Raw genomic sequence first — 56,562 nt, 5'->3', positions numbered from 1 at the left:
ACCGGCGTCTTGCCTGCGCGCAACCAGCGGCCAATTTCTTCGTCCAGGGGAGTCAGCCCCTCACGCCCGTCGATCAGAAAGAGGGCGACGTCCGCATCGCGGACTGCCGCCTCGGTCTGCTGACGCATCCGGCCAGGCAGTGTTTGCGGGTCCTCATCCTCGTACCCGGCCGTATCGATCACGCGAAACTCGAGCCCGACCAGCTTCGCCTCGCCCTCGCGGCGGTCACGGGTAACGCCCGGACGATCGTCCACCAGCGCCACCTTCCTGCCGACGAGGCGGTTGAAGAGCGTCGACTTTCCCACATTGGGACGTCCGACGATCGCTACGGTGGGAAGACGGGGCATGGCGAGCGGTTAGCCGATGAATCCGCATCTGCGAAGGCGCGTGATAAGATACTGATTCGTGTGCGCAACGGAACGAGTCACCGGCGAGCGTATTGAATCGCCCGTTCCAAAGCTCGGGAGAGTGAAAGAATGCCGTCGCGACCCGCATGGAGGGGGCAGATCAGACTCGCCTTGGTCTCGATCCCCGTCGAGATCTATCCGGCCACCAAGAGCGGTGCCCAGATCCAGTTTCACCAGGTGCACGAGCCTTCGGGCAAGCGCATAAAATATGAGAAGGTCGTCCCGGGCATCGGCCCGGTCGACCCGGACGAGATCGTCAAGGGCTACGAGGTATCGAAGGGCCATTACGTCCTTCTCGATCCCGAGGAGATCGAGGCCGTCAAGCTCGAGAGCCGCAAGACGCTCGATCTCGTCCAATTCGTCGACGAGGACGACATCGAGGCGATGTATTTCGAGAAGCCGTACTACGTTGTTCCGGCAGATGACCTCGCAGAGGAGGCCTATGTCGTCCTCCGCGATGCGCTGAAGGATGCGAAGAAGATCGGCGTCGGCCAGATGGCGATGCGCGGCCAGGAATATGTCGTCGCGATCAAGCCTTCCGGCCGTGGAATCCTGATGGAGACGCTTCGCTACGCGGACGAAGTTCACAAATCGTCCGGATTCTTCCGCGATATTGGCGACACGAAGCCCGATCCGGACCTGCTCGACATGGCTTCGATGCTGATCGAGCGGAAGGCCGGCGAGTTCGACCCGTCGGAGTTCCACAACCGCTATGTCGACGCGCTGAAGGACCTGATTGCCGAGAAGCAGAAGAAGAAGGGCGAGAAGGTCATTCAGGACCCGGACGCCGACAAGGCCCCGCCGAAGGGTTCGAACGTCATCGACCTGATGGCTGCGCTCAAGAAGAGCCTCGGCGACGAAAAGAAGGGCAAGACCACAAAGGCCGCCGCGAAAAAGGCACCGGCCAAGAAGGCTACCAAAGAGCCGGCACGCAAGAGGGCCTGAGTCATGGCGAAGCGCGCCGGCCTCGACATCGAGACCTACAACCAGAAGCGCGACTTCACGAAGACGAAGGAGCCGAAGGGCCGCAAGCTCAAAGGCAAGGGCGACAGTTTCGTCGTCCAGAAGCATGACGCGTCGCATCTCCACTGGGACTTCCGGCTGGAACTCGACGGAGTCCTGAAGAGCTGGGCGGTTCCCAAGGGCCCGAGCCTCGATCCCGGGCAGAACCGCCTTGCTATGCGGACCGAAGATCACCCACTCGATTACGGCAGCTTCGAGGGGACCATCCCCGCCGGCGAATATGGCGGGGGAACGGTGATGCTCTGGGATCAGGGCCGCTGGATTCCGCATCCGGAGAAGGACCCCCGCAAGACGCTTGAGGAAGGCCACCTCCACTTCACGCTCGAAGGCGAGCGGATGAAGGGCGAGTGGGTGATGTTCCGGATGAAGCCGCGGCGCGGAGAGAAGCGCGAAAGCTGGATGCTCAAGAAGGTCACCGACGACTTCGCCAATCCCGAGAACGGCGAAGAGCTGGTCGATGAGTGCGTGACCAGCGTGACTACTGGCCGGACGATGGCCGAGATCGCCTCAGGCAGCGACGTGTGGCGGTCCGATCGCGGCGGACAGAAGGGCGGCCGCGCGCGGAAGAAAGCAGACGAGGCCCCACCGCCGTTTCAGCAGCCGCAGCTTGCAACGCTTGTCGACGAGGTGCCGCCGGGCGCGAACTGGCTCTTCGAATACAAGTACGACGGCTACCGGCTGCTGATCGCCACCGGCAGCGGCGCGGCGACAGCCTGGACCCGCAACGGGAAGGATTGGAGCGACAAGTTTCGCGCTTTGGTGAAAGCGGCGGCAAACCTACCCGCCGGCTGCCTGATCGACGGTGAAGCGGTTGCGCTGGATAAAGAGGGCAAGCCCGACTTCCAGCTGCTTCAGTCGACGCTCAAGAAAAGCCGGGGCGAGAACCTAGCCTTCTACGCCTTCGACCTGCTGGTCGATCGCGGCGAGGATATCACGCGCCTGCCGACGATCGAGCGCAAGGACCGGCTGAAGTCGCTGCTCGCTGGGGTCCAGCCGCCAATCCTGTTCGGCGATCATGTCATCGGCCGCGGCGAGGAACTGTTCCGCGAAATCTGCAAGGCCGGTGGAGAAGGCCTGATCGCGAAAGCCGCCAACGCGCCCTATCGCGGCGAGCGTTCGCGCAACTGGCTCAAGATCAAATGCATTCAGCGCCAAGAATTCGTGATTATCGGCTGGTCGGAAAGCGACAAGCGCCGAGGCTTCCGTTCGCTTCTTCTCGGCACGCGCGACGGTCGCAAGTTCGCCTATGCCGGGAAGGTCGGCACCGGGTTCAGCGGCGAGTTGATCGAAGACCTGATGAAGCGGATGGAGCCGCTTGAGACCGACAAGGCCGCAGCAGAGGTGCCCCGTGCGGAGCGAAAAGGGGCGCACTGGCTCAAGCCGACCCTGGTTGCAGAGATCAATTTCGCCGAATTCACCTCGGACGGCATCCTTCGTCACCCGAGCTTCGTTGCGCTCCGCGAGGACAAGCCCGCCAAGGAGGTCGTCCGCGAAGTGCCGCAGCATCTAAAGTCGCCGCCAAAGACGAAGGCTCACAAGACGCCGGAGAGCTACGGGATTGAAATCAGCAATCCCGACCGCGTCATCTACCCGAAGGACGGAGTCACCAAGGGCGAGCTCGCCAATTACTACGCGGCCGTCGACAAATTGATCATGCCCACCGTCGCACGGCGACCGATGACCATCATCCGCTGCCCGCAAGGAACGGCCGAGAAATGCTTCTTCCAGAAGCACGACAGCGGCACCTTCGGGGAGCATGTGAAGCACGTCCCGATCGAGGAGAAGGACGGCGACGTGGAGGACTATCTCTACCTCGACGACGTCCGCGGAGTTCTCGCCTGCGTCCAGATGGGGACGATCGAATTCCACGGCTGGGGAAGCAGCGTTCCCAAGGTCGATTATCCCGACCGGCTTGTGTTCGACCTCGACCCCGACGAGGGGCTCGACTTCGCCGCAGTGCGCGAGGCGGCGGTAAGCCTTCGCGAACTGTTGCTGCAGCTCGGCCTCAAGACTTTCCCCATGCTGACCGGCGGGAAGGGTGTGCACGTGATCGCGCCGCTCGATGGGTCGGCGCACTGGGACGAGGTGTCGGACTTTGCCGAGCGCTTCTCTCGCGCGGTCGCCGAAGCCGACCCGGACCGCTTCACCGCCAACATCCGGAAAGTGCAGCGCAAGGGCCGCATTTTCCTCGACTGGCTACGCAACCAGCGCGGCTCGACGGCGGTGATGCCCTACTCCGCCCGCGCCCGCGAAGGCGCTCCGGTGGCAGCCCCAATTGCTTGGGAAGAGCTCGACCAGTTCAGCGGGGGCAACGCTTTCTCGATCCGAGACCTCGACCTATTGCTCGAGCGCGCCAAATCGAAGCCGCTTGCGGGCTGGGGAAAAGCGAAGCAATCCTTGCCGGATGCATAGCCGCACCCGCGCAGCACTCCTCCCCTTACTCTTCATTCTCACCGCCGCGTCGCCGGCCGAGCTACAGCAATGGCGCAATCAGGCCACACGCGTGACGATCACCCGCGACGACTGGGGCGTCGCGCACGTGCGCGGAAAGAGTGATGCGGACGCGGTATTCGGGATGATTTACGCCCAGGCGGAGGACGACTTCCCGCGTATCGAGGCGAACTATCTCACCAACCTCGGCCGTACGGCCGAAGCGGATGGCGAGAAGGCGATCTGGCAGGATTTGCGGGCACGGCTTTACGTCAGCGAAGATGGGCTGAAGGCCAATTATTCGGCAAGTCCCGACTGGCTGAAGAAGCTGATGAACAGCTGGGCGGCGGGCCTGAATTACTATCTCGCGACCCATCCTCATGTGCATCCGCGCGTGATGACCCGATTCGAGCCGTGGATGGCCTTGAGCTTCACCGAAGGAAGTATCGGCGGCGATATCGAGCGCATCGACCTGGGTGACCTGCAGAAATTCTACGCCGGCAAGCGAACGCTCGCAGCGACAGTCAAAGACTTGGAGCCGCGCGGATCGAACGGAATCGCCATCGCTCCGTCGATTACCGCTCGCGGCACAGGTCCTCTCCTGTTGATCAACCCGCACACCAGCTTCTTCTTCCGCTCCGAACTTCAAGTAACCAGCGATGAGGGGCTGAACGCCTATGGCGCCGCGACCTGGGGCCAGTTTTTCATTTACCAGGGCTTCAACGAGCGCACCGGCTGGATGCACACGTCGAGCGGCGTCGATAATGTGGACGAGTTCGCGGAGAAGGTGGAGCGCAAGGGCAAGGGCTTCTGCTACCGTTACGGCCCGCAATGCCGCCCGCTCGTCGAGCGGCCCGTCACCGTCAATTACCGCACCAAAGACGGCAAGCTCGCCAGCCGCACCTTCACCACGTGGCGGACTCACCGCGGACCAATCGTGCGGGAGGCGAACGGCCGCTGGATTGCGTTCGCGATGATGGACAAGCCGGCCGCCGCACTTCAGCAAAGCTTCCTGCGCACGAAGACGCGTGATTTGAAGGACTTCCTAAAGGTCGCCGACCTGAAAGCGAACAGCTCGAACGACACGGTCTTCGCCAGTGCGAAGGGCGAGATTGCGATGCTGATGCCGCAATTCATGCCCCGGAGGGACGACCGCTTCGATTATACGAAGCCTGTCGACGGCAGCGATCCCGCGACCGATTGGGGGCCCCTGCACGCGATTGTGGAGCTTCCGAGCACTACTAACCCTCGCAACGGCTGGGTCCAGAACACGAACACCTGGCCCTATCGCGCGGCTGGACCGAACAGTCCGGATCCGAAGCGCTTTCCGAAGTACATGGACATGTTCGGCGAGAATTATCGGGGCGTTCACGCGCTTCAGCTGTTGACGGGAAGCAAGGGCTGGACGCTCGACCGGCTTCAGGCAGCAGCGTTTGATAGCTACCAGCCGGGCTTTGCCGAGCTGATCCCGCAGCTGATCAACGCCTATGACGCACTGCCGAAGAGGGATGCACGCCGCGCCTCTCTCGCCGGTCCGATCGGAACGCTCCGGATTTGGGATTATCGCTGGAGCGCTGGCTCGGTTGCGCAATCGCTCGCGATGTTCTGGGGCGACGAACTCAGGAACGCGCTCAATCCGCCAAAGGACGAGCCGGCCAACAAGGTCATGATGCGCATCGGCCGCGACACCAGCCCGGCGCAGAAGCTCCAGGCGCTCACGGTCGCAATCGCCCGGCTGAAGCGCGACTTCGGCTGGGCGAGCGTTCCGTGGGGGGAAATCAACCGCTTCCAGCGCATCTCGCCTGCGATCGAACATCCGTTCAGCGATGCCGCGCCGAGCATCCCGGTGCCGTTCGCCTCCAGCGCCTACGGCACCCTGGCCGCGTTCGGCTCGGCTCCGAAGCCGGGAACGAAGAAGTGGTACGGTACAAGCGGCAACAGCTTCGTCGCGGTAGTGGAGTTCGGCCGCCGAGTCCGTGCCCGCGCAGTCACTGCCGGCGGGGAGAGCGGCAATCCCGCCTCACCGCACTTCAACGACGAGGCGGAGCGCTATGCCGCTGGCAACCTGCGCGAGGTCTATTTTTATCCCGACCAGCTGAGCGGCCACACAGAGCGCCGCTACAAGCCGGGCGAGCGCTAGCGGATCGCGTCGAGTTCCAGACCGCGCGTCTCGCGAGCTAACAGGGCGCTGATACCGCTGATCACGCAGGCCGCACCGACGTAGATCGAGACCGGCATGGCCGAGCCGTAATCCTTGTACAGCCACAGTGCGATGATCGGGGCCAGCGAACCCGCAACGATCGATGTCAGCTGGTAAGCGAGCGACACGCCGGAATAGCGGATGCGGGTTGGGAACAGCTCCGTGATGAACGCCGCCTGCGGGCCGTACATCGCTCCGTGCAGGACAAGGCCGACAACGAGCGCGGAGATGATCGATGCGTTATCGCCGCTGCCGAGCAGGCCGAACATGACGAAACACCAGGCGGCTAGACCGAACGCGCCGAATGCATAGACGGGCCGCCTGCCGATCCTGTCCGACAGCGCCGCAAAGAGCGGGATGGCGAAGAACTGGACGGCCGCGCCGATCAGCAGTGCGTTGAGCGCCAGGCTGCGGCTCTCCTTCGAGACATCCACGAGGAAGGTCAGCGAGAATACGGTGAGGATGTAATAGGAAATGTTCTCGCCGACACGGAGGCCCGCCCCAAGGACAAGCGCTTTCGGTCGTTCGCGCAGAACTTCAATGGCGGGTACTCGGGCAGGCGCCTCAGCCGCGTCGAACTCAGCTTCGAACATCGGGCTCTCGGCAACGCGATTGCGGATGTACCAACCGACGACGACGAGCAGCGCGGACAGGATGAAAGGCACGCGCCAACCCCAGTCGAGGAAGTCCTCCTCGGCCTGAAGCGCGGCCATGATCGCGAGCATTGCAGCCGCAAGCAGATTGCCCGCCGGAACGCCCGCCTGCGGCCAACTTGCCCAGAAGCCACGCCTCGCGGCGTCACCATGCTCGGCGGCCATGAGGACCGCTCCACCCCACTCCCCGCCGACCGCGAAGCCTTGCACTAGCCGTAGGGCAATCAGGCCGATCGGCGCCCAGATGCCTACCTGCGCGTAGGTAGGAAGCAGGCCGATGAAGATCGTCGCGACGCCCATCAGGATGAGGCTCAGCATGAGGAGGCGCTTGCGGCCGATGCGGTCGCCGAAATGGCCGAAAACGACACCGCCGACCGGCCGCGCGACGAACCCGAGCGCATAGGTCGCGAACGCCAGCAGGGTGCCAGTCAGCGGGTCGAATTCAGGGAAGAACAGCTTGTTGAAGACAAGGGCGGCGGCGGAGCCGTAGAGGAAGAAATCGTACCACTCGATGGTCGTGCCGATCAGGCTTGCCATCACAACACGCCGGAGCGGCGTCGCTTCACTCGCCGATTGAGTCATCCTGTTCTCCCCGCGCCCTCTTGGGGTTGGCGGGGAGAACAGGCAAGCGGCGGTCTTAGAACTTCACTCCGACCTCGACACCCCAGATGCGCGGCTCGTTGACCATCGCGGTGAGATTGTTGAAGTCGATCGCGGACACGGCACTCTCGTCGTTGGTGATATTCCGGACGAAACCGGCGATGTCATAGCGGTCGGTGCGATAACCGATGCGCAGGCCGCCCTCGAGAAGTTGGTCGTCGCTGAACTCGACCGACTCATAGAGGAAGAAGTTCACCTTTGAGCGGTGGTACCAGTCGGTGAAGACGTAGACGTTGCCCGGACCGACCGGATATTCGTAACCGGCGGTGAAGTTCAACGTCCACTTCGGGGCCTGCGGCAGCGGGTTGCCGTCGATGTAAACGATGGCTGGCGAGGACGCCGGGACCGCGATCGGATCCAGCACGGTGCACGGCGCAGCGCAGGTCTCGACGGTCAGGTTCTTATCGTCGATGCGCGTGTGGTTGTAGCTGAGGCCCGCAGTCAGCGTGAGGCCGCGAGCGGGTCGCGCCTCAAGCTCGGTCTCGAAGCCATAGCCCTTCACCGCGTCCGCATTGAGCAGCAGGTTGGCGTTGGCCGCACCGCCGACCGCCGATAGCTGGAGGTCCTTGGTCTTGAAGTAATAGCCGGTCAGGTTGAAGCGCAGCTTGCGGTCGAGAAGCGTCGACTTGAGCCCCGCCTCATAGGACATGGTGTTTTCGCTGTCGGCCGTCGTCACGTCGCGGTCGAACAGGATGCGGCCCTGGATCGCCGGTGCGCGATAGCCCTTTGCGACGCGCGCATAGACATTCACGTCCGGGTTGATCTCCTGGATCGCGCTGAGATCCCAGGTAAGGACGCTGTCCTTCACCCGCGTAGTAGTCTCCGGAACCGGTCCTCCGCCGACGAAGATCGGGCGGACGTCGAACAGGCGTTCCGCCGTCAGCTTCTTCTTGTCGTGGTTCCAGCGAGCGCCGGCCTGAAGCGTCAGGCCGCTGGTCGTCTTGTAGTTGACCGAACCGAAGATGCCGAGCGCCTTGGCGTCCTGCCGCTGATTGACGATCGCGGCCGGGGTGAGATCGGTCGGCGCGCCGAAGTCGAAGCTTTCGATGTCGAGATTCTCGTCGAAGTAGAAGATGCCCGCCTGATAGCCGAGGCCCTTCGTGTTGTTCGACGCGACCCGGAGTTCCTGCGTGAACTGGTCAAGGCTCGGGATATTGTCCTGGCTCTGCGCCGGGAAAGGAATGAACCCGGGCGCGCTGTTGTTGGTAAAGCCCGGACCGCAGAACGAGCAGCCGAAGCCGCCGTCGATGTCGCCGCGGCTCTTGAGCGTGCCGTGCCAATAGCTGGTCACGGAATAGAGCGTTGCCGGCCCGAGATCGTATTCGATGGTGCCGGCGATATTCTGCGTCTTCAGCCGCTGGAAGTTCAGGCCGTCGGCATGGACTTCGTCGCGCTTGAAGTCGCCGCCGTCGACACCGATCAGGTGATTCGTGCCCTGCTGGATTGCGTTGGCGCGGAAGATGCGCGCGTCGCCGTCGAGATCGCGAAGCTGACCCGTCAGGCGGATCTTCAAGGACTCGTTTGGGGTGAATTCGACCTGCGCACGAACGGCGATGTCGTCATAGCCTTCAAGGTTGTGCTTACCCGGCGCGTCGAGGTTGTCGATCCAGTCGTTGCGATGCTGCCAGAGGCCTGAAATGCGGACCGCGACCGTGTCGTTCAGACGGCCCCCGACGCCTGCTTCGGCGTTGATCGTCGAATAGGAACCGTAGCTGATCTTGGCGTAGTTGTTCCCGCTGCCCGGCTTCACCGTGTCGAACTTGACGATGCCGGCCGGCGTGTTGCGGCCGAACAATGTTCCCTGCGGACCACGGAGCACCTCGATCCGGTCGACGTCGAATGCCGGAAAGCCCTTGAGGATAGGATTTTCGAGGACGACGTCGTCATAGACCAGGCTGACCGGCTGCGATGCGTTCAGATCGAAGTCAGTGTTGCCAAGGCCACGAATGTAGAAGCGCGGGAAAGTACGTCCGAACGAGCTTTCGATGTTGAGGCTCGGAACGCGTCCGGAAAGGCCGCGAATGTCTGCGCCGCCGGAGTTGACGGCGTCGAGCGTCATTTCATCGATCGTCGCGACCGAGACAGGAACGTCCTGAAGGCGCTCGGCGCGGCGCTGCGCAGTAACGACGATGTCGCCAACGCCCTCGGACTGAGCCGCTGCGGGCTGCGCCGGTGCGGGCTGGTCGGGTGCCGGCTGCGCTGCCGGGTCCGCCGTCTGGGCGGCTGCCGGAGTTGCAAACATGCACGCAGTGGAAAGCGCCAATACCGAAATTGACGTGAAACGGACGCCCATCGCTTTATCCCCCCGGATAAGTTCTCGCCGCGGCCGGGCGGGCCGCGGACACTTGTTGCAGTTGTCGGTGCCCCTAGTCAGTCATTCGACGCGAAAGCTACGCCAAACATTCACATTGACGCGAACTTGTCGGTCGCCCGGACGAGCCCGTCAAGGATTCCCGGTTCGTTGAACAGGTGACCAGCGTCCGGAATGATATTGAGATCAACCTCCGGCCAGGCCTTCTTGAGCTTCCATGCGGCAACCGGAGGCGTGCAGGTGTCATGGCGACCCTGGACGATGACTCCCGGAATTCCGCGAAGCTTTTCGGCCCCCTTCAGCAGCTGCCCAGGCTCGAACCAGCCATTGTTCGCCATGTAGTGATTCTCGATCCGGGCGACCGCGACTGCGACCTCCGGGCTGGTGAAATGCTCGATCGTTTCCGGGCTTGGTAGAAGCGTGACGATGTCGCCTTCCCACTTGCTCCACGCCTTTGCGGCGCGCAGCTGCTCGTCCTTGTCGTCGCTGATCAGCCGCTTGCGGTAGGCTTCGACCATGTCGGCGCGTTCCCTTTCGGGAACGACCGCTTCGAACTCATCCCATTTGTCGGGATATACCGAGGAAGCTCCGCCATAGGCATACATCCAGTCGATCTCATATTGATCGAACAGGAAGATGCCGCGCAGGATGATCTCGGTAACCCGCTCGGGATAGGTCTGCGCATAGGCCAGGGAAAGCGTCGAGCCCCAGCTTCCGCCGAACACCTGCCATTTGTCGACCTTCGCGACCTGCGTACGCAGCTTCTCGATGTCGTCGACAAGGTCCCAGGTCGTGTTGTTCTCGAGGCTCGCGTAGGGCGTCGACTTGCCGCAGCCGCGCTGGTCGAAGACGAGGATCTTGTACTTGTCGGGGTTCCACTGCCTGCGATGGTCGGGGCTTGAACCGCCGCCAGGCCCGCCGTGAAGCATCACAGCCGGTTTGCCGTTCGGATTTCCTGTCAGCTCCCAATAGAGGCTGTGGCCGTCGCCCACGTCCAGCATGCCGGTCTCGTAGGGGGTGATTTCCGGATAGAGCGTCCGGCGCTGGGGGGTGGGCATGTCCATCAGAAGCTGAACTCCTCGTAGATGCGCGAAACGTCCCCGTTCCACTCATTATGAAACTTGTCGAGCAGGCGATCGGCGGGCGTCACGCCGGTTGCGACAACTTCGTGCAATGGGTCGAGGAAGCCGCTCTCATTGTCTCCCGCTGAATTGAGGCGGGCCCGGCGGCTGAGGCCATCCGAAGCAATCTGGAGGACCTGCCGTGCGAGGTCGTGAACGGTGCCGCCGCGTGGAAGAGGCGTCTTCAGCGCGGTCTTGGGGACGGCGTGGCGAACCTGCGAGCGCTCCTCGATCGTCCAGTCCTTGACCAGGTCCCAAGCCGCATCGAGCGCCTGGCTGTCGTACAGAAGGCCGACCCACAGCGCGGGAAGCCCGCAGATCTTGCCCCACCGGCCGCCATCCGCGCCGCGCATCTCGAGAAAGCTCTTGAGGCGCACTTCGGGGAAGATGGTCGAGAGATGATCGACAAAGTCGGATAGGCGCGGCTTTTCGCCCGCCAATTGGGGCAATTTGCCCTCCAAAAACGACCTGAAGCTCTCGCCTGCGACGTCGATGTACTTTCCGTCGCGGTAGACGAAGTACATCGGCACATCGAGCGCATAGTCGAGGTAGCGCTCGTAGCCGAACCCGTCTTCGAAAACGAAAGGCAGCATGCCTGTTCGGTCGGGGTCGGTGTCTTCCCAGATATGGCTCCGGAAGCTCCGATAGCCGTTGGGCTTGCCCTCGGTCAGCGGAGAATTGGCGAAGAGTGCCGTCGCGACGGGCTGCAGCGCGAGGCCGACGCGAAACTTCTTCGCCATATCGGCTTCCGAACTGTAGTCCAGATTAACCTGAATGGTACAGGTGCGAAGCATCATGTCCAGGCCGAGGGTGCCAACCTTGGGCATGTAGTTGAGCATGATCTTGTAGCGGCCCTTGGGCATGACCGGCAGGTCGGACCGGGCCTTGTCCGGCCACATGCCAAGACCGAGGAACCCGAGCCCGAGCCGTTCTCCGATGGTCTTGCACTGGCCCAAGTGCCGATTTGCCTCGGCGCAAGTCTGATGGAGATTTTCCAGCGCCGCGCCTGACAATTCGAACTGTCCGGCAGGTTCAAGGCTGATCGTCCCATCCGGCCCCGAAAGAGCGATCGCATTTTCGCCTTCGATCACGGGCGCCCAACCGAACTCGGTAAGGCCGTCGAGAAGATCGCGGATCCCGCCCGGCTCGGCATAGCTCGGCGCGCGATGATCCTCGACGCGATAGACGAACTTCTCGTGCTCGGTGCCGATGCGCCACCGCTCGGCGGGCTTTTCGCCGCCCGAGAAGACGGAAAGCAGATCGTCGCGGCTTTCGATCAGCCGGTGCGTCGCGGGCGTATCGTCGGTGCGTTGCGTCATTCGAAGCGCCGCTTAGCTTCGCGCTCGAGGCGGCGCCAGCACTTCCGATTTATGGTTCCATAAGACCAGAGGGTCAGCACCAGTCGCCCGCGACGGCCATGTAAACGGCTAAGGCGGCCAGCGCGGCCGTTTCAGCGCGGAGGATGCGCGGTCCAAGCGAGACTGGAATTGCGTTGGGCGCGGCGCGGATGACGGCTCGCTCGTCGTCGGTGAATCCGCCTTCCGGCCCCGTCAGGATCACCGCTGGTCCCGGCTTGAATGCAGACGCCGCGGGCTCGCCGCCGCCTTCGTCCGCGAAATAGATGGCCCGGTCGGCCTGCTTGAGAAGCTGCGCGAGCGAGATCGGCTCATCAATCGTCGGTAATCGCGTCCGCCCGCATTGCTCCGCCGCCTCGGTCGCGATCGATCTCAGCCGCTCAAGCTTCACCCGTTCCGCGATAGTGCGTTGCGTGATGACGGGAATGAGCTTCGCGATGCCGAGCTCGGTCGCCTTTTCGACGAGCCAGTCGGTTTGCGTTCGCTTGACGGGCGCAAAGGCCAGCCAGACGTCCGGAATTGCTTCAGGCTCGCGCGTCCGTTGCTCCACGGTTAGCGCCATCCGCTTCTTGCCCGCCTCGGAAATGCGGGCGAGCCATTCGCCAGAGGTTCCGTCGAACACCAGCAGTTCGGCCCCCTCGCCGAGCCTCATCACATTGCCGAGATAATTGGCCTGGTCCGCGTCCAGATCGACGCGCACGCCATCACGCAGCTGCGCGCGCACGAAAAGGCGCGGCAGGCTCTTCGGAGGCCAGGCTGGCGTGGCGGGCATGGAGCCCGCCTACGTCATTCCCGCAGGCGCGGGAATCCCGCTGCGGTCAATTCCTAGTTTGGATTGCCCGGTTCGCGGATCGGCGAAAGGTGCGCGTTGCATGCGCCTGCGTCACCCGGATTGAACTCCCTCGGGTCGGCGCCGAAGTTCGCGACATCCTGCCCAAAGGACTGAGTGCGCCCCGGAGGTCCGCTCTGCGAACCGTCAGGATAGTCGTTCAGCCCTGAAAACTTGCAGATCGAAACGCCGTTCGAAAAATCGTCTTTCGGATTGCTGGTGCTACCGTTCACTTCGCCTGCAAGAGCCGGCACGGATATCGTGGCAGTACAAAATGCCGCCACGAACAGGAGATTCCTGTTCATCTGCTCTCTCCTTACGATCCACCCGGAGTCGCGCGTAATAAACCCAATCGGGTTGCTAGTGGCAGTTAACTTTAGATTTTGCCTAGCAACTGATCATTAGCTGCTGCCTCTGAGGTTCAATTTCCCCATTCAGCGATGAGGCTCTTGGTCTCAGGCTCCTCGACCCACACGCGGTCGAATTCCGCCGAAACCACGCATTGCGGAGGCGCATTGGTACTTTCCGTCCTGCACGCAATCACCTGACCGGACGGAAGGTGCCGCAGGCGACCTGACAAAACGAGATTATAGCCTTGCCGGGAGGGTTGTTTGTCATCCGGCAGGATTTTCGTCGTTTCATATGCACGGCCATCACGGCGCCCGGTCCGGGGATCGGTCTTGGTGAAGAATTGCGCCAGTCCCACGCGATACTTGCGATCGGGTGCTGTAATCCGAACCGCGGCAACGTCATTCGTCTCGCTCGCCAAGCCTCCGTCGGAAACGCCCGGATCCAGCTGGGACGGAATCACGGAGCAGCCATCCGTCAGCAACCATGGCCTATACATCCAGAACCCTTCGACCGCCTCCACGGATTCATCAACTACAGAGGCGATCCATCGGTCATTGAGCGTCAAGTCGGGGGCTGCCCGCAGTCGCAATGTGCGATCCTTTTCGTCGAACCGAACATTGAATGGACCGGTCGCCTGTCCTTGGGCTGCCGGCTTCGCTGTCTTCTCTACCTCCGGCGGCGATGCTGGTGGTGCGCAGCCAAAGCGAATTCGGACCTCGAACCGCTTTCCGTCGAGCCTTCGCAGATCATTCGAAATGTCCTCTCCGAGCGCAGAAGCGCTGGCAGCCTTGGCGACCTCGATCAACAGGGCAGCCCGGTCCATCGGCGGCTCTGCAACTGGGAGCCTGGGCAGCTGGACGACCGCGTTGGCCTGATTCTCGTCTACCTCGTCCTGCGGAGCTTGCCGACAACCCACAGCAAGAGCGGCGACCGCAACCGTGAGCGAAGACCATTTCAACTGAACACGCGTGCACATGACCGGGTGATAGCATGGGTGAGCGAATGCGCGACCCTGCGACCCCGACGCGGGTTGCGCGTTCTGAACTCCAACGGCCATAGGGGGCAGAATGACGGCGAGCCAGATCATCACGTTGCTCGTGCTCGCGGCGGTCGTTGGAGCCCTGATCTACGACAAACTGCGGGCAGATGTCGTTGCCCTCACGGGCGCCGCATTTCTGCTTATGACCGGGGTTGTCCGGCCAGTCGAAGTTCAGAGCGCTTTCGCGAGCCCGGCCATCGTTGCTCTGGCCTCACTCTTCGTCATTGCCTACGCAATGGAATTGGCTGGCCTCCTCGACGAAGCGATCCGGCGCACTGTCAGGCTCTGTAGCCGCATCGGGCGCGCGGGGCTGTGGGTTCTGATCGGGCTTGCGGGTGTCGGATCGGCCTTCCTCAACAATACCCCGATTGTAGTGCTCAGCGCGCCCGTTGTTCGCGACGTGGCACGCTCGCTCGGACAGTCGCCGAAGGCCTACCTCATCCCGTTGTCCTATGCAGCCGTCCTTGGAGGCTGCTGCACGCTTATTGGGACGTCCACCAACCTGCTCGTCAACGACATGGCTTCGGTTGCCGGCCAACCTCGCTTCGGAATTTTCGAGATCACGCCCGTCGGCATCCTGGTTGCCGTCGCGGGCGGCGCGTACCTGTTCTTGTTCGGTCCGCGACTTGCGAAATCAGACAATGACAAGCCAACGGCAACTGTCGACGAGGCAATGCAGCCGCCGACCCGGTTCCGCGAGCCCGGCCTTGCCGGAGGACTCGTCGGTACCGCCGAACCCTTCGCCAAACAGGTCAAACTGAAGCCGGTCGCTGCGCTAATATCCACCGTGATTTTCGTGGCGGTCGTTGCCCTGGCGGCACTGAACGTCGCTCCCATCGCCGCCTGTGCCTTTGCCGGAGCAGTTCTCCTGATCCTGCTTCGCGTCATAACTGCTGAAGAGGCCTACAGCGGGCTCAGGCCCGAAGTTCTCATGCTGATCGCGGGAATGGTGGTGCTCGGCATCGCGCTCGACGAGACCGGACTCGCTTCCTCCGCAACGGACGCGCTTATCGGGTCGATGGAAGGTATGCGCCCGCTCGTTGCGCTCATCATTCTTTACGGCGTGACGCTGTTCGCGACGGAACTGCTGTCCAACGCGACGGTCGCGGTACTCTTCACGCCGGTCGCAGTCTCTATGGCTGAGGCCTTCGCGGTCAGCCCCCGCCCCTTTCTAGTCGCAGTGATGATCGCCGCGAGCGCCGCGTTCGCAACGCCGTTCGGCTACCAGACCAACGTGCTCGTTTATCAGATGGGCGGGTACAACTATCTCGACTTCATGAAGATCGGCATCCCCCTCAACCTCATCACCTGGGCGGCCGCGATCGTCGCGATCCAAATCTACTTTCCGTTCTAACCTAGTGACAGCTGCAACTGCACGCTAAGCCTCCCCCGTGACGGCAATTCCTGAAATCGTCCCGGACAGCGAACGGCGCGGATTCATTGGTGGGCTGCCGCCGAGACTGCGCCCCTATGCCTCGCTCATGCGGCTCGATCGGCCGATCGGCACGTGGCTCCTCTACTGGCCGTGCGCGTGGAGCGTCGCGCTTGCGGGCGTCGATGGACGCTGGGCCATGGTCCTGTGGCTGTTCCTCGGAGCCTTCGCGATGCGGAGCGCGGGCTGCGTCTACAACGATATCGTCGACCGCGACCTCGACCGGCAGGTCGAGCGAACGCGCCTGCGTCCCCTGGCGAGCGAGCGAGTATCGTTGCGGTCCGCATGGATGCTGATTGCGCTACTCTGTGCGATCGGCCTGATTGTTTTGGCTCAACTCAACACAACCGCTGCCGTCATTTCGCTGGTCAGCGTTGCGCCGGTCGCCGCCTACCCCTTCATGAAGCGCATTACCTGGTGGCCGCAGGCTTGGCTCGGTGTCGTCTTCTCGTGGGGAGCGCTAGTAGGCTGGCCGGCGGTACGCGGAGCGCTCGACCTTCCGGCGCTGCTGCTCTGGTTTGGGAGCATCGCCTGGGTGATCGGCTATGACACGCTCTACGCAATCCAGGACATCGAGGACGACGCATTGGTCGGTGTGAAGTCCTCCGCGCGGCGGCTCGGCGACAAGGCCCCGCAGGGCGTTGCCCTGTTCTACGCGCTGGCCATCGCACTCTGGGCGACCGCCGTCTGGACCGTGAGGCCCGACTGGCTCGCGCTTGCCACGCTAGCACCCGCGGCTTTCCACCTCGCCAATCAGGCGCTGAGGGCCGACCCGAAAGACGGCGAAGGCGCGCTTCGCCTGTTCCGTTCGAACCGGACCACCGGCTTGCTGATCTTTCTGGGAATGCTGGTCGTCGGTCTTTCCAGCCGCTAGGCGCGTCCAATGCTGTCAGAGGATAAAGCGCGCGAAATCGCCCAATCGCTCGTCGAGAAGGCGCGCTCAGCGGGCGCGGACAGCGCCGACGCAATCTACGTCGGATCGGAATCGCAGGGGGTGCAGGTCCGCCTTGGCGAGCTCGAGCATGTCGACCGGTCCGAAGGGGAAGAGGTCGGACTCCGCGTCTTCGTCGGACACCAAAGTGCAAGCGTAGCATCGTCCGACTTTTCCCCGGATGCGCTGGCGGAGCTCGTCAATCGGGGCGTCGCAATGGCTCGCGAGGCCCCAGAAGACCCGTATGCCGGCCTTGCTCCGCCCGAGCTGCTCGCGCACGGCCCATTTCCCGACATCCAGTCGGAGGACTCCCGTCAGGAAGATCCCAAGGCTTTGCGCGAGCGGGCGCTCGCGGCCGAGAACGCGGCGCTGGCCGTCGAAGGCGTCACCAATTCCAGTGGCGGATCGGCTGGCACGTCCGCGAGCACGGTAGCGCTGGCGACCTCGGGCGGCTTCAGCGGAGCGTATCGCTCGACCGGCCACAGCTGCTCGGTGACGGTCATCGCGGGTGAAGGCCCGACGATGCAGCGCGACAGCGCTTGGCACGGGGCCCGGCATCTCGAAGACCTGGATGCGCCCGAAGAAGTGGGGAAGCTTGCGGGGGAACGCGCCGTAGCCCGGCTCAACCCGATCAAGCCAAAGCCCGGCCGCTACGCCGTCCTGTTCGATCCGCGTATCGCGGGTTCGCTGCTGGGGCATTTCATCGGTGCGATCACCGGGTCGTCCGTGGCTCGCAAATCTTCTTTTCTGCAGGACAAGCTTGGGCAGCAGATTTTCGCGACCGGCGTGCGGCTCATCGACGATCCGCTTCGTCCGCGAGGACTGAGGTCACGGCCTTTTGACGGCGAAGGATTGCCGGTGACGACCTCGGCGCTGGTCGACAACGGAGTCCTGAAGACCTGGCTCGCCGACAGCGCCTCGGCCCGGCAGCTTGGGATCCAGCCCACCGGTCATGCCGTGCGAGGAGCGGGCGGCCCGCCGGGCGCGGGTCCGAGCAATCTTTACCTCGCTCCAGGATCGCGTAGCCGCGATGAACTGCTCGCTGCTTTCCCGGAGGCATTGCTGGTCACCGAGCTCATCGGCCAGGGCGTCAACGGCGTGACCGGAGACTACAGCCGGGGAGCCGCAGGCTTCATGGTCCGGAACGGGGCAATCGCCGAGCCTGTGCAGGAGATTACGATCGCCTCGAACCTGCTCGACATGTTCGCGACACTTGAACCTGGAACTGACCTCGAGTTCCGCCGAGGCGTGGACTCGCCGACGCTCCTGGTTCCGGAGATGACCGTCGGCGCGGCTTAGTCCGCAGTTTCGATTGCCGGAATCCCGAGCCGCATGATCTCGATCTTGGTGCAGCGGTCCATCACGACCTTCAGACCGGCAGCTTCCGCCCGGGCGGCCGCTTCCTCGTTGACGATGCCGAGCTGCATCCAAACGGCCTTGGCTCCCGCCGCGATCGCCTGATCCACTGCTTCTCCTGCCGCGATCGGCCGGCGGAAGATGTCGACGATATCGATCGGCACTCCGATCTGGCCAAGGTCGCGCCAGACGAACTCGCCATGCACGCGCTCGCCCGTGATTTGCGGATTGACCGGAAGCATCCGGTAGCCGTGCCGCTGAAGAAAGGCCGAGACACCGTAGGACGGGCGATCCGGCCGATCTGAGCAGCCGAACACGGCAATCGTGCGAGCGCCGGACAGCAATTCCCTGATGTAATCGTCAAGTGTGAGCGACATCTTCAATCTCCTGCCGCCTCAATGCTTCAGCGGCGGACTCTTTCCAGCGCTTCGCTGATCGTTGCCGCGAGATCGGCGAAGGCCTTGGCTTCCGGACCATCGCCCGCAGCTGGCGGCCTGCCGGCGTCCGACGCTGCGCGGACTGCCGCCGAGAGGGGCAGCCGGCCTAGGAACGGCACTCCGATTTCCTTCGAAGCCGCTTCAGCGCCACCGCTTCCGAACGGATCCGAACCCTCGCCGCAATGCGGGCAGATGTAGCCGGCCATGTTCTCGACGATGCCCAGCACCGGCACGTTCATCTTTCGGAACAAGTCGATCGCGCGCGTTGCATCGATCAGCGACAGGTCCTGAGGCGTCGAAACGATGATCGCGCCGTCCGGCCGCGACTTCTGGATCAGCGAGAGCTGCACGTCGCCAGTCCCGGGTGGCAGGTCGACGACCAGCACCTCGGCATCGCCCCAGTCGGCATCGACCAGCTTGGCGAGCGCTCCGGTCGCCATCGGCCCGCGCCACGCGAGTGCGTGACCTGGCGAGACCAGATGTCCGAGCGACAGGAACTTAAGGCCCTGAGCCTCGACCGGAATGAGCCGGTCATCTTCAGCCGTCGGCTTCGTGTCCGATCCGAGCAAGGTTGGCTGCGACGGACCGTAGACGTCCGCGTCCACCAGCCCGACCTTCTTTCCACTCCTGGCCAGGGCAATGGCGAGGTTCGCGGCAACGGTGGACTTGCCGACGCCGCCCTTCCCGCTGCCGACGGCAATCAAAGTGCGGTGCGGCTGCGAGGCAGTCATCGCGATACGCACTTCGTCCACACCCTCTATCGCGGAAGCTGCATCATGCAGCTCGCGCTCGAGTTTTGAACGATCGGCGTCGCGCAGTCCGCTCGCGTCGACGATCAAGGTCGCGACGCCCTTGTTCATACGGCGTGAGCGTATGCGTCCGGCTTCAGGATGCCTGTCCAATATTCCAAGTGCGTCGGTCTCAACGGTCATCGCCGCGCGACATAGGCGCTTGCCCTCCGCTTTCCACTGTTTTTCACCATTTGCGCTCCCTATAGTAGGTTACATGAATATTCTTTCGGGGCTGGGGCCACGGGCGCGAGCCCTCTTCAGCGACAATAAAGGGCCATGGGGACCGGCGAGCGAAAGCGAGCCGGAAAGCGGAGACAATCAGCCGAGCGGGCCTTGGGGCGAAACGCCCAAGCGCAAACGGACAGGTGGCGGCTCACCGCGTCAAGTCTCTTCGCTCGACGACTTCCTACGCAAGGGCCGCGAGCGGTTCGGTGGTGGCGGTGGCGGCCTCCCAGGCGCGCCGAGCCGTTCGGTCATCACATGGGCCATCCTGGGCGTCATCGGTCTGTGGCTGGCATTCACGTCGTTCCACCTGATCGCGCCCGGCGAGCGCGGCGTGGTCACTTTATTCGGGCGTTATAGCCATACGCTCAAACCCGGCGTCGGAATGACGTTCCCTTACCCGGTCAATCGGGTCCAGAAGATCGACGTCGAGAACATCCGCGAGTTGGCGCTGGGTTCGGCCAGCACCGAAACTCTGATGCTGACGGGCGACCAGAACATCATCGACATCGCTTACACTGTGCGCTGGAATATCCGCGATCCGGAACTCTATCTGTTCCAGCTCGCCCAGCCCGACGAAACGATCCGCGAAGTGGCCGAAAGCGCCATGCGGGCAGTCGTTGCAACAGTCTCACTGAACGACGCGATCGGCGAGGGTCGGGGCGAGATCGAAAACCGGGTAACCGACAGGATGCAGACGATCCTCGATGCCTATCGCTCGGGCGTCGTGATCCAGGGCATTGCGATCCGGCAGGCGGATCCGCCGCAGGCTGTTAATGAAGCCTTCAAAAAGGTGACCGCAGCCCAACAGGATGCGCAGTCCTACATCAACAGGGCGAATGCATACTCGCTGCAGCTGACCCAGAAGGCGCAGGGCGAGGCCGCGGCGTTCGACAAGGTCTACGAGCAATACAGGCTGGCGCCGGAGGTGACCCGTCGCCGCATGTACTATGAGACGATGGAGCAGATCCTTCCGAAGATGCCGAAAACGATCGTCGAGGCGCCGGGGGTGACGCCCTACCTTCCGCTTCCGGAAGTCCAGAAGCAGTCGCAGCAGCAGTCGGGAGCTGGCCAATGACCGACTTCATCCGCCAGCGCCCGTTGCTCAGCGGCATCGTAGCCCTCCTTGCCCTGTTCATCCTGTTCACCGCTTTCCCGATCATTCCGGAAACGAAGCAGGCGGTGGTCGTCCAGTTCGGGAAGCCGGCCAGGATTCTCGGCAGCACCCGGGCAGGCCTCAACTATCGAATCCCGTTCTTCGAAAACATCGTCTGGATCGACAAGCGCGTTCAGTCGGTCGACATGGATCGGCAACAGGTGTTGTCCACCGATCAGCGCCGGCTGGAGGTCGACGCCTTCGCGCGGTACCGCATCGTCAATCCGCTGTTGATGTACATCCGCGCCGGAGACGAGGAGCGCCTTCGCAAGTCGCTGGTGCCGATCCTCGGCTCGGAAATCCGCAATGAGCTTGGCAAGCAGCAGTTCGCCGCCTTGCTCTCTCCGGAGCGGCAAGGCGTCATGGAGAACGTGCGCCGAAGCCTCGACCGGATCGCCGCCCAATATGGCGCACGCATCATCGACGTCCGCATCAAGAAGGCAGATCTGCCCGACGGCACTCCTCTGGATGCCGCGTTCGACCGGATGCGGACCGCCCGCGAGCAGGAAGCAAGGTCGATTCTCGCCGAAGGTGCCAAGCGCGCTCAGATCATCCGCGCGGAGGCGGATGCCGAAGCGGCGCGAGTTTATGCTGCCAGTTTTGGGAAAGACCCGGACTTTTATGAGTTCTACCGGGCAATGCAGTCGTACCAGATCACGTTCCTGGGCGACGGCACCCAACCGCCTCCTGCCGGCACGAACCTCATTTTGTCGCCTGACAATGACTATTTGAAGGAATTCACTGGCAGGGGACGATAACCCTCGTTCAATCCGCGTTCAGGCGTTCGGTATAGCGCGAACGTGGAGTTAAAACGTGCAATTCATGGAGTTTCGATGAGATCGAAGGAGTCCGGGACGGTGCGCTACGCCTATGGAGTTGCAACGGCGCTGCTTTTGGGTGGATCCGCCTTTTCCCTCGCAACCGGGCAAGCCGGTGCGCAGGTTGCACAGAATGCACCGGCGGCAATGGCCCCCGGCGGTGCGCCGCAATCTTTCGCCGACCTCGCGGCTCGGCTTCAGCCGGCGGTGGTCAACATTTCCACCAAACAACGCGTGCCCGTGAGGACGCAGGCCGATCCGCTGGAGGAATTCTTCCGGAGGTTCGGGTTCCCCGAAAATCAGCAGGGGGGTCCGGACGGCAGCAGCGGCGGGCCAAGGACGCGCGAGACCGGCTCGCTCGGCTCCGGCTTCATCATCTCGCCAGACGGCTACATCGTCACCAACAACCACCTCATCGCGAGCGCGACAGGCAACGGAACGGTCGACCAGGTCACCGTCACGCTGACCAACCGGAAAGAATATCCGGCACGGATCATTGGACGCGACACCGCATCCGACCTCGCATTGCTGAAGATCGAAGGTCAGAACCTGCCCTTCGTGGATTGGGGCGACAGCACCAAGGCGCGCGTTGGAGACTGGGTGCTCGCCATTGGCAATCCCTACGGACTGGGCGGCACGGTCACTGCCGGCATCATCTCGGCGCTTCATCGCGGCATCACCGGTGCCGGCGCCTACGATCGCTACATTCAGACCGACGCCTCCATCAACATGGGCAATAGCGGCGGGCCGATGTTCGATCTCAACGGCAGGGTGGTCGGCATCAACTCCGCGCTGATCTCGCCGACCGGTGCGTCGGTGGGAATCGGCCTCGCCATCCCGGCCGAGCTTGCCAAGCCCGTCATCGATTCGCTTCGCCGCGGACAACGTCCGGAGCGCGGCTATCTCGGCGTCGGCCTCCAGCCGCTGGACGAGAATATCGCGAACTCGCTCGGCCTTCCGAAGGATCGCGGCGAGATTGTCCGCTCCATCCAGCCTAACGAGCCGGCGGCTCGGGCCGGACTGCAGCAGGGCGACGTCATCCTGCGGGTCAATGGCCGCGACGTGAACCCCGATCAGACGGTCTCTTTCATCGTCGCCAATACTCCGGTCGGGTCGAAGATACCGGTCGACATCATCCGTGCCGGCCGCCGCCAGACTGTCACGGTCACGGTAGGCCAGCGCCCGACCGAGGAAGAGCTGGCTCGCCAGCTCGGCAACGACAACGAGCCGCTGACGCCGGAAAATACTCCGATCACGCCGGGCAGCGCCGTTCTCGGCCTTTCGCTGCAGCCGCTCAATCCGCAGATCGCCAAGGCGCTGAGCCTTCCGCCGACCGCGCGCGGTGTCGTGATTACGCAGGTCGATCCCAACAGCGACGCCGCGGAGAAGGGGCTGCAACGCGCCGACCTGATTCTCTCGGTCAACCAGCAGGCCGTAACGACCCCCGCCCAAGTGCAGGCAGCGGTCGAAGCAGCACGCCGTTCCGGGCGAACCAGCGTGCTCCTACTGGTCAAGCGCGGCACCGGGCCGGAGGCTTTCATCGGGGTGGACATCGCTCCTCCACGCTAGGAGTCGCCACGGGCAATTGCTGGAGCTAGGTTGCGCCCCCGAATCTAGTGGGGAGTGCGCATGGCTGGTGAACCGACGAGCAGCATTTTCATCGGAAGTGCATCGGGCGGCGCCAATCCGCAGCAGCTCGAGCTCAAGCGGGCCAATCGCCATGGGTTGATCGCGGGGGCGACCGGCACTGGCAAGACCGTCACATTGCAGGGTATCGTCGAGGGCCTGTCTGCAGCAGGAGTGCCGTGCTTCGTCGCAGACGTGAAAGGCGACCTTTCAGGCCTCGCAATGGCCGGCTCGCCGACGTCGAAGGTCCACCCGATTTTCGCACAGCGCGCCACCGACATCGGCATGACCGACTGGACGTATCACGATACGCCGGTCCAATTCTGGGATCTGTTCGGCGAGCAAGGCCATCCCATTCGCACCACCGTCAGCGAGATGGGCCCGCTCCTGCTGAGCCGGCTGATGAACCTCAACGATGTTCAGGAAGGCGTGCTCAACATCGCCTTCAACGTCGCCGACAAGGAAGGCCTGCTCCTCCTCGACCTCGACGACCTGCAATCGATGATGGTCCACTGCGGAGAAAAGGCCGACGAGCTAACGCTCGAGTATGGCAACGTCTCAAAGCAATCGGTCGGATCGATCCAGCGCTCTCTGCTCCAGCTGAGAAGCCAGGGCGGCGACCATTTCTTCGGTGAGCCGGCGCTCGACCTACACGATTTCATCGGTCTCGACGACCAGGGCCGAGGCGTAGTCAACATCCTCGCCGCGGATCGTCTCATGGCAAGTCCGCGTCTCTACGCGACCTTTCTGCTCTGGCTGCTCAGCGAATTGTTCGAAGAGCTTCCGGAAATCGGCGATCCGGAAAAGCCGATCCTCTGCTTCTTCTTCGATGAAGCTCATTTGCTGTTCGACGACGCTCCGCCGGGTCTCCTGGAGAAGGTCGAGCAGGTCGTTCGCCTGATCCGTTCGAAGGGCGTCGGCGTCTATTTCATTACGCAGAACCCGATCGACATACCGGACAAGGTCGCTGCCCAGCTCAACAACCGCATCCAGCACAAGCTGAACGCCTTTACGCCCCGCGACCAACAGGCGGTCAAGGCGGCGGCTGACACCTTCCGGGTCAATCCGGATATCGACGTCGCCACCGCGATTACCGAGCTGAAAATCGGCGAGGCGCTCGTCTCGCTGCTCCAGCCGGACGGCTCGCCCGAGCCGGTGCAGCGGACGCTCATCAAGCCGCCATCGACACGGGTTGGGCCGCTTACGCCGGAAGAGCGAAGCGTCATCATCACCACAGACGCAATCGGCGCCAAGTACGACACTTTGCTCGACCCGCAGTCGGCCGAGGAAATCCTCAAGGCCAAGGCGGATGAAGCGGCCGCTGCTGCGGCGGCGGCCAAGGCGCAAACCGACTCCGAAAAGGCCGCGGCCGAGAAGGCACGCCAGGACGCCGTCGCTGCAAAGGAAGCGGCAAGGGCGCAAGCCGCCGAAGCAAGGCTGGCGGCACAGCAACAGCGCGAACTGGAGCGCCAGCAACGCGAGCAGGAGCGCGAGGACGCGCGGCGCGCCCGCGAGGCGGCCCGGCCGACCATGGCCGACAAGATGATGCAGTCGGCGGGCCGGTCGATCGCCAGCTCGGTGGGACGGCAGATCGGCAACCAGCTCCTTCGTGGAATCTTCGGCGGATTGCTGCGTGGACGATAGTCGCGAGTTGATTGGCGCTCTCGAGCGTGAATGGCGCGACGCGCTTTGCGCAAAGGACGTCGACCGCCTTCGAACCCTGATTCATCCGCGCTTCGTGCTCATCGGAACCCGTTCGACCGGCCCGTTCATTCTCACGCGCGACGAATGGCTCGACGCCATCCAGAAGCGCGAGCTGATATCCATCGATCTCGACATCCGTGACGCCGTCATCTTCGATCAGGTGATGATCGGCACGATCGAGGCGAAGTGGCGCGTCAAATATCTCGGTGGCGAGATCGAGGACTGCGTGCTTCTCACCGACGTGTGGGTAAAGGACGATGAACGCTGGAAGGTGGTCCGCAGGCATTCGAGCCCTGCACCGCCCAACAACAAAGCTTAAGGGGATTGGCGTGGCGACAACAACTCAAGGCGCTGGCGTAAGCGCGATCAAGGAACTCACGCTTCGCGGGATTATCCTTGGAGCGCTCATCACCGTAATTCTGACCGCGGCAAATGTGTACGCGGGCCTGAAGATCGGTCTGACGGTCGCCACTTCGATCCCGGCAGCGGTCATTTCGATGGCCGTTCTAAAATTCTTCAAGGATTCGACGATCCAGGAGAACAACATCGTCCAGACGATAGCGTCGGCGGCGGGAACGCTGTCAGCCATCGTCTTCGTCCTTCCCGGCCTCGTCATGGTCGGCTGGTGGACTGGCTTCCCTTACTGGCTGTCCGTCGCCGTCATCGCCATCGGCGGCATCCTCGGCGTCATGTACTCGGTGCCGCTCCGCCGAGCGCTCGTGACCGGGACCGATCTTCCCTACCCGGAAGGCGTTGCCGCGGCTGAAGTGCTCAAGGTCGGAACGGGCGTCGGCGGCGTCGAAGAGAACCGGCGCGGCCTGAAGATGATCGTCTGGAGCTCTGTCGTGGCGGCGGTCTTCGCCACCCTCGCCCAGACGCGCTTGCTCGTCGGAGAGGTCGCCAAGGCGTTCAAGTTAGGCTCCGGAGCCACCGCCGCCTCAAGCAGCCTCTCGATGCTCCTGATCGGTGTCGGCCACTTGGTCGGCCTCGCCGTCGGAATCGCGATGTTTGTCGGACTGCTAATCAGCTGGGTCTTCCTTGTTCCTCACTACACGTCCATCGCTCCCCAAGCGCCCGGCGTGGAGCTCGACGCGTTCGTCAACGGCGTCTTCCGCAACCAGGTTCGCTTCATCGGCGCCGGCGCGATCGGCGTCGCGTCCATCTGGACCCTGCTTCGGATCATGGGCCCGATCATTGCCGGCATCCGCGGTGCGATGGCGGCAAGCCGGGCGCGCAAGGCGGGCCAGGGCGACTCGCTGCCGCTGACTGAGCGCGATCTTCCGATCGGAATCGTGGGTGGCTCCATTCTTCTGTTGATGATCCCGATTGGCGCGCTGCTTTATGCGTTCGCGAGCACCGATCCGATTGCGTCCAATCCGACCGCGACGATCGTTATCAGCATCCTTTACATTTTGATCGCCGGCATCGTGATCGCCGCAATCACCGGCTACATGGCGGGCCTGATTGGCGCATCGAACAGCCCGGTCTCAGGCGTGGGAATCCTCTCGGTCCTCGGCATTGCGCTGATCCTGGCTGCGCTCTTCCCCAAGGTCGACCCTCAGGCCACCAAAGCGCTCGTAGCGTTTGCACTGCTGGTGACCGCATTCATCTTCGGCGTAGCTACCATTGCCAACAACAACCTCCAGGACTTGAAGACCGGGCAGCTGGTCGAAGCTACCCCGTGGAGGCAGCAGATCGCGCTAGTCCTGGGCGTGATCTTCGGCGCGGTCGTGATCCCGCCCGTTCTGGATCTGCTCAACAGCACGTTGGGTTTCCAAGGGGCCCCGGGAGCCGATGCGAACTCGCTGGCCGCTCCGCAGGCTGCGCTGATATCCGCGATTGCTCAAGGCATCCTCGGCGGCGACCTGGACTGGAAGCTGATCGGCTGGGGTGCCGCAATCGGGGCGGTCGTCGTGATGGTCGACGAGGCGCTGCGCTACACTAAACGGGGATCCCTGCCACCGCTTGCGGTCGGCATGGGCATCTACCTCCCCATGGCACTGACCTTGCTCATCCCCGCGGGGGCGCTGCTCGGGCGGTTCTACGATAATTGGGCGAAGCGAACATCGAATCCCGAATTCGCCGAACGCATGGGTGTTCTCCTCGCCACTGGCCTGATTGTCGGCGAGAGCCTGTTCGGCGTCGCATTCGCCATGCTTGTCGGCGCAACCCGGCAGGACACGCCGCTCGCGCTGGTCGCCGAGAATCCATGGGCTGTGCCGCTCAGTATCGTGGTTTTCGCGGGCGCGATCGTCGGGCTCTACGCCTGGACGAAGCGCGAGGCATCCGCACCCATCGAAGCCTGATGCGGGAGATCCTCGGTCTATTGGTGATGGCCGCGCTCGCGGTTGCAGCGCCGGCCGAGCCTCTCAAGTTCGCGGGCCTTTATCGGATAAGTCAGATGGAGATGGCCGGCGGGCTCGAGCTGCGACCCGATGGCCGCTTCAGGTACGCGTTCGACTATGGCGCTGTCTCCGAGGAGAGCGAGGGCACTTGGGCGGTTCGCGATGGAACCGTGCTGCTTACGACAGATCCCATGCCTCCACCCGCGGAGTGCGATCGGGGCTTCGCCTCGGCCTGCTTCCGGGACACTCCGCTGACGGCCGACGACGAGAACCTGATCCTCTGGCGCTGGGACGCGCGGATCGTCCTGAAACCCGTTCAGCCCCGTCCGCGGTAGGGTTGCACGCCCTGGTCGGGCAGCCAGAGGCCTTCCGGCGGGTTTCCGCTCTGCCAGAACACGTCGATTGGCATTCCTCCGCGGGGATACCAGTAGCCTCCAATGCGGAGCCATTGCGGCTTCATTTCCTCGACCAGCCGCTGGCCGATGCCGACAGTGACATCCTCGTGGAACCCGCAATGATTACGGAAGGAGCCGAGGAAGAGCTTCAGGCTCTTCGATTCAACGATCGTCTCGGCGGGTGCGTAATCGATCACCAGATGCGCGAAGTCGGGCTGGCCGGTCACTGGACAAAGCGACGTGAACTCCGGGGCCGCGAAGCGGACAAGATAGAGCGTGCCGGGACGCGGATTGGGCACATAGTCGAGTTTGGCTTCCTCCGGGGAAGCCGGCAGCGGCGTCGCCTTGCCGAGGTGGGTCGTTTCAACCATCGGGCGGCCACCTATCAGTCTTGGCGGTTCCCGCCTATCCTGCCTGCTTCATCAGGGGGTGAACGATGTTTCGAGCGGCATTTCTGTCCGGGATGCTTGTTGTCGCGTCAGGAACATCGGCCGAGCCGCCGCCGCTGCTCAAGACTGCTGACGCACAAGCAATTGCCGCGCTTGTTTCGGGAGGCGCAGCGAAGCAAACCGTCCAAGAGCTCTCGCTGAACCACCGAATGCGCGGATCTGAGGGTTACCGTCGAGCTGCCGAACTCATTCGCAGCCGGCTGGAGGAATATGGGCTGGCGGAGGCGAGCATCATCGCTCTGCCCGCCGATGGGACGATCTTCTACGGGACGCAGCGGTCTCGTCCCGCTTGGAACGGGGAATTCGCGGAGCTTTGGGAGCAGCGGCAGGAAAGTGGCCGCTGGATCGATGCAGAGCGCATTGCATCGTGGGAAGACCAGCCGATCACTCTTGCGCAGGATAGCGTCAACGGGTCGGCCAACACCTCGCTGATCGATGTGGGAACGGGCACCTCTGATCGCGACTATGCGGGGAAAGACGTTCGCGGAAAGCTGGTGATGACATCGTCACAGCCGGAAGATGTCGCCAAGCTCGCGATCACTAAATATGGCGCTGCCGGGATCGTCTCCTGGGCGCAAAATCAGAAGCAGGCCTGGTGGGGCGAGGACGAGAGCCTGATCCGCTGGGGCCATCTCGACACGTGGAAGGACCCGACCTTCGCCTTCATGGTCTCCCCGGCGCGGGCCCATTCGTGGCAGGAGCGGTTAGCAAAGGGAGAGACGGTCCGGCTGCGCGCGATTGTTAAGGCCGGGCGTTCGCCGGGGCAGTACCTGATTCCGACCGCCGTGATTCCGGGCCGCGATCGTACCAGGGAGATTGTCTACTCCTGTCACCTCGACCATCCGTCTCCGGGCGCGAACGACAATGCGAGCGGCTGCGCCGGTATCCTCGAGGTCGCGAGAAGCCTGAACCGACTGGTCAAGGAAGGCCGCCTGCCGCGGCCCGAGCGGACGCTGCGCTTCATCTGGCCGTGCGAAGTCGAGTGCACGATCTCCCTGCTGAACGCGCGTCCCGAGTTCGCGGAGCGGACGCTCGCGACCATCCACCTAGATATGATCGGTGGGCGCACCGAAACGACGAAGGGCATCCTCCGCGTCGAAGGATCTCCACCGAGCTCGCCCAGCTTCGTCGATGACGTTGCATTCGCTTTGACTCGCTGGGTCAATCGCCAAACTTTCGGGTTCGCCGACAGCAATTCGGGCGATTGGCCGCTGGTCGATCCGGATGGCGGCAAGGAAGCGTTGCAGGCGAAGGTCGGCGGATTTTCTGAAGGCAGCGACCATGAGGTTTGGGCCGAGGGTAGCTGGAGGACGCCGATCATCTACGTTTCGGACTGGCCCGACCGCTACATCCACACGAACCGGGACGTCCCCGAGAATCTCGACGCGACCAAGATGAAGCGTGCGATCTTCATCGCGGCGGCGTCAGGCTGGTACCTCGCCAATCTCACGCAGCAAGACGTCCCCGCTCTCACTCGGGCGATGAGTTCGGAATCGCTGGAGCGCAGGGCCGCGGCTCTCCGCGACCCACGGCAAGGAGCACTGGAGTATGCCGAGCGAGCGGACACGACCGAAGCTGCGTCCCTGGCCCGGTTTGGGTTGGAAGCTCGGGCGCAATCGGCCGGCTCGGCTCCTGCGCATATCGACGGTGTCGTCTATCGCCGGAAGAGTGAGCCGAAGGGCCCAATGAACGGCTTCGGCTATTCCTGGCTCGACGACCAGCTCGAAAAGTCGAAGTTGCCTCGACCGAAACTGCTCGACCGCCAGGGTCCCAGGGATGGTCCGGCCTTCGCCTACGAAACACTGAATCTCGTGGACGGTAACCGAAGCGTGCAGGACATTGGCAACCAACTTGCCGCTACTGTCGGGCCGGTGCCGATCACCGAGGTTGCGGACTTTCTCGCGACCTTGCAGCGCGTCGGCCTTCTGGAGACTCGCTGATGGACGATCTCGTTTCGACGGAATGGCTCGCGCAGAACCTGGGCCAGGCGGATGTTGTCGTGGTCGACGCCAGCTGGCACATGCCTGCGACCAAACGGAGCGGCCGAGAGGAGTTTCTGGCGGCGCACATCCCGGGTGCGCGCTTCCTCGACATCGATGCTGTCGCGGACACGAGCGCCTCCTCTCCACACATGCTTCCGAGTGCCGAGCAGTTCGGACAGGCGATGGAAGAATTGGGCGTCGGCAGGAATGACCGGATCGTAGTCTACGACAACAGCCCGACGCGGAATGCCGTCCGCGGCTGGTTCATGCTCCGCCATTTCGGAGCTCCGAACGTCGCCGTGCTCAACGGCGGCTTCCAGAAATGGCTGGACGAGGGACGGCCGACCGAGAGTGGCGAGCCTGCTCCCCGGAACGCAATTTTCGATGCGATCGAACGGCCGAACGAAGTCGTCACGAAACGTGACGTGCGCGCCGGTTTAGGCGTTCCGCTGGTCGACGCACGGGGGCGTGCAAGGTTCGAAGGGACGGAAGAGGATCCGCGCCCGGGCGTCGCGGCAGGGCATATCCCCGGCGCACGTAACCTGCCTTATTCGGAACTCTACAACCCCGACGGAACGTTCAAGTCGCTGGAGGAGATCCGGCGGCTATTCGCGGCCGCGCGCGTCGACCCGGAAAAGCCCTTCGTGGCGAGCTGCGGCTCGGGCGTCACCGCCAATTCGCTGATCTTCGCGGCGAAGCTGCTCGGCAACCGCGACACGCGGCTGTACGACGGCAGCTGGAGCGAATGGGGCGCAGACCCGTCGATGCCGAAGGAGAAAGGCCCCGCCTAGCGGCGGAGAAGCTCGGAAAGGTTCGCGAGACCCACGCGGATCGCTTCGGCGACCATGTCCACCGCGACCGGATGCGGTTCGCTGCCCGTGCTCCGGGCGCTGACGACAGCCTCGAGGCCCGCGGCAGCTTCGCCGATCACTCGCTCGGATCGCGTGTCGAAGCAGCGCATCGCCGCTTCGCTGGCGAACTCGATCGCTTCGAACTCTTCCGCATCGCAGGACGGACCGCCCCCGCTCGGTTCGAGCAGGCGCAGGGCGCGCTTCAGGCCGGCAATGCGCGCGGCAAGCTCGCCGCCCGCGACGGGCGCCTCAGCAGCGGCTTCGATCGAAAGGATCTGGAACATCGCGCGCAGCATCGCGCGCGGATGGTCAACAAATGGTGAAGAGGCTTAGGCGCCCTGGGTCGCGTCGATGTCGCGCAGGATCCAGCCGCGCTGCGGGATCGTCTCGATGAATTCCGCGCCGCCGGACGCGCTGCGCAGCTTCTTACGAAGCTTCGAGATGAAGACGTCGATGATCTTCGGCTGCGGCTGGTCGTCGGCCCGGCGATAGAGGTGCTTCAGGAGCATCGCCCGGGTGACGACATTGTTGCGCGCGAAGGCCAGCAGCTCGAGCACGCGATATTCCATCTCGGTGATGCCGATCGGATGGCCATCGATACGGATCAGGCGCTGGACCTGGTCGACCGACAGGCGGCCTCCACAGAGCGTATCGGGCATGTCGCCGCCCGAAGCCTTGAGCGACTGGAGCAGCTTTGACGCCGCCTCCTCGCTGTCTTCCGGCGAAACCCGCTTGGGACTGCCGATCAGCGCCTGCTGGATCTCGCCCATCAGGGTCTGCGCCTCTTCGACGAGGCGAGCGCCTTCCTCGAAGCGGCGGCGTGACCGCTCGAGCATGGACTCAATCTCCACGAGGCGTGCAGAAAGTGTCTCTTCAGCCATGACCTGCCCCGTTCCCCCGGACGTCCAGAATAGTATCCTTTACTGCGGGACCTGCGCCGACGCGACCTGGCCGTCCGCTTCCGGAGCGTTCAGGATTGCGGTCGTCACCGGGCCCTTGTCGACAACGCGAGTATCGGGATCGCCGGCCGTCGAGCGGGCGCCGACCTGCGTGCGGTCGCGGCCTGCCTTTTCGAGCAAATTATATTCGCTCTGACTGCGCGGAGCCGGCCCACCGAACAGGGCGTCGATAGCCTGCTGCTGAGCGTCCTGCGGAGTCAGGGCGGCCGTGCCCGCGACGGGCGGCGTCAGCGTGTAATCCGGCGGAATGACGAGCGGCGCGTTGCGGGCGACCTGGAATTCGTCAGGTCCGGCGCGCTTGCCGCTCAGGATCGAGCAACCGCTCAGGGCGACTGCCGAAAGGGCCAGGAGCGGGATGATTTTACGCATGTTCGGCATTCTCCTTTGGCCGATCCTTAACCAGGAAGGCCCGCAGTAACAGGATGGCGACGCCAATGCTAATGGCTGCATCGGCGACATTGAAGATGAAAAAGGGACGAAAGTCGCCGAAGTGCAAATCGGCGAAGTCGACGACATACCCATGGCGCACCCGGTCGAGGATATTCCCGAGCGCACCACCGAGAACCATCCCGAGCGCGATCTGGTCCCAGCGCTTTTCCTCTCGCCCGATCCACCAGGCGACGCCGACCGCGATCGCCGCGGTGACGAGCACCAGGACCCAGCGCATCGCGTCGCTCGACGCCTGGAACAGGCCGAGCGAGATTCCGTGGTTTTCGGTGTAATTCAGCCGGAAGATCGGCAGCACTTCAACGGACTGCGTGTTGCGCAGGTCGAGCGGGCCAAGCACGACCCACTTGGTGATCTGCTCGAGCACGAAGACGATCGCGGCGATGCTGAAGCCGATAGCGCCCTTACGCATCCAGCACTTCCTCGCAGCGCGCGCAGAGCTCGCCGTCTTCCTTCACTTCCGGGAGGTAGCGCCAGCAGCGGCCGCACTTGTGATTATCCGTTTCATCCACCCGCAGCGCATCGCCCGCGCTCACTGACGAGACGATGAACAGTTCGGCCAGCGCGTCGGGGGACGCGGCCAGCTCGGGAACCGTGACCACCGCCTGAAGGCTGGAGCCGATGACCTTGTCGCGGCGGAGCGGCTCGATAGCTTCCGTGACCTGCGTCCGAAGCTCGCGGAGCTTGGCCCAGCGTCCGTCATCGGCGGGAACGTCCGGGATCTCCGGCCATTCGACCAGATGCACGGACTTCGCCTCCGGATAGCGCGTGCCCCAAACCTCCTCGGTGGTGAACACCAGCACGGGCGCGAGCCAACGCACCAGCCCCTGGAACAGCTCGTCGAGAACGGTGCGATACGCGCGCCGCTTGTCCGTCTGGAAGCCTGTCTCCGCATTCACTTCGCAGTAGAGGACGTCCTTGCGGATATCGAAATAGAAGGCCGAAAGATCGTTGTTGGCGAAGTCCGACAGCAGCCGCGTGTAGGTGTTGAAGTCGAAGTCGTTGACCGCCTGGCGCAGCTTCTTGTCCAGCTCCGCGGTCAGGTGGAGCATGTACAGCTCCAGCTCCGGCATTGCCTCGATGCCGACCTTCTCCTCCTCGCGGAAGTCGGCGAGCGCGCCGAGCAGATAGCGGAAGGTGTTGCGGAGCTTGCGGTATTGGTCGGCGACGCCGGCGAGGATTTCCTTGCCGATGCGGTGGTCCTCGGTGAAATCGACCGAGAGCGCCCACAACCGCAGGATGTCGGCGCCATGCTCCTTCATCAGGTCGAGCGGATTGACCGTATTGCCGAGGCTCTTCGACATCTTGAGGCCCTTGGCATCCATCGTGAAGCCATGGGTCAGGACGGCGTTGAACGGCGCCCGGCCGCGCGTTCCGCAGCTTTCGAGAAGCGAGGACTGGAACCAGCCGCGATGCTGGTCCGAGCCTTCGAGATAGAGATCGGCGGGCCAGCGTTGCTCGGGCCAGCGGCCGCTCTCCAGCACAAAGGCGTGGGTCGAGCCGCTGTCGAACCAGACGTCGAGAATGTCGGTGACCATCTCGTAATCGTCGGGGTTGCGATTGCCGAGAAAGGCGGCGGCATTCTCCGCGTCCCAGGCATCGACCCCCTGCTCGCGAATGGCGGCGACGATGCGCTGGTTTACCTCATGGTCGACGAGCAGCTGGCCGGTCTTGCGATCGACGAAGAGTGCGATCGGCACACCCCAGGCGCGCTGGCGGCTGAGCACCCAGTCCGGACGACCCTCGACCATCGAGCCGATGCGGTTGCGGCCCTTTTCGGGAACGAAGCGAGTGTCGGCGATAGCGCGCATCGCCAGCTGGCGAAGCGTCGGCGTATGCTCGACCGCCCCGCCCTCATTGTCCCAACGCTGCTCGGCGAAGCTTTCGCAATGATAGCTGGGCAGCGGTCGGTCCATCGCGACGAACCATTGCGGCGTGCAGCGGTAGATGACCTTGGCCTTCGACCGCCACGAATGCGGATAGCTGTGCTGGAAGTCCGCGCTGGCGGCGAGCAAAGCACCGGCCTCGCGCAGGTCCGTGCAGATCGGCCCGTCCGGCGCGTTGAACTTGTTATTGATGACGCTGCCCTGCCCGCCGAGCCACAGCCAGTCGGGCCGGTAGAAGCCCGCCGCATCGACCGCGAAGACCGGGTCGATGCCGTTCGCCTTGCACAGCTCGAAGTCGTCCTCGCCATGGTCGGGCGCCATGTGAACGAGCCCCGTGCCCTGGTCGGTGGTGACGAAGTCGCCCGGCAGGAACGGCCGCGGCTTGGCGAAAAAGCCGCCGAGCTTATGCATGGGGTGGCGGGCGATGGTGCCGGCGAGCTCAGAGCCCTTGAACTGCTTCTCGATCTCGACGGTGAGCTTCTGCAAGCGATCAACGACCTGCGGGAGTAAGCCTTTAGCTACAAGCAGTCGACGGCCCACAGACGGGTTGACGGCTGGGCCCTCGTGGAGACCGGCCTTCACGCTCACGAGGACGTATTCAACGTCCGGCCCATAGGCGATCCCCTGGTTGACCGGAATCGTCCACGGCGTCGTCGTCCACACGACCGCATGAGCGCCAACCAGCTCGGGTATCGGGCTCTCGACGATCTCGAACGCCACATCGATCTGCGTCGAGGTGATGTCCTCATATTCGATCTCGGCCTCGGCCAGCGCGGTCTTCTCGACCGGCGACCACATGACCGGCTTGGCGCCCCGATATACCTGCCCGCTCTCGGCGAACTTCATCAGCTCCGCGACGATCGTCGCCTCCGCCTGGAAATCCATCGTCAAATAGGGATGGTCCCAGTCGCCGCCGATGCCGAGCCGCTTCAGCTGCTCGCGCTGCGTGTCGACCCAATGCTGGGCATAGGCGCGGCACTCGGCGCGGAATTCCTTGACCGGCACCTCGTCCTTGTTGAGCTTCTTCTTGCGGTACTGCTCCTCGACCTTCCATTCGATCGGAAGCCCGTGGCAGTCCCAGCCGGGCACGTAGGGTGCGTCTTTGCCCAGCAACGTCTGAGTGCGGACGACCATGTCCTTCAGGATGTGATTCAGCGCATGGCCGATGTGCATGTCGCCATTGGCGTACGGCGGGCCGTCGTGAAGGATGAACTTCTCGCGGCCGGCGCGGCTGGCGCGGACCTGCTGGTAGATGTCGCCTTCCAGCCAGCGGGCAAGAATCGCCGGCTCCTTCTGCGGCAGGCCGGCTTTCATCGGAAAGTCGGTCTTGGGCAGGAAGACGGTCGGGCGATAATCCCGCTTCACTTCAGTGGTGTCAGGGCTGTCGGCCATTGCGCGCGGCTCTAGCGGGGGCGTCCCGGATTGCAAACCGCGCTTATTCGGGCAGCGCCAGCAGCTTGCGCGCCTCTGCCTCGTCGCCCCGCATGTGCTCGACCAGCGCGTCGAGGTTGTCGAACTTCTTTTCGTCGCGAATGAAGGCGTGGAGCGCGACCTCGATCTTTCGGCCGTAGAGGTCGGGCGTCTGGTCGAACAGATGCGCTTCGAGGAGCTCCACGGCGGGCTCGAACGTAGGGCGGATCCCGAAGCTGGCGACACCGGGATGCTCGGTACCATCGTCGAGCGTCACGCGGACCGCATAGATGCCGTAGCGCGGCCGCTGATAATCGCCGAGCCGGAGATTGGCGGTAGGATAGCCGAGCTCGCGGCCGCGCTGATCGCCGCGCTCGACAATGCCCTCGACCGCAAAATCGCGGGTGAGGAGCCGCGTCGCCTTCGCCGTATTGGCGGCCGCCAACGCCTCGCGGATGCGCCCGGACGCGACCCGCTCGCCGTCGACAAGCACCGCTCCGACCGTCTCGGCGGTAATCCCGTGCTGCGCTCCGACTTCGCGGAGCACCGTCGTGTTGCCGCCCCTTCCCTTGCCGAAGGTGAAGTCCTCGCCGGTCACGACGCCCGAGGCGCCGATCCTCTTGCCAAGGATATCCGCAACGAAATCCTCCGCAGTCGTTCCCGCAAGCTCCCCGCCGAAGCGGAAGACCAGCATCGCGTCGGCCCCCGCATGGGCGAACAGGCTTTCGCGCTGGTCGAGGGTCGTCAGCCGAAAGGGTGGGATGTCCGGCTTGAAATGCCGCACCGGATGGGGATCGAAGGTCGCGACGATCACCGGCCGCCGCATGTGGAAGCCGAGCGCGATCGCGCGGTTCACGACCGCCTGATGGCCGAGGTGGAAGCCGTCGAAATTGCCGAGCGCGACGACCGCGCCGCGAAGCTCTTTGGGGATAGGTTCGTCGTGGTACAGCCGCTGCATTGGGCGCAAGCTGTATCGGCGCTTCGCAGGCGCGGCAAATCAGTGCGTCGGGAGGTGCTTCTTAAGAAGCCGATATTCGTGCCATGCGAGCACGATCACGAAGGCATCGAGGATCGACAGTAGGACCAGCCCGACGTCGTGGGTGAAGCTGTAGCGGTAGAGCTGATAGGCGATGAAGGCGCCGAAGACGACGAAGCAGGCGGGATAGGCCCACAGCTTCTCGCGAAGCAGGCCGACGACGACGGCAAGCTTCAGCAGCCCATGGGTGAAGAGATAGAATGCGTAGAAGTGCTGGGTCTCGAGCGAAAAGCCCTGCGCCAGCTTCAAGGCCGTGCTTGCCACCCAGTCCTGCGGGTCCTGCAACCGCTCATCGGTGATGAATTCGCCCAGGAAATTGATGATCGATTCATGAGCGACGAGGTAGAGCGCCACGCCGCTCGCCATTTCGATCAGCGCGTAGAAGCCCTTCAGCCCGACGCTAAGCACAAACAGGCCGTGGATTCGCTTCTCGTTCATCGACCCGCGCGGCTACACGGCGAACCGCTTGACTTAAAGGGTCCCAAATCCTATTTCGCTCCTATCCCGATCCACCGGTTCCGGCGGCGCATTCGTGCGCGCGTCGGTTTTTCGTTTGGAGCGGGCCTAACAAGCGACGAGATGGGTTTCGATTGCCGGGGTATTTCGCTCTGAGCCATCGGCGCCTGTGGAGCTGAAGAAGGGTGAAGAATGGCTCGTATTGCCGGGGTTAACATCCCCACCAACAAGCGCGTTGAAATTGCGCTGACCTACATCCACGGCATTGGCCGCACGACGGCCAAGGAAATCATCGGCAAGCTGGGGATCACCCCTGAGCGCCGGGTCCAGGACCTGACCGATCAGGAAGTCCTGCACATCCGCGAGACGATCGACCGCGACTACAGCGTCGAGGGCGACCTTCGCCGCGAGACCGCGATGAACATCAAGCGGCTCATGGATCTCGCCTGCTACCGTGGCCTCCGCCACCGCAAGGGCCTCCCGGTCCGCGGCCAGCGCACGCACACGAATGCGCGCACTCGCAAGGGCAAGGCCAAGCCGATCGCCGGTAAGAAGAAGTAAGCTTCTTCCAAGGGTTTAACTTCGCCTTGGACCCTCGGTCGGGCGAATGGATGACAGGAATTTTCGAATGGCACGCGAACCACAGCGCCTCCGCAGGCGGGAACGCAAGAACATCTCAGCCGGCGTCGCTCACGTGAACGCCAGCTTCAACAATACCATGATCACCATCACCGACGCGCAGGGCAATGCGATTGCCTGGTCGAGCGCCGGAATGATGGGCTTCAAGGGAAGCCGCAAGTCGACTCCGTACGCCGCTCAGGTTGCCGCGGAAGACGCGGGCAAGAAGGCCGCCGAGCACGGCGTCCGCACGCTCGAGGTCGAAGTCAAGGGTCCGGGTTCGGGCCGCGAGAGCGCCCTTCGTGCGCTGCAGGCGGTCGGTTTCACGATCACATCAATCCGCGACGTCACGCCGATCCCGCACAACGGCGTCCGTCCGAGCAAGAGGCGCCGCGTCTAACCAACGCGGCCGCCGCCGCTGGGTGGTTTCCAGCGGCAGTTTGAAATTATCGGGCGGAACCCCACCTCTTCCGCCCAGGGCTAGGGAAACAACATGGCTGTCAACGCGAAGAACTGGCAGGAACTCAAGAAGCCGAACGCGCTGGAGCGCAAGCAGGGCGCGGGCGATGCTCGCCGCCGCGCCGTTTTCGTCGCCGAGCCGCTGGAGCGCGGTTTCGGAATGACGCTCGGCAACTCGCTGCGCCGCGTGCTTCTGTCGTCGCTTCAGGGCGCGGCAGTCACGTCGATCAAGATCGAAGGTGTGCTGCACGAGTTCTCGAGCCTCGCGGGTGTCCGCGAGGACGTGACTGACATCGTGCTCAACGTGAAGCAAATCGCCCTTAAGATGGAAGGCGAAGGTCCGAAGCGGCTTGCGCTCTCCGCAACCGGTCCGGCGGAAGTCACCGCGGGCATGATCCAGGCAACGGGTGACATCGAAGTCACCAACCCGGATCTCGTGATCTGCCACCTCGACGACGGCGCGACGCTCAACATGGAGCTGACCGTCGACATCGGTAAGGGCTACGTCCCGGCCGCCGCCAACCGTCCGGTCGACGCTCCGATCGGGCTCATCCCGGTCGACGCTCTGTACAGCCCGGTCCGCCAGGTTGCGTACAAGGTCGAGAACACCCGCGTCGGTCAGGAGCTCGACTACGACAAGCTCAACCTGACAATCGAAACCGACGGCACGGTGACCCCGGAAGACGCGCTCGCTTATGCGGCCCGCATCCTCCAGGACCAGCTGCAGCTGTTCGTCCACTTCGACGAGGGCCAGGTCCGTGCAGCTGCGCCGATGACGGCCGGTATTGCGGTCCCGTCTGCTGCCGAGACGACCACTGACGCCAACCAGCTCAACCGCTACCTTCTCAAGAAGGTCGACGAGCTGGAGCTTTCGGTCCGTTCGGCGAACTGCCTGAAGAACGACAACATCATCTACATCGGCGACCTCGTTCAGAAGACCGAGGCCGAGATGCTCCGCACGCCGAACTTCGGCCGCAAGAGCCTCAACGAGATCAAGGAAGTCCTTGCCTCGATGGGCCTGCGCCTCGGCATGGACATCCCTGGCTGGCCGCCGGAGAACATCGAAGAGATGGCGAAGAAGCTCGAGCAGGAAATGCTCGGCTAAACGCGCCGGACTTTCGTGGAAGACTTGAAGGGCCGTCCCGCCGGGGCGGCCCTTTTCTTATTGGCTACTGAAGCTGGCCCGACGGTACGGCCTTGAGCTTCGCTGCAAGGGCTTCCGCATCTCCTGTGCTTCGGCAGGCGACGAAGATCGTATCGTCGCCGCAGATGGTTCCAACGATCTCCGCGAAGGGGGATTCGTCGAGAGCGACACCGACGAGATGCGCTGAACCCGGCGGGGTCCTGAGGACAACAATGGTCGCAGCGACGTCGATCGAGCGGACCCAGTCGCGCAGCACTAACGCGAGCCGCGAAGCCGTGGCTCCATTGGCAGGAAGCTGGTCGGGAAGCGTGTAGCTGATCCGGCCGTCGCGGCGGACCTTGAGCGCTCCGAGCTGCTCGAGGTCTCGCGACACGGTCGCCTGGGTTACTTCGAAGCCGAGACCCGCGAGGCGCGCAGCGACCTCTTCCTGACTCGCGAGGGCGTTGGCGCGGATGAGGTCCGCGACCGCGCGCTGTCGTCGTTCCTTGAGCTCACTCATGCGTTGCCTATGCACTAACTTGCATATTTATGCAAATCAGTGAATAGGAGCCGCCTCATGATTCGGACGGCCATTCTTGGAGCCTCGGGCTATGTCGGCGGCGAGCTGCTGCGTCTTCTCGCGGCGCACCCACAGCTGCACGCAGCGAAGCTGTTCGGCGAGAGCAAGGCCGGCCGGCCGGTTGCGGAAACGCATCCACATCTTGCGCCATTTTATGCAGGATCGTTCGAGAAGTTCGACGAGGCGGCGCTGGCGGATGTCGATTTGATCCTCGCCGCTTTGCCCCACGGGCACAGCCAAGACGTTGCGCCCACCATCCTCGAACGTGGCATCCCCTTCGTCGATCTCGGCGCAGACTTCCGCCTCAACAATGCCGCGACCTACGAGCGCTGGTACGGCCACGCGCACAAGGCGCCCGCCCTGCTTGGCGAGTTCGTCTACGGCATTCCCGAACTCAACCGCGCGGCGATCCGTGGCTCGAAAGCGGTAGCCGCCGCCGGATGCTACGCCACCGCTGCGATCCTCGCGTTGAAACCCCTGGTGGACAGCGGACTCGTCAACCCAAAGAGCCTGATCGTCGACGCCGCTTCTGGCGTCAGCGGGGCCGGTCGCGAAGCGAAGGAAGCGACGGGCTTCAGCACGGTCGACGGCAGCTTCTCGGCTTATGGGCTGCTCAACCACCGCCACACCGCTGAAATGGAAATGGCGCTGGACGCGACGGTGCTGTTCACGCCCCATCTCGTGCCGATGACCCGGGGAATCCTCGCGACCTGCTACGGTGAGGCGACCGGCGAAGGCGATCCCCTGGAGACGCTCAGGGCGGCTTATGCGGACGAGCCCTTTTTCCACGTCACGGACGCTTCGCCCGCGACCAAGTGGGTGTCAGGCTCGAACGGGGTTCAGGTCACGGCGCGCTACGACAACCGGACCGGACGCGTGCTCGCCCTCTCGGCGATCGACAATCTCGGAAAGGGCGCGGGGGGCCAGATGGTCCAGTGCGCCAATCTCATGCTCGGCCTCGAAGAGACCGCCGGGCTTACTGCAATCGGAGTCTATCCATGAGCGTAACCGCGGCCGAAGGGTTCGTCGCGGCCGGCTGCCACGCCGGCATCAAGAAGCGGCGCTTCGACATGGCCCTGCTCGCGACCGAAGATCGCCAGTCGGTGGCGTGCGCGGCCGTTTTCACGCAGAACAAGTTCGCCGCGCCGCCGGTCGAGCTGGACCGCAAGCTGCTCGCCGCCAACGGCGGGCGCGTGACGGCCGTCATCGTCAACTCCGGAAATGCGAACGCCGGGACAGGTGCGCCGGGATACAAGGACGCCCAGCTGATGGGCGCGGCTGCCGGCGACGCTTTGGGGGTCGACGCGTCGCAGGTCTTGGTCTGCTCGACCGGCATCATCGGCACGCCCTTGCCCATGGAGCCGATCCTGCACGCCACGCCAAAGCTCGCCAAGAGGCTGTCGGTCGAAGGCGGCCATGATGCAGCTCGCGGAATCCTGACCACCGATCACAATCCGAAGGAAGTGCTGATCAAGGGCTCGACCTTCACGATCGGCGGAATGGCCAAGGGCTGCGGGATGATTGCGCCGAACATGGCGACGATGCTGGCGTTCCTGACCACGGACGCCGACGTGCCGCGCGAATTCATTCAGAAGGTGTTGCGTTCGGCCTCCGACGCCACGTTCAACACGCTCAATGTCGACGGCGCGACCTCGACCAACGACACAGCAATGGTGCTGGCATCGGGCCGCCGCGGCAAGGCGAGCCACGAGGAGTTCGGCAATGCCCTCCTCGCCGCCTGCGAGGACCTGACCATGCAGATGGCGCGCGACGCCGAGGGCATGACCCGCATCGCGCGGCTGATCGTCACCGGCGCGGCCAACGACAATGAGGCGAAGATCGCAGCCAAGAACATCGTCGAGAACAATCTGGTGAAGTGCAGCTGGTACGGCGGCGACCCTTACTGGGGACGGCTGATGGCCGCCGCTGGCTCCGCGGGCGTCGACATGGACGTCGCCAAGTCGCGCGTGGCCTATGGCGGGATCGTCGTCGCCAAGGGCGGCGCGGGCATCGCGCACGACGGCGTCGCGCTCGCCCGGCACATGATGGGCGAAGAGGTCCAGATCGAGGTCCACCTCGGTGCCGGCAAGGCGTCCGCCCGGATGATCGGGATCGATCTCGGCCCCGGTTACATCAAAGAGAATAGCAAGACCTCATGACCCCGAGCGAGACCGCGCACATCCTCGTCGAGGCGCTGCCGTACATCCGGCAGTGGGCCGGAAAGTCGGTCGTCGTAAAGCTCGGTGGAGCGGCGATCGACCGCGAGTCCGACCTTGCGCTCGCGCAGGACGTCCTCCTGCTGCGGAGCGTCGGAGTGCGCTGTGTGCTGGTGCATGGCGGCGGGCCGCAGGTCGACACCATGCTCCGCCGCGTCGGCAAGGAACCGGAATTCCGGGATGGCCTTCGCGTCACCGACGCGGAAACCCTCGAGATTGTCCGGATGGTCCTGGTCGGAAAGATCAACCGCGATCTCGTCGCAACGATCAACAGCCAGGCTGGCGAGGAGCCCGTCGCGGTCGGGGTGTCGGGCGAGGATGCGGGATTGCTGACAGTCACGCCGGCGGATTCCGCTCTGGGCTTCGTCGGCAACGTCACAGGCGTCCGTGCGGAGCTGCTCCACCGCCTTCTCGATGACGGACTGACCCCCGTCGTCTCGACGGTCGGAGCAAATCTCGAGGGCCAGCCGTACAACGTCAATGCGGACGAGGCGGCGCGGGCGATTGCCGTCGCCATGCACGCGGAGAAGATCGTCTACCTCACTGCAGTACCGGGCCTCCTCGAAGACCCGAAGGACGAAAGCACGCTCATCCCTCGCCTGACCTCGACCGAGCTCCGCGGCCGGATCGAGCACGAAAGCGTTGGCAAGGGCATGATTCCGAAACTGAAGGCCTGCGCGGACGCGGTCGATCAAGGGGTGGGCTTCGCGCACATCATCGACGGTCGCGTCCATCATTCGCTGCTGATCGAGCTTCTGACCGACCACGGCGTCGGCACGATGGTAAAGCGGGAGGCGAGCTGGTGAAGCATCTCCTCGCCATCCGTGATTTGTCGGCGGATGACCTCAATTCGATCCTTGCGCTGTCCGAGGCGCCATACACCCACGTCCTTCAGCACAAGGGCGTGGCTCTCTATTTCGAGAAGCCTAGCGCGCGAACTCGCAACTCGATGGAGGTCGCGTCGGCCCAACTTGGCGGGCACCCCGTCTATCTGCAGCCGAACGAGCTTGGGATCGGCGAACGCGAAAGCGTCGAGGACGTCACCCGCACGCTCGCCTGCTATCACGCGATCATCGCCGCGCGCGTGTTCGACCACGCCCTCCTTGAGCAGATGGCGGCGGTGAATGTCGCGCCGGTGCTCAACATGCTTTCAGCAACCGATCATCCCTTGCAGGCTCTGGCCGATCTCCTGACGATCAAGCAACTGCTCGGCCGCATCGAGGGCGCTCGGATCGCCTTCATCGGGGAGGCGAACAACGTCGCCCGCTCGCTCGCCGAAGGCTGCGCCCTGCTCGGAGCCGAGCTGAACATCGCCAGTCCCACCGGCTTCGGCTTCGGAAGCCCGATGCTCGCGGTCAATCAGGTGGTTGATCCCGCCGAGGCGATGGACGGCGCCGACATCGTCTATTCGGACGTGTGGGTGTCGATGGGCGACGAGGACAGTCGTGAACGCCGCGAGGTCTTCGCGCCCTACCGGGTCGATGCCGACCTGATGCACAGGGCACCGAACGCACATTTCCTGCACTGCCTGCCTGCTCGCCGGGGAGAGGAAGTAACGGCCGACGTGATCGACGGCTCCAATTCCGCGGTCTGGCGCCAGGCCGAGAACCGGATGCATACGGCGCGCGGAGCTATGCTCTGGCTGACCGGCGCCGCCGCCTGAATCGAGGACAGACATGACGAACAAGAAGCCGAAGGTTGTGCTCGCCTATTCGGGCGGCCTCGACACCTCGATTATCCTGAAGTGGCTGCAGACCGAATATGATGCGGAGGTCGTGACCTTCACCGCGGACCTCGGCCAAGGCGAGGAGGTCGAGCCGGCGCGGCGGAAGGCCGAGATGCTGGGCGTGAAGCCGGAGAACATTTTCATCGACGACCTCCGCGAGGAGTTCGTTCGCGACTTCGTCTTTCCAATGTTCCGTGCGAACACTGTTTACGAAGGGCAATATTTGCTCGGGACGAGCATTGCCCGTCCCCTGATCGCGAAAAGGCAGATCGAGATTGCCCGGCAGGTCGGCGCGGACGCCGTGTGCCACGGGGCGACCGGCAAGGGGAACGACCAGGTTCGGTTCGAGCTAGGCTATTACGCACTGGAGCCAAACATTAGGGTGATCGCGCCGTGGCGCGAGTGGAAGCATGCGAGCCGTGAGGCGCTGATCGACTTCGCCGAGAAACACCAGATCCCGATCGCGAAGGACAAGCGCGGCGAGGCGCCCTTCTCGATCGATGCGAATCTCCTTCACTCTTCGTCCGAGGGGAAGGTGCTTGAGGATCCGTCGATTGACGCACCGGAATATGTTCATCAGCGGACGATCTCGCCCGAGGAGGCGCCGGACAAGGCGACGACGATCACCATCGATTTCGAGCGTGGCGATCCGGTCGCGATCGATGGCGAGAAACTTTCGCCGGCGACGTTGCTGGAGCGGCTCAACAAGCTCGGTCACGACAATGGCATCGGCCGCCTAGACCTCGTCGAGAACCGGTTTGTCGGGATGAAATCGCGCGGCGTGTACGAGACGCCCGGCGGCACGATCCTGCTGGCGGCGCATCGCGGGATCGAGAGCATCACCGTCGATGGCGGCGCGATGCACCTCAAGGACGAGCTGATGCCGCGCTATGCGAGCCTCATCTACAACGGCTTCTGGTTCTCGCCGGAACGGGAGATGCTCCAGGCCGCGATCGACAAAAGCCAGGAGCATGTCATCGGCCGAGTCACGATGAAGCTCTATAAGGGCAATGCGACGGTCATCGGCAGGGAGAGCGAGCACTCGCTCTACGACCAGGACCTCGTCACCTTCGAGGAGGGCACCGGCGACTACGACCAGCGCGACGCGGCGGGCTTCATCCGTCTGAACGCATTGCGGCTGCGGACGCTCGGCCAGCGCGACCGGCGCTTAAAGTCCTAGGTCAACCTTCGCGGCGGCTACCTGTTCGCGGACGCGCTCCGGAGCAGTTCCCCCGTAGCTTGTGCGGCTGCGAACCGAGGCGTCGACGCTGAGCACGTCGAAAACGCGCTCGTCAATTCGCGCGTCGATTTCTTTCAGCGCATCGAGCGGAAGATCGGCGAGGTCGCAGCCCCGGTCCTCCGCCGCCTTTACCGCCCGACCGGTGATGTGGTGCGCCTCTCGGAATGGCACTCCGGCCTCGCGCACGAGCCAGTCAGCAAGGTCTGTCGCGGTCGAGAAGCCAAGCGCCGCCGCATCGGCCATCCGCTGCGGGACGAACTCGATCGTCTCGATCATGCCGGCAAGCGCCTCGAGCGACAGAGCCAGCAAGTCGCGCGCTTCAAACACCGGCTCCTTGTCGTCCTGCATGTCCTTCGAATAGGCGAGCGGCAGGCCCTTCATCGTCACCATCAGCGACGTGAGACAACCGAGGATCCGGCCGCTGTGGCCGCGCACCAGCTCCGCCGCATCTGGATTGCGCTTCTGCGGCATGATCGAGGACCCGGTCGAGAAGGCATCCGGCAGCTTTACGAAACCAAATTGCTGGCTGGTCCAGATGATCAGCTCTTCCGCCAACCGTGACAGGTGCAGGCTGCACTGGGAAGCGGCCGTTAGGTAATCGAGCGCGAAATCGCGATCGGACACGCTGTCGAGACTGTTCGCCGTAGGCCGCTCAAAGCCGAGCGCATCGGCGACTTCGTGCCGGTCGATCGGGAAGCTCGTCCCCGCAAGCGCCGCGCTGCCGAGCGGGCTCTCGTTCATACGCGTTCGAGCGTCGGAGAAGCGCGAGACATCCCGCTGGAGCATTTCGAAATAGGCCAGCAGATGGTGGCCGAGCGTGACTGGCTGGGCGACCTGCAGGTGAGTGAAGCCCGGCATCACCGTGTCGGCATGATCCTCGGCGCGCTCGACAAGGGCCCGCTGAAGCCCGTGGATGGCGCCTACGGCCTCGTCGCACGCATTGCGCACCCATAAGCGGAAGTCCGTCGCGACCTGATCGTTGCGGGAGCGCGCCGTGTGCAGCCGCCCGGCTGCCGGCCCGATCAGCTCGGCAAGGCGATGCTCCACCGTCATGTGTATGTCTTCGAGCTCGACACGCTCGGGCACGCCATCGCGCTCGAACTCTCTTGAGATCTGGTCGAGGCCTTCGAGGACAGCCGCCGCGTCTGCCTGTCCGACGATCCCCTGATCCCGAAGCATCGCAGCGTGGGCTTTCGATGCCGCAATATCCTCGCGCCACAACCTCTTGTCGAAAGAGATTGAGGCGTTGATCCGCTGCATCAGGTCCGACGCAGCTTCGCTGAACCGGCCGCCCCAAGTCTTCTGGCTGGGAGGTTGATCGGACATGGTCGGGGCGTTGCCACGCATGGCGAAGAGGGTCAAACGGGCACTCGTCGCCAAGCCGTTCCGGCTGCGCGCCATTCGCCATGAAGCCGTCATCGCGCGGTCACGCGAAACCTGTTACGGGCCTTCAACGTCACGATCCGAGTCCGGTGCGTTCGACGAGCTAGTATTTGCCCGCCAATCGGTCCCAATCGAGACGCCGACGCCGGTCTCGCTGGCCGGCACTCCACCCCCCGGGAGGGCTCATGTATGGGCACCATCATCACCACCGACGGCACCGAGATCTTCTTCAAGGACTGGGGTCCGAAGGACGCTCAGCCGATCTTCTTCCATCACGGCTGGCCGCTCAGCGCGGACGACTGGGACGCGCAGATGATCTTCTTCCTCAATCAGGGCTTCCGCGTGATCGCTCACGACCGGCGCGGCCACGGGCGCTCGACCCAGACCGACACCGGCAATGAGATGGACACTTACGCGGCCGACGTCGCGGAGTTGGTCGAGAAGCTCGATCTCAAGAACGCCATCCACGTCGGGCATTCGACCGGCGGAGGCGAATGCGTTCATTACGTCGCTCGCGCCAAGCCGGGCCGGGTCGCCAAGGCAGTGATCATCGGCGCGGTCCCGCCTGTCATGGTCAAGAAGGAGTCGAACCCCGGCGGGACCCCGATCGAGGCGTTCGACGGCTATCGCGCGGCCCTCGCGGCAAACCGAGCGCAGCTCTATCTCGATATCGCCAGTGGGCCTTTCTACGGCTTCAACCGACCGGGCGCGCAGATCTCGCAAGGCACGATCCAGAACTGGTTCCGCCAGGGAATGATGGGCGGAACGAAGGCGCATTACGACTGCATCAAGGCTTTCTCGGAGACCGATTTCACTGAGGATCTGAAGGCAATCGAGGTGCCGGTCGCCGTGCTCCACGGCGGCGACGATCAAGTCGTGCCCTATGCGGATTCGGCGCCGCTCTCGGCCAAGCTGCTGAAGAACGGCACGCTGAAGACCTATCCGGGCTATCCGCACGGCATGGCGACGACGCACGCGGACGTGATCAACAAGGACATCCTGGCGTTCATCCGCGGAGAGGACTTCGGCGCCGACCGGCAGGAGGAAGAGAGGCTGATCGTCGAGCCAATCCCCGCTCCCGTTGAATGAGTGACGCTCAGCGTACCCTGTTTGCAGAGCGCGGGGCGCAGATGTTCCCGCGCCTGACCGACGACGAGCTTGCGCGGCTTTCCAAGTTCGGGGAGCCGCGCAGCTTCCGCGCCGGAGAAAGGGTCGGCCGGGTCGGGGAGACAGGACCGGGGCTGATGCTGATCCTGTCGGGCGAGGTGGAAGTCACCGAGCCGGCGAAGGACGGCAAGGCGCCGCATATCGTCACCCACTCGCGCGGCAATTTCACGGGAGAGCTGGCCCAGCTTTCGGGGCGGCCAGTGCTCGTTGATTCGACCGCTCTGACCGGAGTCGAAGGCGTTGCCATTGCTCCCGATCGGCTTCGTGCCTTGCTGATCGCGGAGGCGGAGCTCGGCGAGCGCATCATGCGGGCTCTGATCCTGCGCCGGGTAGGACTGATCGAATCTGGCGCCGGTCCCATCATCATCGGAGACGAGGCCGACGCCGACGTGCTTCGCCTAGTGAATTTCCTCCGCCGGAACGGTCATCCCTACCAGCGGCTCGATCCGACCGGCGATTCCTGTGCGGAGACCTTGGTCCAACGCTTCCAAGTGTCGTCGGAAGAACTTCCGATCGTGCTCTGTCCGGGCGGGCAGCTCCTTCGCAATCCGACCGAGCACCAGCTCGCACGCTGCGTTGGGCTGGTCGGCCCGATCAATGCCGAGAAGCTTTACGATGTCGCGGTGATCGGGGCGGGCCCGTCCGGCCTCGCAACGTCGGTCTATGCTGCATCCGAAGGCCTTTCGGTGTTGACGATCGACTGCCGGTCCTTCGGTGGACAAGCGGGAGCGTCCGCGCGGATAGAAAATTATCTCGGCTTCCCGACCGGCATTTCAGGAATGGCGTTGATGGGCCGCGCCTTCAGCCAGGCGCAGAAGTTCGGGGTCGAGATCGCCATTCCGGACGAAGCCGTGAAGCTGGAATGCGGGAACGATCCCTGCCACCTGCTTCTCGCCACCGGAGAGCGGATCCAGGCGCGATCGGTCGTCATCGCAACGGGCGCGCGCTATCGCCGGCTGGCCGTTGACCGTCTCGACGAATTCGAGGGATCGTCCGTCCATTATTGGGCCTCGCCGCTGGAAGCCGACCTTGCGGCGAATGAAGAGGTCACACTGGTCGGCGGAGGCAATAGCGCGGGCCAGGCGACCGTGTTCCTCGCCAGCCGCGCAAAGCATGTCACACTGGTCGCGCGCCGGCCGCTTAGCGACACCATGTCGCAATATCTGATCGAACGGATCGAAAGCCTGCCGAACGTCGATGTCGTCATCGGGTCGGAAGTTGCTCGACTCGCTGGAGCCGATGGTGCGCTGGAAGGCGTGGAGCTACGGAATCGCTCGTCCGGAACCGAAGAGGCGCGCCCCTGCCGATTCCTCTTCTCCTTCATCGGCGCGGAGCCGAACACCGACTGGCTGCAGAGCTCGGGCCTCAAGCTCGACGGGCGCGGCTTCGTACTGACGGGCGGGGACGAACGTCTTCCGTTGGAAACGAACAAACGCGGCATCTTCGCGGTCGGCGACGTGCGGTCGGGGTCGGTGAAGCGCGTGGCCGCTTCAGTCGGCGACGGCGCGCAGGTCGTCGCGGCGATACACCAATATCTGGCTGCGCAAGAGAAAGAGCGACCGGTGAGCATCCAACCGCAGATGCAGGTTACCGCGGCAGAATAGCCTCGCGACTCCCAGGTGGTCGCACCTTTCGGAAAGCCTTCGCGCTGCACACGCACAATGCAGAAGCGCTGGCCGCTCGGCGCCTCCAAGACCACCCACCGCTCCATGTGCTTGTGGATTTTCGCTCCAAGCTTCTCGAGCCGGGCGACTTCGGCGGGAATGTCATCCGTCTCGATGTCGAGATGAATCCGGCTCTCGTGGTCGACACGCTGGATCTGGACGCTGATCTCATCCGGCCGGTTTTCAAGCATGACGTAGTCGCCGCGCGTACCCGGATGATCGGGATCGACCGGGCGTCCCAGAGCCTCCGCCCAGAACTGCGCTGCCTGCTGGATGTCGTCGACGTTGCAGTCGATCAATATGCCGTTGATGCGCGAGCGGTGCCTGTCATTCCCACTCGATCGTTCCGGGCGGTTTAGACGTGTAGTCGTAAACGACCCGGTTGATGCCCTGCACCTCGTTGACGATGCGGGTCGCGACGCGACTGAGGAAGGCGGCGTCGAACGGGTAAATGTCAGCGGTCATGCCGTCGACGCTGGTCACGGCCCGAAGCGCGCAGACGTAGTCGTAAGTGCGGAAATCGCCCATCACCCCCACGGTGCGAACCGGAAGGAGAACGGCGAAGGCCTGCCAGATTGCATCGTAGAGTCCGGCATTGCGGATTTCCTCGAGGTAGATCGTATCGGCCTTGCGCAGGATGTCGCACTTCGCCTTGGTCACCTCGCCGGGGATGCGGATGGCGAGGCCTGGACCCGGGAAGGGATGGCGTCCGACGAAGGCGTCGGGCAGCCCAAGCTCCCGTCCAAGTTCGCGGACTTCGTCCTTGAAAAGTTCCCGAAGCGGCTCGACGAGCTTCATGTTCATGCGCTCAGGGAGACCGCCGACGTTGTGGTGGCTCTTGATCGTGACCGACGGACCACCGGTAAAGCTGACGCTTTCGATCACGTCAGGATAAAGCGTGCCCTGAGCAAGGAAGTCGGCGCCGCCGATCTTCTTCGCCTCGGCCTCGAACACGTTGATGAACTCGGCGCCGATGAACTTGCGCTTCTTCTCTGGGTCCGAGACGCCGTCTAGGCCGGCAAGGAAGTCGCGGCTGGCATCCACATGGACGAGCGGGATGTTGTAGCTGTTGCGAAACAGCGAAACGACCTGCTCGGCCTCCCCTGCCCGCATCAATCCGTGGTCGACGAAGACGCAAGTGAGCTGCTCGCCGATCGCTTCGTGGATGAGAACCGCAGCGACGGCGCTGTCGACGCCGCCGGAGAGGCCGCAGATGACGCGGCCGCTGCCGACCTGCTCGCGGATGTCGGCGATCTTCGCATCTCGGAAGCTAGCCATGGTCCAGTCGCCGGCGCAGCCGCAGACATGCCGAACGAAGTTGGACAGCAGTTTCCCACCGTCGGGCGTGTGCACGACCTCCGGATGGAACATCAGGCTGTAGCGCTTCGCCTCTTCGTTCGTGGCGATCGCAAACGGCGCACCTTCGGAACGGGCAACGATTTCGAAGCCGGGTGCGAGGCTTTCGACCCGGTCGCCGTGGCTCATCCAGACCTGGTGCTTCTCACCAATGTGCCAGAGGCCGTCGAACAGGGCCGACGGCGACACGATCTCGATGAAGGCCCGGCCGAACTCCTTCTGGTCCGACGTGACAACCTTGCCGCCGAGCTGCTGGTGAAGGGTCTGCTGACCGTAGCAAATGGCCAGGAGCGGGAGTCCGCTGTCGAACATCACCTGCGGAGCGCGCGGACTTTCCGCCTCGGTGACCGACGCCGGGCCGCCAGAGAAGATGATTCCCTTGGGCTGGAGGCGGTTGAACGCCTCCTCGGCCGAATTGAATGGAGCGATCTCCGAATAGACTCCGGCTTCGCGGATGCGGCGCGCAATGAGCTGCGTCACCTGGCTGCCGAAGTCGACGATGAGGATGGATTCGGTGGGCTGGACCGTCATGGCGAGCCGATAGGCACCGCATCGCCAAGAGTAAAGTTAAGCGATTCCTTAACTGTCTTGACGCACCTCTTCTGGCTCGATACTTAAGTGCATGCTTAACGATTCGCTTGCCCTCACTCGGACCTTCCAGGCCCTCGCCGATCCGGTTCGGCGCGGAATGCTAGCGCGACTGAGCCGCGGTCCCGCTTCGGTATCGGAACTGGCGAATCCGCTGCCGATCAGCCTGCCGGCTGTGATGCAGCATTTGAAGGCTCTCGAAGAGAGCGGCCTCGTCCGGTCCGAAAAGAAAGGCCGGGTTCGAACCGTCCAACTCGAGCCAAAAAGGCTCGAAACGGCGGAATCCTGGATCGCCGAGCGGCGCACCGAATGGGAGGCACAGCTCGACCGATTCGAGAAGTATCTTTCAACGCTGAAGAATGATGGAGAAACGCATTGACCCAGCATATCGACCTGGTCCTGGAACGGACGCTCGACGCCCCGGTCGACCTGGTGTGGGCCGCGTACACGGACCCGGAACATCTCAAGCAATGGTTCGCCCCGAAGCCATATCAGATCACCGAGTGCGAGCTTGATCTTCGTCCCGGCGGCATCTTCCGCATCCGCATGGTCGGCCCTGACGGCTTCGACACGGGCCACGGAGGTGCGGGCTGCGTGCTAGAGGTCGAGCAGGGCAAGAAGCTGACCTGGACCAGCGCGCTCGGGCCCGGTTATCGCCCCGCCGAGATGGGTGAAGGCTGCGAATCCTTCCCGATGACCGCGATCGTCACTTTCGAGGACGCGGGCAACGGAAGGACTGCGTACCGGGCCGTCGCGTTGCACAAAGACGCGAAGGACAAGGAAACCCACGAGAAGATGGGCTTCCACGACGGCTGGGGCACGGTCGCCGGCCAGCTCGAAGAATTCGCCAAAAGTCTCAAGGTCAGCGCCTGAGCCCAAACGAAATGCGCCGGAGTCTTTCGACCCCGGCGCATCCGTGTTTCAAAAGCTACTTCGCTTCCGCTTAGTAGCCGCGCCAGTAGGCCGTGCGACGATTGATATCGATGTCGCGGATGCGGCCGTCGTAGCGGACTTCGCACTTCCAGCTTAGGTCAGCGCCGGCATTGTAGCCGTAGCTGCCGTAGCCCCCACGGCCGTAGCCGTCGTAGCCCTGGTAGCCAGAGCTGGCGACGCCGTAGACCTTGAGGCCGTACGACTTGCGATCAACGCGGGTGATGCCCTGCACGCGACCGCCCATGTTGTAACGATTGTTGTAGCCGTACTGGCCGTAACCGTACTGACCGCCGTAAGGCACGTTGCCGTAGCCGTAGTAGCCATTGTTATAGCCATTGAGGCGGGCTTCGACGGCGCGGGCGCACTGGTCAATCGCAACACTCTGGTTCGAGTACTGGTTGTAGCCGTAATTTCCGTACGGATAGCGTCCGTAGCCCAGGATCTGGCCGATGATCTGGCCGACCGGGTTCTGGTTGTAGCCGTAGCCGTAGCCGTAGTTCGAATAAGGCTGCGGGTAATATTGAGCGGCCGCAGGTGCCGCGCTCGCGAGGGCAGCAAGACCAACGCCGCCGGCGAGAATTTTCGTCAGTGCCTTCATGGCCACTCTCTCCTTCAACAGTCTGCTTGCACGCACAAACGCACGGCAAGCTCGCAGGCTTCCTACCGGTTCGCCACTGCAGTTGGTCTGAATGCGCCGTTTGCTGGCGTTCAGCTTTGAAGGACCCGGCAACTGTTCCGATGATGAAGGTAGAAGGGGTCGAAATCCGCGAAGCTGGCGAGCCGCTCGAAATCGTGAACGAACAGACGACCGCTCTTGTGGTCGACCATTCCGGTCTCACGCAGCTGTTGGAGAGTACGATTCACGTGGACGCCCGTGAGGCCGAGCGCATCGGCCAGCATCTCCTGAGTGAGCGGCATTTCGCAGCTGTTGCGGTCGACGAGCCCGGCTGCGCTCGAGCGCTTGAAGATTTCGCAGAACAGATGCGCCATGGCTCGGTCGGCCGCGAGCCTGGAATTGCGCATCAGCCACTCGCGATAAAGCGCCGACTGGATCAGGCTCGATCGCCAGATTAGCGACTGAACCCTCGGACGAGCACGCATGAGGTTCTCGAGTTCACCATGCGGGATCAGAGCAATCTCGCTCGGGACGGCGGCGCTCAGGCTGCTGTCCAGGTAGTCGAGATGCATGGATTCCAACGAAGGCGCATCGCCCGGGATATAGAAGGAATGGATCTGCCGCGAGCCGTCGCGGCGGCTGACGTACCGCTGCAAGAAACCGGTTACAACGACGACCGAAAAGCAGGGCAGACCGCCGGTCTTGCTGATGTCTTCGTGCCGGCGAAAGGTCTTGATGTCGCCCTGAACGCGGAGAACGGCGGCGCGATCATCGGGACAAAGATCACCGACCCGCGAAAGGTGATTCAAAAGCGCCTGACCGATCACGCGCGCGCCTCGACAAGGCGCGCGAAAGGGCATTTCAACGAACGCACGACACCGCCTGTGATTCTCTCACCCGAGCGCCCCTTAGGCGGGCAACAATCGACGGCGCATTAACAAAGGATAGGAGTTCACCGATCATCCCGTCCGAACGCGACAAATGACACACAAATCAGTATTGCCCTGCAACGGTCACACGCGCGCTCCTTCGGGCTGGATCGCGTAGTGACTTTCCTGTTGGCTCGGTTGGTAATTGCGAAACCGCTTGCCGCGGCGATCATTTCTGGATGGAAAGGCGGGCCAATTTCCCATGATTGAAGCCCATCTCAAAAAACTTCGTGTCCGCGACCGCATCGGAAGCGAGGAAGAGGCGGCGATACGCGCCGCTATCTCTGACGTCCGAAGGATCCGCACGGACATAACCGTCGTCCGGCGCGGCCAGGAGTTGAACGAGTGCCTTTTGCTGCTCGACGGATGGATGACCCGAAACAGGGACATGGCGGACGGACAGCAGCAGATCAGCGAACTGCAATTCTGCGGCGACTTCGTCGACCTTCACGGCTTCACGCTCAAGCGGCTGGACCACAACGTCACATCGCTTACGCCGTGCAAGGTCGCCGTGGTTCCTCACGAGAATTTCCGGAAATTGCTCGAACGGTTCCCGCATCTCGCTCGCGTCTACTGGATGATGACCAACATCGATGCGTCGATCCATCGCGAGTGGACGGCATCGCTCGGCAGGCGGCCCGCGCTGAACCGGATGGCGCATCTGTTCTGCGAAATCTACGAGCGGCTGCGGATTGTCGGGCAGACGTCAGGCAACAGCTACGAATTCCCGTTGACCCAGCAGGAACTAAGCGAGTGCCTTGGCCTGACCTCAGTTCACGTCAATCGCACGCTGCAGGAGTTGAGGAAGCGCGGCCTGATCGAGGTCCATCGCCGGCAGACGACAATCCCGGACCTGCCCGCGCTTCAAGCCGTCGCAGAGTTCGATACGGACTATCTCTATCTTGAGCGCCGCGCGCGCTGACAAGGACTAGAGCTGGAGCCCCGTGAAACGGGCGAAGAAAGCCAGCACGTCCGACGCTTCCTCGATGATCTTGTCGGTCGGCTTGCCCGATCCATGTCCAGCGCGAGTCTCGATGCGGATCAGGTGCGGCTCCCCGTTCGGATCCGCCGCCTGCAATGCAGAGATATATTTGAAGCTGTGGCCCGGGACGACACGGTCGTCCGTGTCCGCCGTCGTAACCAGCATCGGCGGGTAGTGAACGCCGGTCTTGATGTTGTGGTAGGGCGAATAGGCCAGCAGCGTCCGGAAATCGGCGTCCTTGTTGGGGTAGCCGTAATCGTCGACCCAATAGCGTCCGGCGGTGAAGCGGTCGAAGCGCAGCATGTCCATAACGCCGACCGCCGCATTGGCCGCGTCGAAGAGGTCCGGCCGCTGGTTGATCACCGCACCGATCAGGAGGCCGCCGTTCGATCCGCCCTGGATTGCGAGGCCCTTGGGTGACGCAATGCCGTTCTTCTTCAGATAATCGCCGGCGGCAATGAAATCGTCGAACACGTTCTGCTTGTTCGCCAGGCGCCCGGCGTCGTGCCATGCCTTGCCATATTCGCCACCGCCGCGAAGGTTGGCGAGTGCGTAGACGCCGCCCTTTTCGAGCCAGGCGAGGCGCGTCGCGGAGAAGCTTGGCGTTAGCGAGACGTTAAAACCGCCATAGCCATACAGCAGTGTCGGCGCTGGGCCGGTGGAACCCTTCCTGCGAACGATGAACATCGGCACACGAGTGCCGTCCTTCGAATTGTAGAAGACCTGCTCGACCGAATAGTCGTCCGGGTTGAACGCGACCTTCGGAGCGGCCCAGGTCGACGCCTGTCCGCTCCTCGCATCGTAGCGATAGATCGTCGTCGGCCGATTGAAGCTGGTGAAGGAGAAGAAGGTTTCGGGATCGTCCATGTCACCCGAGAAGCCCGTCGCGGTGCCGATCCCCGGAAGCTCGACCGTCGAGAGCTTCCGGCCCTGTAGACTGTAGACGCTGACCTCGGACTTCGCATCGGCGAGATAGGAAGCGATCAGCTTGCCGCCGACGATCGAGGCGCTGTCGAGGGTCGCCTCTTGTTCGGCGATGACCGGCGTAACCGGATTGCCGGGCCGCGCGACATCCATCGCGACGACCTTCAGCTTCGGCGCATCCTTGTTCGTGATGAAGAAGAAGTGCGAGCCTTCGTTGCCGATGAAGGTCCAGTTGTTCTCGAGGCCCGTAACCAGCGCCTTCGGCTTCGCCCCCCGTGCGCGCAGGTCGATCGCGTGGACCTCGTAGCGGTCGTCGGTGCCTTCGGCAGTCGTGATCACCAGCCAGCGGCCGTCGTCGCTAACCGTGGCAGAATGCCCGTAGGTCGGCTTGTCCGGCGTCGCATATACCAAACGGTCGGCGGACTGCGGCGTGCCGAGCTTATGGAAATAGACTTTCGAATTGAGGTTGGTCGACTGGAACTCCTGCCCCTGCGTCGGCTCGGGGAAGCGAGTGTAGAAGAAGCCCGATCCGTCCTTCATCCACTCCAATCCGGAGAACTTGACCCATTTGACCTCGTCGCCGGTCTCCTTCCCGGTCGCGACGTCGATGACCTTGACCGTGCGCCAATCCGACCCGCCGTCCTGGATCGAATAGACGAGATATTTGCCGTCCTCGCTCGGGGTCCATTCGGCGAGCGCTGTTGCGCCGTCCTTCGACCAGCTGTTCGGATCGATAAGGACGCGCCCTTCCCCGTCGACGCTGTCGCGGACGAACAGGACCGACTGGTTCTGGAGGCCAGTGTTGTGAGCGTAGAAATAGCGTCCGCCTTTCTTCGTCGGCACGCCGAACCGCTCGTAATCGTAAAGCTGCTTGATGCGCGCCTCGAGCGCGTCGCGACCCGGGAGAGTCGTCAGGAATGCGTTGGTGACGTTGTTCTGAGCGTCCACCCAGGACTTCACCTCGGCATCCTCGCGGACATCATTCTCGAG

53 protein-coding genes and 1 pseudogene (2 of these 54 running past the window's edge) are annotated in these 56,562 nt (G+C 63.5%); 29 read left to right on the top strand and 25 right to left on the bottom strand.

The genetic code is table 11. The features are described from left to right. Positions 1-347: the 5' end (the start) of a ribosome biogenesis GTPase Der gene (der, locus tag ACMC5O_RS01170; protein ID WP_187708046.1), read on the bottom strand. The gene continues 1,021 nt to the left of window position 1, outside the view; the window shows 347 of its 1,368 coding nt (coding positions 1-347); its start codon is at positions 345-347; the stop codon falls past the left edge of the window. A gap of 129 nt (positions 348-476) precedes the next feature. Between der and ACMC5O_RS01165 the strand changes: the two genes are divergently transcribed. The 3 genes from ACMC5O_RS01165 to ACMC5O_RS01155 are packed head-to-tail and all read left to right on the top strand — an operon-like array spanning position 477 to position 6,000. Further along, a complete protein-coding gene (locus ACMC5O_RS01165) occupies positions 477-1,352 on the top strand; it encodes a Ku protein (RefSeq protein ID WP_426693119.1) in 876 nt (291 codons plus the stop codon). Between the two features lie 3 nt (positions 1,353-1,355). Then, positions 1,356-3,842 (top strand): DNA ligase D, encoded by a 2,487-nt coding sequence (gene ligD / locus ACMC5O_RS01160; RefSeq protein ID WP_426693118.1) that lies wholly within the window; start codon positions 1,356-1,358, stop codon positions 3,840-3,842. Next, positions 3,835-6,000: a penicillin acylase family protein gene (locus ACMC5O_RS01155; protein ID WP_426693117.1), complete on the top strand. Its 2,166-nt coding sequence runs from the start codon at positions 3,835-3,837 to the stop codon at positions 5,998-6,000. Before ligD ends, ACMC5O_RS01155 begins: the two co-directional genes overlap by 8 nt. Here ACMC5O_RS01155 and ACMC5O_RS01150 read toward each other — a convergent pair. From ACMC5O_RS01150 to ACMC5O_RS01120, 7 genes are all read right to left on the bottom strand, one after another. Continuing rightward, complete coding sequence (locus tag ACMC5O_RS01150; RefSeq protein ID WP_426693116.1) at positions 5,997-7,295, bottom strand: MFS transporter; 1,299 nt, start codon at positions 7,293-7,295, stop codon at positions 5,997-5,999. The genes ACMC5O_RS01155 and ACMC5O_RS01150 overlap by 4 nt on opposite strands. Before the next feature lie 55 nt (positions 7,296-7,350). Next, positions 7,351-9,666 carry a TonB-dependent receptor gene (locus ACMC5O_RS01145; RefSeq protein ID WP_187708047.1) on the bottom strand — a complete coding sequence of 772 codons (2,316 nt, stop codon included), beginning with the start codon at positions 9,664-9,666 and terminating at the stop codon, positions 7,351-7,353. A gap of 110 nt (positions 9,667-9,776) precedes the next feature. Next, positions 9,777-10,748 (bottom strand): prolyl aminopeptidase, encoded by a 972-nt coding sequence (gene pip / locus ACMC5O_RS01140; RefSeq protein WP_246444108.1) that lies wholly within the window; start codon positions 10,746-10,748, stop codon positions 9,777-9,779. Next, on the bottom strand, positions 10,748-12,124 hold the full coding sequence (locus ACMC5O_RS01135) for a glutamate--cysteine ligase (protein WP_187708048.1): 1,377 nt from the start codon (positions 12,122-12,124) through the stop codon (positions 10,748-10,750). The genes pip and ACMC5O_RS01135 overlap by 1 nt, the downstream gene beginning before the upstream one ends. A 73-nt stretch (positions 12,125-12,197) precedes the next feature. Next, positions 12,198-12,932: a 16S rRNA (uracil(1498)-N(3))-methyltransferase gene (locus ACMC5O_RS01130; RefSeq protein ID WP_426693115.1), complete on the bottom strand. Its 735-nt coding sequence runs from the start codon at positions 12,930-12,932 to the stop codon at positions 12,198-12,200. 53 nt (positions 12,933-12,985) lie between these two features. Continuing rightward, positions 12,986-13,294 (bottom strand): hypothetical protein, encoded by a 309-nt coding sequence (locus tag ACMC5O_RS01125; RefSeq protein WP_426693114.1) that lies wholly within the window; start codon positions 13,292-13,294, stop codon positions 12,986-12,988. 116 nt (positions 13,295-13,410) lie between these two features. Continuing rightward, positions 13,411-14,256 (bottom strand): hypothetical protein, encoded by an 846-nt coding sequence (locus ACMC5O_RS01120; protein ID WP_426693113.1) that lies wholly within the window; start codon positions 14,254-14,256, stop codon positions 13,411-13,413. A 151-nt stretch (positions 14,257-14,407) separates the two neighbouring features. Between ACMC5O_RS01120 and ACMC5O_RS01115 the strand changes: the two genes are divergently transcribed. The 3 genes from ACMC5O_RS01115 to ACMC5O_RS01105 are packed head-to-tail and all read left to right on the top strand — an operon-like array spanning position 14,408 to position 18,041. After that, positions 14,408-15,733 carry an SLC13 family permease gene (locus ACMC5O_RS01115; protein WP_426693112.1) on the top strand — a complete coding sequence of 442 codons (1,326 nt, stop codon included), beginning with the start codon at positions 14,408-14,410 and terminating at the stop codon, positions 15,731-15,733. A 37-nt stretch (positions 15,734-15,770) separates the two neighbouring features. Beyond that, the gene (gene ubiA / locus ACMC5O_RS01110; protein WP_187708050.1) at positions 15,771-16,685 is read left to right on the top strand and encodes a 4-hydroxybenzoate octaprenyltransferase; all 915 of its coding nucleotides are present in this window, start codon (positions 15,771-15,773) and stop codon (positions 16,683-16,685) included. A 9-nt stretch (positions 16,686-16,694) separates the two neighbouring features. Then, positions 16,695-18,041, top strand: a complete 1,347-nt coding sequence (locus ACMC5O_RS01105) for a TldD/PmbA family protein (protein ID WP_187708051.1) — start codon at positions 16,695-16,697, stop codon at positions 18,039-18,041. Here ACMC5O_RS01105 and ACMC5O_RS01100 read toward each other — a convergent pair. Both ACMC5O_RS01100 and ACMC5O_RS01095 read right to left on the bottom strand, forming a co-directional pair. Beyond that, complete coding sequence (locus ACMC5O_RS01100; protein ID WP_187708052.1) at positions 18,038-18,475, bottom strand: CoA-binding protein; 438 nt, start codon at positions 18,473-18,475, stop codon at positions 18,038-18,040. The two genes, ACMC5O_RS01105 and ACMC5O_RS01100, sit on opposite strands and share 4 nt — an antisense overlap. Positions 18,476-18,501: 26 nt before the next feature. Then, positions 18,502-19,467 carry an Mrp/NBP35 family ATP-binding protein gene (locus tag ACMC5O_RS01095; RefSeq protein ID WP_187708053.1) on the bottom strand — a complete coding sequence of 322 codons (966 nt, stop codon included), beginning with the start codon at positions 19,465-19,467 and terminating at the stop codon, positions 18,502-18,504. Between the two features lie 73 nt (positions 19,468-19,540). Between ACMC5O_RS01095 and hflK the strand changes: the two genes are divergently transcribed. From hflK to ACMC5O_RS01060, 7 genes are all read left to right on the top strand, one after another. Next, positions 19,541-20,626: an FtsH protease activity modulator HflK gene (gene hflK / locus ACMC5O_RS01090; protein WP_187708054.1), complete on the top strand. Its 1,086-nt coding sequence runs from the start codon at positions 19,541-19,543 to the stop codon at positions 20,624-20,626. Then, complete coding sequence (gene hflC, locus ACMC5O_RS01085; protein ID WP_426693111.1) at positions 20,623-21,462, top strand: protease modulator HflC; 840 nt, start codon at positions 20,623-20,625, stop codon at positions 21,460-21,462. The genes hflK and hflC overlap by 4 nt, the downstream gene beginning before the upstream one ends. 75 nt (positions 21,463-21,537) lie before the next feature. After that, entirely contained in the window at positions 21,538-23,091 is a 1,554-nt protein-coding gene (locus ACMC5O_RS01080; protein ID WP_426693110.1) for a Do family serine endopeptidase, read from the top strand. Positions 23,092-23,151: 60 nt separating this feature from the next. Continuing rightward, positions 23,152-24,792, top strand: coding sequence for a helicase HerA-like domain-containing protein (locus tag ACMC5O_RS01075; protein ID WP_187708056.1), 1,641 nt, complete (start codon positions 23,152-23,154; stop codon positions 24,790-24,792). Further along, positions 24,782-25,171 carry a nuclear transport factor 2 family protein gene (locus ACMC5O_RS01070; protein ID WP_187708057.1) on the top strand — a complete coding sequence of 130 codons (390 nt, stop codon included), beginning with the start codon at positions 24,782-24,784 and terminating at the stop codon, positions 25,169-25,171. Before ACMC5O_RS01075 ends, ACMC5O_RS01070 begins: the two co-directional genes overlap by 11 nt. 4 nt (positions 25,172-25,175) lie before the next feature. Further along, positions 25,176-27,158, top strand: coding sequence for an OPT family oligopeptide transporter (locus tag ACMC5O_RS01065; RefSeq protein WP_426693541.1), 1,983 nt, complete (start codon positions 25,176-25,178; stop codon positions 27,156-27,158). Next, positions 27,158-27,532, top strand: coding sequence for a hypothetical protein (locus ACMC5O_RS01060; protein WP_187708058.1), 375 nt, complete (start codon positions 27,158-27,160; stop codon positions 27,530-27,532). The genes ACMC5O_RS01065 and ACMC5O_RS01060 overlap by 1 nt, the downstream gene beginning before the upstream one ends. Here ACMC5O_RS01060 and queF read toward each other — a convergent pair. Next, complete coding sequence (gene queF, locus ACMC5O_RS01055; RefSeq protein WP_187708059.1) at positions 27,514-27,963, bottom strand: preQ(1) synthase; 450 nt, start codon at positions 27,961-27,963, stop codon at positions 27,514-27,516. The genes ACMC5O_RS01060 and queF overlap by 19 nt on opposite strands. 65 nt (positions 27,964-28,028) lie before the next feature. On the opposite strand from queF, the gene ACMC5O_RS01050 reads away from it, so the two are divergent. Then, positions 28,029-29,981: a M28 family peptidase gene (locus tag ACMC5O_RS01050; protein WP_426693109.1), complete on the top strand. Its 1,953-nt coding sequence runs from the start codon at positions 28,029-28,031 to the stop codon at positions 29,979-29,981. After that, positions 29,981-30,814: a sulfurtransferase gene (locus ACMC5O_RS01045; RefSeq protein ID WP_187708062.1), complete on the top strand. Its 834-nt coding sequence runs from the start codon at positions 29,981-29,983 to the stop codon at positions 30,812-30,814. The genes ACMC5O_RS01050 and ACMC5O_RS01045 overlap by 1 nt, the downstream gene beginning before the upstream one ends. Here the strand turns inward: ACMC5O_RS01045 and ACMC5O_RS01040 are convergent. From ACMC5O_RS01040 to ACMC5O_RS01010, 7 genes are read right to left on the bottom strand one after another with little or no spacing between them, the layout of a single operon-like run. Continuing rightward, positions 30,811-31,170, bottom strand: coding sequence for a hypothetical protein (locus ACMC5O_RS01040; RefSeq protein WP_187708063.1), 360 nt, complete (start codon positions 31,168-31,170; stop codon positions 30,811-30,813). The genes ACMC5O_RS01045 and ACMC5O_RS01040 overlap by 4 nt on opposite strands. 33 nt (positions 31,171-31,203) lie before the next feature. After that, the gene (locus ACMC5O_RS01035; RefSeq protein ID WP_187708064.1) at positions 31,204-31,755 is read right to left on the bottom strand and encodes a winged helix-turn-helix domain-containing protein; all 552 of its coding nucleotides are present in this window, start codon (positions 31,753-31,755) and stop codon (positions 31,204-31,206) included. A gap of 39 nt (positions 31,756-31,794) precedes the next feature. Further along, complete coding sequence (locus ACMC5O_RS01030; protein ID WP_187708065.1) at positions 31,795-32,202, bottom strand: DUF3035 domain-containing protein; 408 nt, start codon at positions 32,200-32,202, stop codon at positions 31,795-31,797. After that, positions 32,195-32,692 carry a signal peptidase II gene (gene lspA, locus ACMC5O_RS01025; protein ID WP_187708066.1) on the bottom strand — a complete coding sequence of 166 codons (498 nt, stop codon included), beginning with the start codon at positions 32,690-32,692 and terminating at the stop codon, positions 32,195-32,197. The genes ACMC5O_RS01030 and lspA overlap by 8 nt, the downstream gene beginning before the upstream one ends. Continuing rightward, the gene (gene ileS / locus ACMC5O_RS01020; protein WP_187708067.1) at positions 32,685-35,558 is read right to left on the bottom strand and encodes an isoleucine--tRNA ligase; all 2,874 of its coding nucleotides are present in this window, start codon (positions 35,556-35,558) and stop codon (positions 32,685-32,687) included. Before ileS ends, lspA begins: the two co-directional genes overlap by 8 nt. 43 nt (positions 35,559-35,601) lie before the next feature. Beyond that, on the bottom strand, positions 35,602-36,534 hold the full coding sequence (locus ACMC5O_RS01015; protein ID WP_187708068.1) for a bifunctional riboflavin kinase/FAD synthetase: 933 nt from the start codon (positions 36,532-36,534) through the stop codon (positions 35,602-35,604). Positions 36,535-36,573: 39 nt separating this feature from the next. Then, positions 36,574-37,050 (bottom strand): DUF2127 domain-containing protein, encoded by a 477-nt coding sequence (locus ACMC5O_RS01010; RefSeq protein ID WP_187708069.1) that lies wholly within the window; start codon positions 37,048-37,050, stop codon positions 36,574-36,576. Positions 37,051-37,260: 210 nt separating this feature from the next. Here ACMC5O_RS01010 and rpsM point away from each other — a divergent pair, with 210 nt between their 5' ends. From rpsM to ACMC5O_RS00995, 3 genes are all read left to right on the top strand, one after another. Continuing rightward, on the top strand, positions 37,261-37,629 hold the full coding sequence (gene rpsM, locus ACMC5O_RS01005) for a 30S ribosomal protein S13 (RefSeq protein ID WP_187708070.1): 369 nt from the start codon (positions 37,261-37,263) through the stop codon (positions 37,627-37,629). 67 nt (positions 37,630-37,696) lie between these two features. After that, entirely contained in the window at positions 37,697-38,086 is a 390-nt protein-coding gene (rpsK, locus tag ACMC5O_RS01000) for a 30S ribosomal protein S11 (protein WP_187708071.1), read from the top strand. 93 nt (positions 38,087-38,179) lie between these two features. Further along, the gene (locus ACMC5O_RS00995) at positions 38,180-39,250 is read left to right on the top strand and encodes a DNA-directed RNA polymerase subunit alpha (protein ID WP_187708072.1); all 1,071 of its coding nucleotides are present in this window, start codon (positions 38,180-38,182) and stop codon (positions 39,248-39,250) included. A gap of 64 nt (positions 39,251-39,314) precedes the next feature. Here ACMC5O_RS00995 and argR read toward each other — a convergent pair whose 3' ends face one another. After that, on the bottom strand, positions 39,315-39,788 hold the full coding sequence (gene argR, locus ACMC5O_RS00990; RefSeq protein WP_187708073.1) for an arginine repressor: 474 nt from the start codon (positions 39,786-39,788) through the stop codon (positions 39,315-39,317). 57 nt (positions 39,789-39,845) lie between these two features. Here argR and argC point away from each other — a divergent pair, with 57 nt between their 5' ends. From argC to ACMC5O_RS00965, 5 genes are read left to right on the top strand one after another with little or no spacing between them, the layout of a single operon-like run. Further along, positions 39,846-40,850: an N-acetyl-gamma-glutamyl-phosphate reductase gene (gene argC / locus ACMC5O_RS00985; RefSeq protein WP_187708074.1), complete on the top strand. Its 1,005-nt coding sequence runs from the start codon at positions 39,846-39,848 to the stop codon at positions 40,848-40,850. Continuing rightward, positions 40,847-42,007: a bifunctional glutamate N-acetyltransferase/amino-acid acetyltransferase ArgJ gene (argJ, locus tag ACMC5O_RS00980; RefSeq protein WP_426693108.1), complete on the top strand. Its 1,161-nt coding sequence runs from the start codon at positions 40,847-40,849 to the stop codon at positions 42,005-42,007. Before argC ends, argJ begins: the two co-directional genes overlap by 4 nt. After that, complete coding sequence (gene argB, locus ACMC5O_RS00975; protein WP_426693107.1) at positions 42,004-42,870, top strand: acetylglutamate kinase; 867 nt, start codon at positions 42,004-42,006, stop codon at positions 42,868-42,870. Before argJ ends, argB begins: the two co-directional genes overlap by 4 nt. Then, complete coding sequence (locus tag ACMC5O_RS00970) at positions 42,867-43,727, top strand: ornithine carbamoyltransferase (RefSeq protein WP_187708076.1); 861 nt, start codon at positions 42,867-42,869, stop codon at positions 43,725-43,727. The genes argB and ACMC5O_RS00970 overlap by 4 nt, the downstream gene beginning before the upstream one ends. 13 nt (positions 43,728-43,740) lie before the next feature. Continuing rightward, complete coding sequence (locus ACMC5O_RS00965) at positions 43,741-44,970, top strand: argininosuccinate synthase (protein WP_187708077.1); 1,230 nt, start codon at positions 43,741-43,743, stop codon at positions 44,968-44,970. Here the strand turns inward: ACMC5O_RS00965 and argH are convergent. After that, positions 44,959-46,356 carry an argininosuccinate lyase gene (gene argH, locus ACMC5O_RS00960; RefSeq protein ID WP_187709953.1) on the bottom strand — a complete coding sequence of 466 codons (1,398 nt, stop codon included), beginning with the start codon at positions 46,354-46,356 and terminating at the stop codon, positions 44,959-44,961. The two genes, ACMC5O_RS00965 and argH, sit on opposite strands and share 12 nt — an antisense overlap. 246 nt (positions 46,357-46,602) lie before the next feature. On the opposite strand from argH, the gene ACMC5O_RS00955 reads away from it, so the two are divergent. After that, the gene (locus tag ACMC5O_RS00955; RefSeq protein ID WP_426693106.1) at positions 46,603-47,502 is read left to right on the top strand and encodes an alpha/beta fold hydrolase; all 900 of its coding nucleotides are present in this window, start codon (positions 46,603-46,605) and stop codon (positions 47,500-47,502) included. After that, the gene (locus ACMC5O_RS00950) at positions 47,499-49,184 is read left to right on the top strand and encodes an FAD-dependent oxidoreductase (protein ID WP_187708078.1); all 1,686 of its coding nucleotides are present in this window, start codon (positions 47,499-47,501) and stop codon (positions 49,182-49,184) included. The genes ACMC5O_RS00955 and ACMC5O_RS00950 overlap by 4 nt, the downstream gene beginning before the upstream one ends. 113 nt (positions 49,185-49,297) lie before the next feature. On the opposite strand, the pseudogene ACMC5O_RS00945 reads toward ACMC5O_RS00950, so the two are convergent. Then, positions 49,298-49,543: pseudogene (locus tag ACMC5O_RS00945) on the bottom strand (VOC family protein); the annotation flags it as partial. A gap of 28 nt (positions 49,544-49,571) precedes the next feature. Then, a complete protein-coding gene (gene guaA, locus ACMC5O_RS00940; RefSeq protein ID WP_187708079.1) occupies positions 49,572-51,131 on the bottom strand; it encodes a glutamine-hydrolyzing GMP synthase in 1,560 nt (519 codons plus the stop codon). 91 nt (positions 51,132-51,222) lie between these two features. Here guaA and ACMC5O_RS00935 point away from each other — a divergent pair, with 91 nt between their 5' ends. Both ACMC5O_RS00935 and ACMC5O_RS00930 read left to right on the top strand, forming a co-directional pair. Further along, on the top strand, positions 51,223-51,567 hold the full coding sequence (locus ACMC5O_RS00935) for an ArsR/SmtB family transcription factor (protein ID WP_187708080.1): 345 nt from the start codon (positions 51,223-51,225) through the stop codon (positions 51,565-51,567). After that, positions 51,564-52,061 (top strand): SRPBCC family protein, encoded by a 498-nt coding sequence (locus ACMC5O_RS00930; RefSeq protein ID WP_187708081.1) that lies wholly within the window; start codon positions 51,564-51,566, stop codon positions 52,059-52,061. The genes ACMC5O_RS00935 and ACMC5O_RS00930 overlap by 4 nt, the downstream gene beginning before the upstream one ends. 70 nt (positions 52,062-52,131) lie before the next feature. Here ACMC5O_RS00930 and ACMC5O_RS00925 read toward each other — a convergent pair whose 3' ends face one another. Beyond that, the gene (locus ACMC5O_RS00925; protein ID WP_187708082.1) at positions 52,132-52,719 is read right to left on the bottom strand and encodes a hypothetical protein; all 588 of its coding nucleotides are present in this window, start codon (positions 52,717-52,719) and stop codon (positions 52,132-52,134) included. Between the two features lie 110 nt (positions 52,720-52,829). Continuing rightward, positions 52,830-53,309, bottom strand: a complete 480-nt coding sequence (locus ACMC5O_RS00920) for a Crp/Fnr family transcriptional regulator (RefSeq protein WP_187708083.1) — start codon at positions 53,307-53,309, stop codon at positions 52,830-52,832. A gap of 39 nt (positions 53,310-53,348) precedes the next feature. Here ACMC5O_RS00920 and ACMC5O_RS00915 point away from each other — a divergent pair, with 39 nt between their 5' ends. Together ACMC5O_RS00915 and ACMC5O_RS00910 are read left to right on the top strand one after the other, a co-directional pair. After that, on the top strand, positions 53,349-53,675 hold the full coding sequence (locus tag ACMC5O_RS00915) for a hypothetical protein (RefSeq protein WP_187708084.1): 327 nt from the start codon (positions 53,349-53,351) through the stop codon (positions 53,673-53,675). Between the two features lie 193 nt (positions 53,676-53,868). After that, positions 53,869-54,588 (top strand): Crp/Fnr family transcriptional regulator, encoded by a 720-nt coding sequence (locus ACMC5O_RS00910; RefSeq protein ID WP_187708085.1) that lies wholly within the window; start codon positions 53,869-53,871, stop codon positions 54,586-54,588. 6 nt (positions 54,589-54,594) lie between these two features. On the opposite strand, the gene ACMC5O_RS00905 is transcribed toward ACMC5O_RS00910, so the two are convergent. Then, positions 54,595-56,562 carry the 3' portion of a prolyl oligopeptidase family serine peptidase gene (locus ACMC5O_RS00905; protein ID WP_426693105.1) on the bottom strand. The gene runs 213 nt beyond the window's last position, so 1,968 of the gene's 2,181 nt are visible here — the last part of the coding sequence; its start codon lies off the right edge, out of view; it ends in the stop codon at positions 54,595-54,597.

Origin of the sequence: Sphingomonas sediminicola, from assembly GCF_049991885.1 — a bacterium.
GTDB lineage: Bacteria > Pseudomonadota > Alphaproteobacteria > Sphingomonadales > Sphingomonadaceae > Sphingomicrobium > Sphingomicrobium sediminicola.
This window is presented reverse-complemented; position numbering and strand designations above follow the sequence as displayed.

Coding starts and splice junctions, on each gene's coding strand:
- ACMC5O_RS01165 (WP_426693119.1), top strand. CDS start 477: ATGCCGTCGCGACCCGCATGGAGGGGGCAGATCAGACTCGCCTTGGTC.
- ligD (WP_426693118.1), top strand. CDS start 1,356: ATGGCGAAGCGCGCCGGCCTCGACATCGAGACCTACAACCAGAAGCGC.
- ACMC5O_RS01155 (WP_426693117.1), top strand. CDS start 3,835: ATGCATAGCCGCACCCGCGCAGCACTCCTCCCCTTACTCTTCATTCTC.
- ACMC5O_RS01150 (WP_426693116.1), bottom strand. CDS start 7,295: ATGACTCAATCGGCGAGTGAAGCGACGCCGCTCCGGCGTGTTGTGATG.
- ACMC5O_RS01145 (WP_187708047.1), bottom strand. CDS start 9,666: ATGGGCGTCCGTTTCACGTCAATTTCGGTATTGGCGCTTTCCACTGCG.
- pip (WP_246444108.1), bottom strand. CDS start 10,748: ATGGACATGCCCACCCCCCAGCGCCGGACGCTCTATCCGGAAATCACC.
- ACMC5O_RS01135 (WP_187708048.1), bottom strand. CDS start 12,124: ATGACGCAACGCACCGACGATACGCCCGCGACGCACCGGCTGATCGAA.
- ACMC5O_RS01130 (WP_426693115.1), bottom strand. CDS start 12,932: ATGCCCGCCACGCCAGCCTGGCCTCCGAAGAGCCTGCCGCGCCTTTTC.
- ACMC5O_RS01125 (WP_426693114.1), bottom strand. CDS start 13,294: ATGAACAGGAATCTCCTGTTCGTGGCGGCATTTTGTACTGCCACGATA.
- ACMC5O_RS01115 (WP_426693112.1), top strand. CDS start 14,408: ATGACGGCGAGCCAGATCATCACGTTGCTCGTGCTCGCGGCGGTCGTT.
- ACMC5O_RS01105 (WP_187708051.1), top strand. CDS start 16,695: ATGCTGTCAGAGGATAAAGCGCGCGAAATCGCCCAATCGCTCGTCGAG.
- ACMC5O_RS01100 (WP_187708052.1), bottom strand. CDS start 18,475: ATGTCGCTCACACTTGACGATTACATCAGGGAATTGCTGTCCGGCGCT.
- ACMC5O_RS01095 (WP_187708053.1), bottom strand. CDS start 19,467: ATGACCGTTGAGACCGACGCACTTGGAATATTGGACAGGCATCCTGAA.
- hflK (WP_187708054.1), top strand. CDS start 19,541: ATGAATATTCTTTCGGGGCTGGGGCCACGGGCGCGAGCCCTCTTCAGC.
- hflC (WP_426693111.1), top strand. CDS start 20,623: ATGACCGACTTCATCCGCCAGCGCCCGTTGCTCAGCGGCATCGTAGCC.
- ACMC5O_RS01080 (WP_426693110.1), top strand. CDS start 21,538: ATGAGATCGAAGGAGTCCGGGACGGTGCGCTACGCCTATGGAGTTGCA.
- ACMC5O_RS01075 (WP_187708056.1), top strand. CDS start 23,152: ATGGCTGGTGAACCGACGAGCAGCATTTTCATCGGAAGTGCATCGGGC.
- ACMC5O_RS01060 (WP_187708058.1), top strand. CDS start 27,158: ATGCGGGAGATCCTCGGTCTATTGGTGATGGCCGCGCTCGCGGTTGCA.
- queF (WP_187708059.1), bottom strand. CDS start 27,963: ATGGTTGAAACGACCCACCTCGGCAAGGCGACGCCGCTGCCGGCTTCC.
- ACMC5O_RS01050 (WP_426693109.1), top strand. CDS start 28,029: ATGTTTCGAGCGGCATTTCTGTCCGGGATGCTTGTTGTCGCGTCAGGA.
- ACMC5O_RS01045 (WP_187708062.1), top strand. CDS start 29,981: ATGGACGATCTCGTTTCGACGGAATGGCTCGCGCAGAACCTGGGCCAG.
- ACMC5O_RS01040 (WP_187708063.1), bottom strand. CDS start 31,170: ATGCTGCGCGCGATGTTCCAGATCCTTTCGATCGAAGCCGCTGCTGAG.
- ACMC5O_RS01035 (WP_187708064.1), bottom strand. CDS start 31,755: ATGGCTGAAGAGACACTTTCTGCACGCCTCGTGGAGATTGAGTCCATG.
- ACMC5O_RS01030 (WP_187708065.1), bottom strand. CDS start 32,202: ATGCGTAAAATCATCCCGCTCCTGGCCCTTTCGGCAGTCGCCCTGAGC.
- lspA (WP_187708066.1), bottom strand. CDS start 32,692: ATGCGTAAGGGCGCTATCGGCTTCAGCATCGCCGCGATCGTCTTCGTG.
- ileS (WP_187708067.1), bottom strand. CDS start 35,558: ATGGCCGACAGCCCTGACACCACTGAAGTGAAGCGGGATTATCGCCCG.
- ACMC5O_RS01015 (WP_187708068.1), bottom strand. CDS start 36,534: ATGCAGCGGCTGTACCACGACGAACCTATCCCCAAAGAGCTTCGCGGC.
- ACMC5O_RS01010 (WP_187708069.1), bottom strand. CDS start 37,050: ATGAACGAGAAGCGAATCCACGGCCTGTTTGTGCTTAGCGTCGGGCTG.
- rpsM (WP_187708070.1), top strand. CDS start 37,261: ATGGCTCGTATTGCCGGGGTTAACATCCCCACCAACAAGCGCGTTGAA.
- rpsK (WP_187708071.1), top strand. CDS start 37,697: ATGGCACGCGAACCACAGCGCCTCCGCAGGCGGGAACGCAAGAACATC.
- ACMC5O_RS00995 (WP_187708072.1), top strand. CDS start 38,180: ATGGCTGTCAACGCGAAGAACTGGCAGGAACTCAAGAAGCCGAACGCG.
- argR (WP_187708073.1), bottom strand. CDS start 39,788: ATGAGTGAGCTCAAGGAACGACGACAGCGCGCGGTCGCGGACCTCATC.
- argC (WP_187708074.1), top strand. CDS start 39,846: ATGATTCGGACGGCCATTCTTGGAGCCTCGGGCTATGTCGGCGGCGAG.
- argJ (WP_426693108.1), top strand. CDS start 40,847: ATGAGCGTAACCGCGGCCGAAGGGTTCGTCGCGGCCGGCTGCCACGCC.
- argB (WP_426693107.1), top strand. CDS start 42,004: ATGACCCCGAGCGAGACCGCGCACATCCTCGTCGAGGCGCTGCCGTAC.
- ACMC5O_RS00965 (WP_187708077.1), top strand. CDS start 43,741: ATGACGAACAAGAAGCCGAAGGTTGTGCTCGCCTATTCGGGCGGCCTC.
- argH (WP_187709953.1), bottom strand. CDS start 46,356: ATGTCCGATCAACCTCCCAGCCAGAAGACTTGGGGCGGCCGGTTCAGC.
- ACMC5O_RS00955 (WP_426693106.1), top strand. CDS start 46,603: ATGGGCACCATCATCACCACCGACGGCACCGAGATCTTCTTCAAGGAC.
- ACMC5O_RS00950 (WP_187708078.1), top strand. CDS start 47,499: ATGAGTGACGCTCAGCGTACCCTGTTTGCAGAGCGCGGGGCGCAGATG.
- guaA (WP_187708079.1), bottom strand. CDS start 51,131: ATGACGGTCCAGCCCACCGAATCCATCCTCATCGTCGACTTCGGCAGC.
- ACMC5O_RS00935 (WP_187708080.1), top strand. CDS start 51,223: ATGCTTAACGATTCGCTTGCCCTCACTCGGACCTTCCAGGCCCTCGCC.
- ACMC5O_RS00925 (WP_187708082.1), bottom strand. CDS start 52,719: ATGAAGGCACTGACGAAAATTCTCGCCGGCGGCGTTGGTCTTGCTGCC.
- ACMC5O_RS00920 (WP_187708083.1), bottom strand. CDS start 53,309: ATGCATCTCGACTACCTGGACAGCAGCCTGAGCGCCGCCGTCCCGAGC.
- ACMC5O_RS00915 (WP_187708084.1), top strand. CDS start 53,349: ATGGATCTGCCGCGAGCCGTCGCGGCGGCTGACGTACCGCTGCAAGAA.
- ACMC5O_RS00910 (WP_187708085.1), top strand. CDS start 53,869: ATGATTGAAGCCCATCTCAAAAAACTTCGTGTCCGCGACCGCATCGGA.